This is a genomic window from Streptomyces sp. NPDC002125 (assembly GCF_053593715.1).
Window position 1 is genome coordinate 396,376 of sequence record NZ_JBSFDD010000002.1, and the last position, 57,671, is coordinate 454,046.

A 57,671-nucleotide genomic window follows, 5' to 3' on the forward strand; every position below is an offset into this window, starting at 1 on the left:
GCTCGTCCAGGACGGCGTGCTCGACCTGGACCGCGCGGTCTCCGCGTACTGGCCCGAGTTCGGCCAGGCCGGGAAGGAGCGGGTCACGCTGCGTCAGCTGCTCGCGCACCAGGCGGGCGTGGTCGGTGTCGACGAGGTGTTCACCGTCGAGGAGCTGGCCGACGACGCGCTCATGGCGGGCCGCCTCGCCGCCCAGGCCCCCTACTGGACCCCCGGCACGGGGTTCGGTTACCACGGCCTCGTCATAGCCGCCCTCACGGGCGAGGTCGTCCGCAGGGCCACCGGGCGGAGTCTGCAGGACTGGTGGGAGCTGCGCGTCCGCCGTCCGCGCGACGCCGACTTCTTCCTGGGGCTTCCCGAGGAACTGGAGCCGCGCTACCTGCCCGTGACGCCGGCGGTGCCCGGGCCGGGGACGGAGGAGCCCGCGCCGGAGCCGCGCAGGCTCGCGGAGATCGCCTTCAGCACCGTCCACCTCCCGGACCTGTCCGTCTTCCCCAACATCCGCCGGACCCGCGCCCTCGGCCAGGGATCGGCGGGCGGCGTGGCCTCCGCCCGGGGAGTGGCGGACGTCTACGCGGCGGTCATCGGCGTTCTGGACGGCAGTCCGGCGCTGCTCGACCCCGACACGATCGAGACGTTCAGCCGCGTCCACTCGCGGGGCACCGACCTGGTGGGCGGCGGCGAGAGCTGTTTCGCCCTGGGGTTCCAGGCGCTCGGCGAGCGGTACGCGGCGCTCGGCCCGGACGCCTTCGGCCACGGCGGTGCCGCCGGGGCGATGGCCTTCGCGAGCCCCGCCCTGGGGCTGTCGTACGCGTACCTCCGCAGCCGGTTCGCGCTGGGGGACAGCGCGGACAAGGAGAACACCCTGCTGATCGACGAGGCGGTCGCGGCCGTCCGCGCACTGGAGTAGCGCCGCGGCGGGCGCCCTTCGTCCGGCCCGCCCGGCGCACCCGGGCGGGCCGGACGCGCCACCGTCACGAGCGGTGAGGGCGGCCCGCTCCCGGCACCCGGGCGCGGGGCGGACTTCGCGGCCGGTCGCCCCGCGGCACGGGATCCGTCCACCGGGAGGCGGCATTCTGTTTCCCACCTGTCCAGACCGACGAGACACCACCATCGACCGCGCGGCGCCCCACAAGAGGTCCCGCCCGGTCCCACACGGGGCGAGGCATGCAGACAGAAGACACGGAACCACCGAGAGCACCCCACGCGCGAGACCTGCGCTTCCGGATCCTCGGGCCTCTGGAGGCCTCCGCCGACGGGACGAGGCTGCCGTTGGGCGGAGCGGTCCAGGAGCGGGTGCTCTCCGTCCTGCTCCTGGAGCCCGGCCGGGTGGTGCCCATGCCCCGTCTCATCGAGGCGGCCTGGGAGAACGACCCACCGACGACCGCCTCGCACCAGGTGCGCAAGGCCGTCTCCGACCTGCGGCGCCGCATACCCGGCGACGGGATCATCTCCACCGAGGGCAGCGGCTACCGCATCACCGTGTCCGCCGCCCAGCTCGACCTGCTGGAGTTCAACGACCGGGTCCGGTCCGCGGAGGCGGCCCTGCGCGAGGATCGCAGCCCCGACGCCGCCGCCGAGCTGGAGGCCGCTCTCGCGCTGTGGCACGGGGCGGTCCTCTCCGGACAGGGCGGAGCGGTCATCGAGTCGGCTGCCACGGTGCTGGAGGAGCGCCGGCTCGTGGCCACGGAAGAACTCTTCGACCTGCGGCTGGGCCTCGGTCTCAGCGGCGAACTGGTGGCCGACCTCAGGACCGTGGTCGCCGCGCACCCGCTCCGGGAGACCTTCCACGGCCATCTGATGCTCGCCCTGTACCGCACCGGGCGGAAGGCCGAGGCGCTGAACGAGTACGCCCTGGTCCGCGAGGTCCTCGCCGACCAGCTGGGCGTGGACCCCGGCCCCCCGCTGGCCAGGCTCTACGAGGACATCCTGCGCGACGAACCCGGACTGCTCCTGGCGTCGCAGCAGCCGCCGCCCGTCCAGGAGAGACCCCCGGCCCGGCCGCTCACGGTCTGCACCCTGCCCCAGCCGCTGTCCGACTTCACCGGCCGGCACAGGGAACTGACCGAGCTGCTGGGCTACGCCCTCGCCGCCGGCTCCGGCGACCGCGACACCCGGGTCGTGGCCGTCGACGGCATGGGCGGCTCGGGGAAGACCTCGCTCGCCGTATGGGCCGCGCACCACCTCGCCGACCGGTACCCCGACGGCCAGCTCTACGTGGACCTGCGCGGATTCACCCCGGGCGAGCAGCCCCCGGTGTCGCCCGGCGCGGCGCTCGACCACCTGCTGCGGTCCTTCGGTGTCAGCGACGAGCGCATACCCGGCGACACCGAGGCCAGGGCCCATCTGTGGCGGGCGACCGTCGCCGGCCGCCGGCTGCTGCTCCTCCTGGACAACGCGGCCCACGCCGAACAGGTCATCCCGGTGCTCGCCGCGTCGCCCGGCTGCCTGGTCCTGATCACGAGCCGTTCCCGGCTGCTGGACCTCGACGGGGTCAGCTGGGTGTCCGTCGGCCTGATGACGCCTCAGGACAGTGCCGCCCTGGTCGCGGCGACGCTCGGCGCGGACCGGGTCGAGGCCGAACCCGAGTCGGCCGCCGAACTGGCCGAGCTCTGCGGGCACCTCCCCCTCGCCCTGCGCATCGCCACCGCCCGCCTGCGCAACCGTTCCTCCTGGACGCTGCGCTACCTCGCCGAACGCCTCCGGGACGAGACCCGGAGGCTCGACGAGCTCCGCTCCCCGCAGCGCAGCGTCTCGGCGACCCTGCACCTGTCGTACATGGCGCTCGACGAGGGTCAGCGGTCGGCCTTCCGCACCCTCGGACTCCACCCGAGCACCGGGATCGACGTCCACTCGGCGGCCGCCGTCCTCGGCACCGACATCCACGACGCCGAGTCGACGCTGGAGATGCTGCTCGACATGCGCCTGGTGCAGCAGCCGGGGGTCGGCGTCTACACCCTGCACGACCTGGTCCGCAGCTTCGCCCGGAGCCTGTTCGGGCCCGGGACGGCGGAGCAGGACTCGGCGGCCGTGGAGCGGCTGCTCGGCTACTACCTCACGGCGACGGACGTCGCCTGCCAGACCCTCTTCCCCGGCCGGGAGCAGCGCGGCACCGGCCTGGCACCGTACGAGGGCAGCCTGCCGTCCCTGGAGGACGCCGAGGACGCGCGCGCCTGGTTCGACCGCGAACACAGCGGGCTGCTGGCGGCGGTCTCCCTGGCGGAGCTGCACCGGCTGCACCGCCACACCGTCTGCCTCACCCGCAACCTCAGCTTCCACCTGAACGCCCGAGGCCAGTTCGACGAGATGTGGACCGTCTGCCGGACCGCGCTGGCCGCGGCCCGGGGGCTGGACGACGCACAGCTCCTCTGCGTCACCCTGTCGAACGTCGGAGTGGCCTGCTGGAAGGTGGGCCGGTTCGAGAGCGGCCTGGAGGCCGCGCAGGAGGCCAGGGAGGTCGCCGTCGCCCTCGGGGACCGGCGCATCCAGGCCCACAGCGAGTCGACCATCGGCCTCCTCGCCTCCATGCTCGGCCGCTACGAGGAGGCGCTCACCCTGCTGAGCGAGGCCGTGGACAGGTCGAGGAAGCTGGGAGCCACCCGCGCGGAGGCCGAGGGGCTGTCCACGCTGTCCACGCTGTACGAGAAGTGGGGCCGTTACGCCGAGGCCGCCCGGACCGCCCGCCGGTCCCTGGAGATCAGCCGCTCGCTCGGCTACCACGGCAATTTGGTCATGTCGCTCACGGACCTCGCCTTCGCCCAGGTGGGTCTCGGCGAGCTGGAGGAGGCCGACGCGAGCCTGGAGGAGGCGCGCCGGCTGAGCGAGCTGCGCACGGCGCCCGGGGACGTCGGCCTGGTGCTGGCCCTCTCGGCCCGCGTGGCGCACGCCCGGGGGAGGACCGCCGACGCGGAGGGCTTCGCCGTACGGGCGCTGGAACTGTCACGTACCGGGGCGACCCCGGTGCGGCTGGCGGAGGTGGAGAACATCATCGGCCACCTGCGGTGCGCGCTGGGCGACCACACGGCCGCCCTCGAACTGCACCGCCACGCCCACCGTGCCGCCGTGGACATGGGCTTCCGCTCGGAGGAGGCGTCCGGGCTGTCCGGTATGGCCCGGGCCCTGGAAGCGCTCGGCGACAGGGAGGCCGCCGAGGAGTACCTGGCCGAGGCCGACCGTCTCTACGCGTTCATGGGCGTCCGGAACCCGCGGAGCGTGTCCGCCTGACCCGGACCTCCGCGGCGTCAGGGGGAGACGGGCGGGGTGGCGGGGCCGGCGTTCGTGGCGAGGACCACCGTGGCACCGGCCGTGCCGCTGTCGGACACGTCGTTGCCGGAGACCACGGTGAGTGCCAGGCCGGTCATCAGCAGCGCCGCGATCACGCCGGCGACGCCACGGGAGGTGCGGACCGGGCCGGCGTTCAGGTTCTCGCTCATTTTTCTGCTCCTGGGAAGGTGTTCGGGGCGGGGTGAGCGGCCCGGTTGTTCCGGCCCGCTCTCGATGGACCCCAAGGTGCCCGGAGCCGTTCCTGAGCGGTTACCACGTCGTTCCCGCCGCCAGGGAAGCAACCAGGAACGGCGTCCTGGTCATCTCCACCGGGCGGGGACCGGCTGCGGTGAGCGCCACGCTCGTCCTCATGCCTCCCGATTCGTGCCCGATCAGGTCCAGCACGCTGCGGACGGTCTCCCGCACACTGCCGCGCTCCCTCCCCTCGAAGGGCGCGACCGAATCCGGCCAAGCGATGTCCAGCAGAAGGTGCATACCGCCCACGGACACCGTGTCGACGACGCACACCGGTGCCGGTGCCGGACCGCCGTCCCCCTGAGCGAGGTCGGCTGCCGCGGCGTCGCCGAGCAGCCGCCGCAGTTCGGCCGGGTCCGGGGGCCACGTCCGGGCGCCCGCCCCCGACGGGACGAGGTCGCGTACGACGTCGAGCACGGCCGGTTCCGCGTCGCCGCCGCACAGGACGAAGTCGATGCCGTGCGCGGCGCGGGCGTCGGCGGCCAGCTCCCTCAGGGTCCGCGCCGGATCCTCGTCGGTCAGGGTCCGCTCCGGCGGCACCCCGTCCGGCACCCCTCCGTGCGTGCCGGACGGGGTGCCGCCGGAGCGGCGCAGCGCCCAGGCCTCCAGCCCGGTGTCGGACACGGCACGGACCAGACCGGCGTCGGGGGTCAGCAGCAGGACTCGGCAGGGCTTGTGCGTCATGACCGTCTCATTCGTGGAGGAGGCCCGTCGGACGGACCGGGGGTGGTGTCGTACAGCTGTCCGGCGGCCAGCGCCGCGTAGAGCGCGGCTCCCGGACCGAGCACGGACTCGTCGAAGTCGGCGAGCGGGGAGTGGTTGTCCGGGGCCGACGCGGGGTCGGCCCCCGGGACCGTGGCGCCGAGGAAGACCATCGCGCCGGGGATCTCGTCCACGACCCGGGAGAAGTCCTCCGAGCCGGTCATCGGGCGGGGCAGGGTCTCGTAGCCGTCCTCACCGAAGAGTTCGGCGACGGTCCGGGCGACCGTGTCCACCGATCCCGGGTCGTTGACGGTGACCGGGTACAGCGGGTGCCACCGCACCTCCGCCTCGACCCCGTGCGCGGCGGCCACGCCGTGGCACGCCTCCGCCAGGGTCCGCTCCGCCCGCGCGCGGGCCTCGGGGGAGAAGGTGCGGACGGTGGTCTCGAAGACCGCGGTCTCCGGGATGATGTTGTTCTGCGTGCCCGCGTGGAAGGACCCGGTCGTCACCACGACCGGATCGAAGACGTCGAACGCGCGGGTGACCCTGGTCTGCAGCGCGACGACCATCTCGCACGCCGCCGGCACCGGGTCCTTCGCCGAGTGGGGCATCGCCCCGTGCCCGCCCGCCCCGCGGACGGTGACGGTCAGGTTGTCGACCGCCGCCATGGTCGGGCCGCCCCTCGCGCTGAACCGGCCCGACGGCCGGCCGGAGGCGGTGACGTGCAGGGCGTACGCCGCCACGGGCCGGGCCCCCGACGCGTCCAGGACCCCTTCCTCCAGCATGTGGTGCGCCCCGTCGTACCCTTCTTCGCCGGGCTGGAACATCAGGACGACATCACCGGCGAGGCGGTCCCGGTGGTGGGCCAGCAGCCGGGCGGCACCGGACAGCATGGCGGTGTGCAGGTCGTGTCCGCAGGCGTGCATGGCGCCGTTGTCCGCGGCGAAGTCCAGCCCGGTGCGCTCCGTCACCGGCAGCGCGTCCATGTCGCCCCGCAGGAGCACCGTCGGCCCGGGCCGGGCGCCGCGCAGCACCGCGGTCACCGAACTGAGCCCGCGTCCCGTGGTGATCTCCAGTCCCAGCCCCTCCAGTGACCGGAGCACCGCCTCCTGGGTGTGCGGCAGGTCCAGCCCCACCTCGGGCCGGGCGTGCAGGGTCCGCCGCAGCCGGACCAGGTCGTCCTGGATGCCCCGCGCGTCGTCCAGCAGTCCGTCGGTCGGGCGCCCGGTCATCGCGCCACCACCTCCCGCAGGCGCGCCGCGCCGCCGGTCTCCGGCTCGGCGCGGATGACGTCGGCCAGCCGCCGCACGCCCTCCCGGACCTGGCTCACCGAGGGGTACGAGTACGAGAGCCGCAGATTCCGCTCGCCGCCCCGGGTATGGAAGCCGGTGCCCGGCACGTAGGCCACCCCGCCCTCGATCGCCCGGGGCATCATCGCCCGCGCGTCGAGGGTCCCCGGCAGCGTCAGCCAGACGAAGAACCCGCCGGCGGGCACCGTCCAGGAGACGCCCTCCGGCATGGTGGCGGCCAGTTCGTCGAGCATGGCGTCCCGGCGGCCCCGGTACAGGGTCCGGGCGACGTCGAGGTGTCCCTGCCAGGACCGGGTCTCCAGGAAGCGGCTCACCGTCCGCTGGGTGAGGCGCGAGTGGGAGAGCATCGCGCTCTCCGCGGCGAGGACCAGCTTCCCGGTGACGGTGCGCGGCGCGCGGACCCATCCCACGCGCAGACCGGGCGCCAGCGTCTTGGAGAACGACCCCAGGTAGATCACCCCGTCCGGGGCGTCGGCGCACAGGGCCCGGTGCGGCCGCTCACCGAAGTGCAGCAGCCCGTACGGGTTGTCCTCGACGACCAGGACACCGGCCCGCCGGCAGATCTCCAGGACCTCTGTGCGGCGTTCGGCGCCCAGCACCCGGCCCGTGGGGTTCTGGAAGGTCGGCACCGTGTAGAAGAACTTGGCCGGGCGTCCCTCGGCGGCGAGCAGCGCGAAGGTGTCGGCCAGGGCCTGTGGGACCACACCGTCGCGGTCCATGGAGACCTCGACGACCCGGGCCTGATGGGCGGCGAAGGTGCTGAGGGCGGTCACGTAGGTCGGGCCCTCGGTCACCACGCTGTCCCCGGGGTTCACGAACACACGGGTCACCAGGTCGAGCGCCTGCTGCGATCCGACGGTGACCAGGACCTCGTCCGGTGTGGCGTCGACACCCTCGGCGGCCATGACCTCGCACATCCGCTCGCGCAGCACCGGGTCGCCCTGGGCGGAGCCGTACTGGAGGACGCCGGTGCCCTCGGCCGTGAGCACCTCCTGCAGGACCTCGCGCAGCGCCTCCGCTGGCAGGGCGTCCGGGGTGGGCATGCCCCCGGCGAGGGAGACGACGTCCTCCCGGGCGGCCATCGAGAAGAGGGCCCTGGTCTCGGAGGGCACCATCCGGTGAGTCCGGTCGGCGAAGAGCAGCGGCGGCGAGGGAACCGTGTCCGGGGGCGAGGACGGCTGGAACGAGAGCATGACGTCTCCTGACGGCTCGTGCGGGGCGGGGAGTGCGCGGGGGAGGGGCGTGCGGGTCAGGCGGCCGGCGTCAGCTCCTCCTGCCGCTGCGCCCCGTCCTCCGCCGGCTCCGCCGTCCGGGGGCGGAAGCGCAGCGCGGCCCACAGACCGCACGCCGCGAACGGCACCAGCAGGGCGGCGACGGTGAGGAACGCGGACGTGAGCGACTGCCGTGCGGCCAGGCCCACCACGGGCATCAGGGTGGCGGTCCCGAGACCGATCGCCAGCAGCCGCAGCGACGCCATCTTGGCCTTGTCCCGGGGGCCGGCGTGCTGCTGCAGCAGGGTCAGGAGCAGCGTGATGGCGTTCAGGTTGGCGAAACCGGCCAGGAAGAAGCCCGCGTAGTGCAGGGCGGGGACCGAGGTGCCGGCCAGCCCCGCCGCGATCACCGCCTGCAGCGACACCCAGACCGGGAGCAGCGACAACCGCACCGTCCAGCGGGTGAAGAGCGTCGCGGCGATCATCCCTGCGCCCAGCGTGCCCTCCAGTGCGGAAACCGCCCACGGCTCCCCGCCGTGCCAGGCGTCGACCAGGGGCACCACGAGCGTGGAGAGACTGTACGAGTACACGAAGTCACCCGCGCACATCAGGACCATCCCGAAGACGACGACCTCGTGACGGTGCCTGCCGAACAGCCCCGCCCAGTCCCGGAGCATGTCGGGCAGCGCCGAGCGCAGGGTGCTGTCGCGCAGCCGGCCCGCCGACTCCACGCGCGGTGTCCGCAGCCGCGAGACCACCAGGGCCGCCACCAGGGAGACCGCCACGTCGACCAGGAGCGCCTGGGTGGCCGTGCCGACCATCAGGACCAGGCCCAGCGCCGCCATGCCGATGAGGCTGCCGGCCTGGATCGCGATGCCGATCAGGCTGTTGAAGGCCACGGCGCGGTCACCCGCGATGTGGTGCGCGGTGAACTTGAAGAAGGCGGTGCGCTGCACGTTGTCGAAGACGGCCAGGAACACGGCGGCCGTGCCCACCACCGTCACCACCCCGCCGTCGCTGGTGGAGAGCGCCACGACGATGACGCCCACGGTCAGGGCCCGCAGCAGACTGCAGAGCACGTAGACAATCCGGGAGTCGAAGGCGTCGACGAGCGGCCCCGAGAACGGGAGCACCGCCACCGCGCCCAGCCCCTGGAGGGCGAAGATCATGGCGAACGCCTGGGCGTCGCCGGTGTGCTGGAACAGGGTCTGGCCGAGCGCCAGGGTGTAGAGCCCCATGCCGATGCTGGAGACGAGCATCGAGCCGAGCATCGTGCGCGCCGTGGTGTCCCGGAGAATCATGATGCCGTCACCCGGACCATCGCCTTGCCGGTGTTGCCACCGTCGAGCATGTCCAGGAAGGCGTCGACGATCCCGTCGAAGCCCTCGGTGACGGTGTGCCGGTCGGTGACCGTGCCGGCGGCGAGAGCGGGAAGCAGCAGTCGCTCCAACTCGTCCTGCGCGTCCCGGTGGTTGCGGACCAGGAAGCCCTCCAGCCTGATGCTTTTCTCGACGAGGTCGAAGAGGTTGCGGGGGGCCGCGGGAGGTTCGGCGGCGTCGTACTGGGCGATCGCGCCGCACCAGGCGATCCGCCCGTACTCGCGCATCGCGCCGATCGCAGCCTCCAGGTGCGCGCCGCCCACGTTGTCGACGTACACGTCGACGCCGTCCGGGGCCGCCTTCGCCAGCTGCTCGGGGAGGTGTCCCGCACGGTGGTCGAACGCGGCGTCGAAGCCCAGCTCCTCGGTGAGCAGGCGGACCTTGGCCGGGGAGCCGGCGCTGCCGACCACCCGTCCGGCGCCCATCAGCCGTGCCAGCTGTCCCGCCGCGCTCCCCACACCCCCGGCCGCCGCCGAGACGTACACCGTCTCGCCGGGGACGATCCGGGCGATCCGGGCGAGGGCGACGTAGGCAGTGAGGCCCGTGCCGCCGAGGATCCCCAGGTAGGTCTCGGCCGGTACGCCGGGAACCTCCGGCAGGACGCGTACGTCCTCGGGCCGCACCACGGCGTGGGTACGCCAGCCCTGGCGGTGGAACACCAGGTCACCCTCGGCCAGTCCGGCGGCCCGCGAGTCGGTCACCCGCCCGATGGAGCGGCCCTCCAGCGGGCCGTGCAGCTCCCACGCGCCGTCCATGTTCTCCCGCATGTACGGGTCGACGGAGAGCAGGACGTTCTCGACCAGCGCGGTGCCCGGCCCCGGTACCGGGACCTGCTCCTCCGCGAAGAGGAACTCGGCGCCGGTCGGCCGGCCGCGGGGCCTGCTCACCTGCTGGACGAATCGTGCCGTCTGTGACATCAGGGACTCCATGGAGTGCGAGGGGAACGGCGGGGGAAGAGGAGGAGGGGCGGGAGGGGAGGACCGTGCCGCGTCAGCTCAGCCGGCGGTCGATGACGGTCCGGATCTTGCCGCTGACCGCGTTCCGCTCCAGCGCACCCTCGGGGTGGCACTCGACCACGAGCTCGAACAACCGCAGCCCGTCGTCGTAGAGGTGGGCGTCGCTCAGGGTGGGGAAGGCCGCGGTGAGTGAGGCCCGCAGGACCTCCGGGTCCAGCTCGTCGCGCGACTCGGTGCGCAGCACGAGCGTCTCGGTGCCCTCCCGCGTCGTCAGCTCCGCCTGGAGCTGGGACACCTGGAACTCCTCCAGTGCGGCCAGGATGTCGCCGTAGTGCACGGTCGCCGACTTGAACTTCAGCAGGCCGTCGCTGCGCCCGAGGTACTCCAGGACGCGTCCGGACACCCCGCAGGGGCAGTCGCGGACGTGCACCCGGCCCATGTCGCCGATGCGGTAGCGGATCAGCGGGCCCTCGAACTTCTGCATCGAGGTGATGAGCAGGTGCCCGGTCTCCCCGTCCGGCAGCGGCCGGTCGTCCTCGCCGACGACCTCGACGAGGTTGTAGTCGTCGTTGACGTGGTGCAGCGTGCCGCCGAGCCGGTCGCACTGGTAACCGATCTGGGCACCGTCGTTGGCGGCCAGGATGCTCGTGATGGACCGCGTGCCGAGCTCGTCGCGCAGCCACTGCTTGTCGGACTCCGTCATCGGGGTGCCCCCGTAGACGACCTTCTCCAGCCGCAGCCCGGGGTCCCTGCGACGGGCCTCGCGGAGCAGGGGCAGGACCACCGCGGGCTGGCCCAGCAGCACGTTCACCGAGAAGTCCCGGGTCAGCATGAGCATCAGGTCGGCGGTGACCTGCTGGCCGGCCGAGAACGCCTCGACCTGCATCCGGGTCAGCTCGCTCGATGTCGTCATCAGGCCGCCGTACAGGCCGCCCCCGACCAGCGCGTTGAGGACCCGGTCCCCGTTGTGGATGCCCAGCGCCCGCAGCAGCGGGATCGCCTCACGGACCATGTTCTCCCAGTCGGTCCGCGAGTAGACGATGTACCGCGGCTCCCCGCCGGAGGCCCCGCTGCGCAGCACCTCGCCGCTCGGACGGTCGCCGCTGGACATGGCGTGGGCGCGCGGCAGCGATCCGGCCTCCAGGGCCGCCTTCTCCAGGACGGGCAGTGCGGCCAGGCCGGCCATCCCGTCGACCTGCGGCAGGTCGCGGTAGTGGGGCGTCCGGCGGGCCATCCCGACGAGGTAGCGGACCCGGGCGTCCATCCGGGCCGCCCGGTCGGGGTCGTCGTGGCGCGCGGAGTCCAGCGAGGTGCCCGCCAGGTAGACCGAGGTGAACAGCTCCCGGAACCACGGCGAGCGGCAGTCGATGTCCGCGACGGGAGCCTGCGGGCCGTCAGCCCCGGACGCGGGCCGGATACGGACCGAGGGCACCCCGGGGCGCTCCGACCCCGCGTACAGCTCGCCCGAGGCGGTAGCCGGACCCCCGGCGAGCACCACCAGGTCCGGTACGGCCACAGGGACGCCGTCCTCCACCTCCGCACCGGGCTCCGCCGTCGCCGCGGCGGGCAGCGGGAAGCCGGGCTCGCGCAGGACGTCGTACACGGCGTGCCACAGGCCGGGGCGGGAGGTGCGCACGGTCACCGCGTTGCCCAGGGCCCAGGCGAGCAGCAGACCGCGGAGCGTGTTGCCGGCCCGGGTGTCGTCGAGGAGGACGTGGCCCACGGGGGTCTGCTCCCAGACGTCCCCGGAGTCGGTCAGCGGACGGTAGGGGAACTGGCTCAGACCGCCCAGCGCCTCGTCGAGGGCCTGGGCCAGGGCGTCCGCGTCGAGGAGGGAGCCGATTTCGAGGAGGTCGGCCTCCTTCAGGAGGCGGGCCACAGGCGAGGCCGCGTCGGCGGCCAGGTCGCGCTGGACCCTGCCCACGGCCAGCAGCAGGTCGGTCGGGTAGTGGCGTGTCATGCCGCGCTCCCCAGCTCGGCGGGGACGCGGGACCGGGAGGAGACGGCGATGCCGTCGGCGCAGGCACGCAGGAACCGTCCCAGCTCCTCGGCGTCGGTGTGCGAAGCCTCGATGAACACGGGGCACTCCCATTCCTGGTACGTGATGTGTCCGGGCAGCGGACGGTCGGACGGCAGGACGTACAGCTGGTCCACGCAGGGGTGGTCGGCGAGACCCGCGGGGAGTACGACCTCGGCCGTGCCGGCGGGGAGGTGGTGGCCGGGGAAGGCCAGCCAGCCGTGGTAGCGGCCGCTGGGCGGCGCCGACGGCGGACGCTCCAGCCCCAGGCGTACGGCGATCTCGTGCGACGGGAGGTGGACGCCGTAGCGCCGCTCGTGCGCGGTGACCACCCCGGCCCCGCCGACCCGGTTGGCGACCTCCAGGAAGACCAGCTCGCCGGAGGCCGTGTGGAAGGCCTCCAGGTGGACGCAGCCGTCCTCGATGCCGAGGGCGATCGCGACCTCCCGCGCGAGGTCGCGGTGCGCCTCGGTCAGCTCGATCTGGTGCGAGCCGAGGGGCAGTCCGCCGGCGAACTCCACCGGCTTGTTGACGTACCGGCTGGTCGCCAGCTCCAGGAACCTGCCGTCCTGCATCAGCCCGTCGATATGCAGTATGTCGCCCTCGATGTGCTCCTCGAGCTGGTAGTTCCCCGGGTCGGGCAGCTTGCGGTAGGCGCTGAGAGCCTCCCGGGCCGTGTCGAGCACCATCACGCCCTCGCTGGACGCCCCGGCACGCGGCTTGAGCACCGTTTTCCCGGTCCACGGAAGCGGCCCGCAGGCGGGGGGCGCGCCCACGAAGCGCGGGTGGCGGATTCCCGACCCGGCCAGGGCCTCCTTCATCCGCACCTTGTCCCGGACGAGCTCGACGCGGGCCGCCGAGGGGCCGGGAAGCCCCAGGTGGCGGCGGATGTGCACCGCCTCCAGGATCCCGAACTCCGAGAGCGACAGCACCTTCTCGTAGCCGTCCGACGGCTGCACACGGGCCGTCACCCCGTCGACCAGGCCCTCGTCCTCGCCCAGCGGGATGCGCGAGCAGCGAAGGTCGCCGGGGATCTGACGCAGAGACGCCGGACGCCCGATGTACGTCACGTCGTGCCGGTCGTGGTCGATGCCCAAGTGGTAGGAGATCTTGCGGTAGGGGACCTGATGGATCACGAGAATCTTCATCCGGAGTACTCCAAGGCTGTGACGCCCCAGCTGAATCCCATGGCACTGGTGGCCAGCAGGACCAGGTCCCCCTCGCGGAGCTTCTTCTCCGTCATGAGGTCGTCCAGGGCGATCAAGGTGTCGGCTCCGCCCATGTGACCGAGCCGTCCGTAGTTGAATACGCTGCGTTCCGCGGGGATGCCGAGGGTCTTCAGCAGGCGCTCGTGCATCCCCTTGTCGCCCTGGTTGATCAGGAACCAGGCGATCTCGTCGATCTCGCGGCCCGTCACCGTCAGCGTCTCGCCGACAAGGCGGGTGAAGTTCTCCACGTAGGCGGTCGCGAGGCCCCGCCGGTGCTCGCCCCGCCGGATGACGACCCGGCCGTCGCGCCACTCGCCGTGGTAGTAGTCGGACCAGTGGGGATCGGTGCGCATCGCCGAGTGGAGGACCCGGAAAGCACACCCGTCATCCGCCAGCAGTACCGCCGCGCCCGCATCACCGAAATTGAAGAGAGCCTTGGAATCCGGGTCACCGTAATCCACCATCCTGCTCAGCCGGTCCCCGAGGAGGACCAGCGCGTACGCGCCCGGCCGGGACGAGTCCGCCGCGAGCCGGATGGCCGTCAGGCCCGCGTTGCAGAAGTTCCCGATCTCGTAGCAGTGCGCGTTCCTGATGCCGAGTTCGTCGGCCACCCGCGCGGCCGGAGACCAGAACGGGAGGTCCCACTCACCGGAGCCCGCGTAGATCACCTCCCGGATGGCCGACCGGTCGGTGCCGAGCCGGTCCAGCAGCCGCGAGGCGGCCCTCCGGGCGAGCCCCGAGGCCTCCTCACCCTCCGCCAGGACCGGGAACGACTCGGTGTGGGTGATGGCCGCGAGGTCCGCGACGGGCACACCCGAGACCAGATGCATGTCCCGGATGTCCGCCGTCGCGGACGGGAAGCACACGTCGAAGTCGACTATGCCGCCCACGAATCCCTCGCCTCGATGCTCACGCGGTGCACGGTGCGGTCGACGCCGGGCTCCACCGCGGTGGCCGCGTGATAGGTGAGCTCGCACTTCCAGACCACCAGGTCGCGCGGGGTCCACCGGTGCTCGTACACCCGCTCGGGGTCCTGGATCAGCCGGTCGAGCAGCGCGAAGAACTCCTCGTTCTCGTTGGCGTCGAAGCCGATGACCCGCTCCATGTACTCCGGGGCGCCGTAGACGTAACGGCGGCCGGTGGTGGGGTCCGTCTTGATCAGCGGGTGCTCGACCGGCGGGTGCTGCTCCTCGACGAGCGCCTTGAACTCCGCGATGGACAGGCCCGCGTGCTCGGAGGAGATCCGCTGGCGCTTCGAGACGGTGTGCACCGCGGTGCGGCCCTCGACCTTCTCCTTCCACTCCTGGGGCAGACGGTCGTAGACGTCGGCCGCGTTGGCGTAGAGGGTGTGGCCGCTGGCGCCCGGGACGTCGACGCCGTGCAGCATCGTGTACGGCGGCGCGTCCTGCTGGTAGGTGGAGTCCTGGTGCCAGAAGTTGCCGACACGGGCGACACCGATCGCCATGTTGTTCTTCTTGGCGTTCGAGGAGATCATGATCTCCTCGTGGTCCGGGTGGCGGTACTTCGCCATCAGGAACGGCTTCGGCCGGCCGATGCGGCTCGCCAGCTCGATCTGCTGCTCCGGGGTGATGTCCAGGGAGCGGATGACGACCAGTTCCCGCTCGTGCAGCAGTGTGGTCACGCGGTCCCAGAGCACGGGGTCCTGGAGGTCCTCGTACGTGACCCCGGTCATCTCCGCCCCGATGAAGGGCGTGAGGTCGGCGATCCGGACGGCGCTCTCGGTCTCGGTCATGGTCATGGTCGTGTCGTCTCCTCGATAGGGAAGGAAAAGCCGTTTCAGCTGGGGTCGTCTGCCAGGCACCGCGCGAGCGCCCGGACGAACGTGTCGATCTGCTCCTCCGTGCGGAACGGGGCGACGGTCACGCGGAAGCGCTCGCCGCCCTTCGGCACCGACGGGAAGTTGATGGGCTGTACGTAGACGGAGAACTCGTCGAGCAGCCGGCGGGAGATGCGCTTCACCCGGTCGCCGCCCGGCACCAGGACCGGGACGAGATGGGTGGGCGCGGGGACGAAGGTGATGCCCGCCTCGCTGAGTCTGCGGCGCATCAGGCGGGCGTTGGCGTCCAGTTCGGCCCGCATGGTGACGCCCTCGGGGCCGCGGATCACGGAGAGGCTCGCCAGGACGGCGTCCAGCGACGCCCGGGGGATGGTCGTGGTGAAGATGAACCCCGGGGCGTGGGAGCGCACGTAGTCCAGCGGGACGTCGGGACCGGCCACGTAACCGCCGGTGCTGCCGACGGCCTTCCCGAACACACCCTGGACGAACGTCGCCCGGGTCTCTCCGATCGCCTCGCAGACGCCGGCCCCGGTCGGCCCGGAGACGCCGATCGCGTGGGTCTCGTCCAGGTAGGTCTGCGCGTTGAAGCGCTCCGCCAGGTCGCAGATCTCGCGGATGGGCGCGATGTCGCCGTCCATCGAGTACACCGACTCGAAGACGATCAGCTTCGGGCGGTCCAAGGGCTGTGCGGCCAGAGCGAGTTCGAGGTCCATGAGGTCGTTGTGGGCGAAGATGTACTTGGCGTTGCCCGAGGTCCGCACCCCTTCGATCAGCGAGCGGTGGTTGAGCGCGTCCGAGAAGACCATGGTCTCCGGCTCGGCCCGCAGCAGGGTGGTCAGGGTCTCGACGTTCGCGACGTAGCCGCTGGTGAAGACCAGCGCCCGCTCCTTGCCGTGCCACGCGGCGAGCAGCGACTCGAGCTCCACGTGCGCCTCGCTGGTCCCCGCGATGTTGCGGGAGCCGCCGTTGCCGGTGCCGTGCCGCAGGGTGGAGGCGATCTGGGCCTGCATCACGTCCGGGTGCTGGCTCATGCCCAGGTAGTCGTTGGTGCACCACACCTGGATGCGACGTCCCTGGTGCAGCGCGTGCCCCCGGTCCTGCGCCAGGTAGGAGCAGGCGACGAAGTCTCGGTAGAGGCCTTCCGCCTTCAGCTGGTCGAGACCGGTCCGGAGGCCGGCGTACACGTCCGCCGGTTGCGGCGGAGCAAGGGTGGAGATCACTGTGCTGCCCTCTCGGGTCGGGTGACTCGGTCTGGGGAACACCATGGATCCCGCCGTTCCCGATCCGGTCCCGGCTCCTTCCCGGGCCCCGCGCGGGGAGTTCCCCGGGGCCCGGGCGGGCTGTCGGAGGCAGCGGATACGGTCGGCACATGTCCCACACCGCCGTGCTCGAAGGCGTCCTGGAGCGAATCACCTACGCCAACGAGGAGAACGGATACACCGTCGCCCGTGTCGACACCGGCCGCGGAGCCGGCGACCTGCTCACCGTCGTCGGCTCGCTGCTCGGTGCGCAGCCGGGCGAGTCCCTGCGGATGGAGGGGCGTTGGGCCTCGCACCCGCAGTTCGGCAAGCAGTTCCATGTCGACAACTACACGACGGTCCTCCCCGCCACCATCCAGGGCATCCGCCGCTATCTCGGCTCCGGCCTGATCAAGGGCATCGGACCGGTCATGGCCGACCGCATCACGACCCACTTCGGTGTGGACACCCTGGACATCATCGAGCAGCAGCCCAAGCGGCTCGTGGAGGTGCCGGGGCTGGGGCCGAAGCGGACGAAGATGATCGCCGCCGCCTGGGAGGAGCAGAAGGCGATCAAGGAGGTCATGGTCTTCCTCCAGACCGTCGGCGTCTCGACCTCCATCGCCGTCCGCATCTACAAGAAGTACGAGGACGCCTCGATCTCCGTCGTGAAGAACCAGCCCTACCGGCTGGCCGCGGACGTCTGGGGCATCGGCTTCCTCACCGCCGACCGCATCGCCCAGGCCGTCGGCATCCCGCACGACAGCCCCGAGCGGGTCAAGGCCGGCCTCCAGTACGCCCTGTCGCAGTCCACCGACCAGGGGCACTGCTTCCTCCCCGAGGAGCGGCTGATCGCCGACGGGGTGAAGCTGCTCCAGGTCGACACCGGGCTCGTCATCGACTGCCTGGCCGAGCTCGCCGAGGACCCGGAGGGCGTCGTACGGGAGAAGGTGCCCGGGCCCGAGGACGGGCAGCCGGTCACCGCCGTGTATCTCGTCCCCTTCCACCGCGCGGAGATCTCCCTGGCCGCCCAGGTGCAGCGTCTGCTGCGGACCCCGGAGGACCGTATGCCGGCCTTCCAGGACGTCGACTGGGACAAGGCGCTGGCCTGGCTCGCGCGGCGTACGGGGGCGACGCTCGCCCCCGAGCAGGAGGCGGCCGTGCGTCTCGCGCTCACCCGGAAGGTCGCCGTGCTGACCGGCGGCCCCGGCTGCGGGAAGTCGTTCACGGTCCGCTCCGTGGTCGAGCTGGCCCGTGCACGCGGTGCCAAGGTCGTGCTGGCCGCGCCCACGGGGCGTGCCGCGAAGCGGCTCTCGGAGCTGACCGGCGCCGAGGCCTCCACCGTGCACCGGCTGTTGGAGCTGAAGCCCGGCGGTGACGCCGCGTACGACCGCGACCGTCCGCTGGACGCCGACCTCGTCGTCGTGGACGAGGCGTCGATGCTCGATCTGCTGCTCGCCAACAAGCTGATCAAGGCGGTGGCACCCGGTGCCCACCTCCTTCTGGTGGGGGATGTGGACCAGCTGCCCTCGGTCGGCGCGGGGGAGGTGCTGCGGGACCTCCTCGCCGAGGGCGGCCCGGTCCCGGCGGTGCGGCTGACCACGATCTTCCGCCAGGCCCAGAAGTCGGGTGTCGTCACCAACGCCCACCGCATCAACTCCGGGGTGCCGCCGCTCACCCAGGGGCTCAGCGACTTCTTCCTCTTCGTGGAGGACGAGACGGAGGACGCCGGAGTGCTCGCCGTGGATGTCGCGGCCCGGCGCATCCCGGCCAAGTTCGGCCTGAATCCCCGCCGTGACGTGCAGGTTCTCGCCCCGATGCACCGGGGCCCGGCGGGCGCCGGCCACCTCAACGGACTGCTCCAGCAGGCGATCACCCCGGGCCGCCCCGGCCTGCCCGAGAAGCGCTTCGGCGGTCGGGTCTTCCGCGTCGGCGACAAGGTCACCCAGATCCGGAACAACTACGAGAAGGGGGAGAACGGCGTCTTCAACGGCACGGTCGGCGTCGTCACCGCGCTCGACACGGACGAGCAGAAGCTGACGGTCCTCACCGACGAGGACGAGGAGATCGTGTACGACTTCGACGAACTGGACGAGCTCGCCCACGCCTACGCGATGACCATCCACCGCTCCCAGGGCAGCGAGTATCCGGCGGTCGTCATCCCCGTCACGACCAGCGCCTGGATGATGTTGCAGCGCAACCTCCTGTACACCGCCGTCACCCGCGCCAAGAAGCTCGTCGTGCTGGTCGGTTCGCGCAAGGCGATCGGCCAGGCGGTGCGTACCGTTTCCGCAGGCAGACGCTGTACGGGACTGGATTTCAGACTCCGTGGCGGGCCTCCGGAAAGCTTCACGGAAAAATGATCGATCAAAACGGTGGGAAACATCACTGTGCTCTTCCGGAACCGCTGGGGAGGGGGCAGGATGTGCAAGTTAGCGGCACTCAGTGCCGCCGGTAGGTCCAATGGACGACCCCGAGTGCACTCTCCTGCGCCAAATGGGGGAGGGTGGAGACAGTCAGGGCACCTCGAAGAAGAGGCACTACGTCGGTGAGGGATGACGTGAGCGAGCACACGAACAACGCTGTAGTACTGCGGTACGGCGATGACGAGTACACCTACCCGGTGATCGACAGCACCGTCGGCGACAAGGGCTTCGACATCGGGAAGCTCCGGGCCAACACGGGCCTGGTCACGCTGGACAGCGGATACGGCAACACAGCCGCCTATAAATCCGCCATCACCTACCTCGACGGCGAGCAGGGCATCCTGCGCTACCGCGGATACCCGATCGAGCAGCTCGCCGAGAGCTCGACGTTCCTCGAGGTCGCCTACACGCTGATCAACGGTGACCTTCCCAAGGTCGACGAGCTGTCGGCCTTCAAGAACGAGATCACCCAGCACACGCTGCTGCACGAGGACGTCAAGCGCTTCTTCGACGGCTTCCCGCGCGACGCCCACCCGATGGCCATGCTGTCCTCGGTCGTCAGCGCCCTGTCCACGTTCTACCAGGACAGCCACAACCCGTTCGACGAGGAGCAGCGCCACCTCTCGACGATCCGGCTGCTGGCCAAGCTCCCGACGATCGCGGCGTACGCGTACAAGAAGTCGATCGGTCACCCGTTCGTCTACCCGCGCAACGACCTCGGCTACGTCGAGAACTTCCTGCGCATGACCTTCTCCGTCCCGGCCCAGGAGTACGTGCCGGACCCGGTCGTCGTCTCCGCGCTGGAGAAGCTGCTCATCCTGCACGCGGACCACGAGCAGAACTGTTCGACCTCCACCGTGCGTCTGGTCGGCTCCTCGCAGGCGAACATGTTCGCCTCGATCTCCGCCGGCATCTCGGCGCTCTGGGGCCCGCTGCACGGCGGCGCCAACCAGTCGGTGCTGGAGATGCTGGAAGGCATCCAGGCCAACGGCGGCGACGTCGACTCCTTCATCCAGAAGGTCAAGAACAAGGAGGACGGCGTCCGCCTGATGGGCTTCGGCCACCGGGTGTACAAGTCCTTCGACCCGCGCGCCAAGATCATCAAGGCCGCCGCCCACGACGTGCTGTCGTCGCTCGGCAAGTCCGACGAGCTGCTCGACATCGCGCTCAAGCTGGAGGAGCACGCGCTCAGCGACGAGTACTTCGTCTCGCGCAACCTCTACCCCAACGTGGACTTCTACACGGGCCTGATCTACCGCGCCATGGGCTTCCCGACCGAGATGTTCACCGTGCTCTTCGCGCTCGGCCGCCTCCCCGGCTGGATCGCCCAGTGGCACGAGATGATCAAGGAGCCGGGATCCCGCATCGGCCGCCCGCGCCAGATCTACACCGGCGAGGTCCTGCGCGACTTCGTCCCGGTCGAGGGCCGCTGACGCCCTCAGGACCGCTGCTCCTCCCCGGCCGCTCCGGCCGGCATCCTTCGCCCCGCGTACCGCGCTCGTACTGTCAGAGCGCGGTGTCCGGGGCGATTCGGCGTTCGGGAGTTGGGCTCGGTGGCGTGTTCCGGGGGCCTCGTCCGGGGGCTTCTTCGGCGGAGCCGTGGTGCCGCGCCCGAGGGCTGGGCCGTGCGCGCCGGGTCCGTAAGCGCTGGGCCGTGATGCTTCGCCGGGTGCGAGAAACGCCCCGCCGCCGATCCCCCCACGGGTCGACGGACAGGGCGCTTCCCATATCCCGGAGCGGATTCCCCCCACGGGATCCGGCCGGGCGTCTGCAGGGAGCCTGAACTCCCGTTGTTTTTCGGTGGTGCCTATTCAGTTCGGTCCTGCTGTGCGACTGCCGGGGTACGTACGTACGGGAGGGCCGCTCAAAGCTCCCCGGGCACGTGCCCCGGCCAACGCTTGCCAGGAGCGTCCCCCAAGACACTCCATCGGACGTCCCCCAAGACATCCTTGGCATCGCACTCTTAGACTCACCAACTCATCAGATGGTTACCCTCAAATCGGTGTGATCTAAGTCTCTTTGTAGAAATTATGTGAAGGAGCGCAACCTCAGGCTGTTGCTCACCACGAAGACCGACGAGAACGCCATCGCCGCACCCGCGATCATGGGGCTGAGCAGCCCGAACGCAGCCAGAGGCAGTGCGGCCACGTTGTAGCCGAAGGCCCAGAAGAGGTTGCTTCTGATGGTCGACAGAGTACGCCTCGACAGACGGATGGCGTCAGCGGCCACCTTGAGATCTCCACGAACGAGCGTGAGGTCGCCCGCTTCGATCGCCGCGTCCGTCCCGGTGCCCATCGACAGACCCAGATCCGCGACGGCCAGGGCCGCGGCGTCGTTGACCCCGTCACCGGCCATGGCGACGGACCTGCCCTCGGCCTGGAGGCGCCGTACGGCCTCCACCTTCTCCTCCGGCAGGACCTCCGCGTACACCTCGTCGATCCCGACCGCGCGGGCCACGGCGTCCGCCACGGCCCGGTTGTCGCCGGTCAGCAGAATCGGCCTGAGGCCCAGCGCGCACAGCTCCGCGACGGCCTCCGCGCTGCCCGCCTTCACCGCGTCGGCGACCTCCAGGACGGCCCTGGCGGCCCCGTCCCAGGCGACGGCGATCGCCGTGCGGCCCTGACCCGCCGCGTCCGCCAGGGCGTCGGCCAGGGGCCCGGGGAGGGCGATCCCCGCATCGGCGAGGAGTCGCTCCCTGCCCACCAGCACGCGGTGGCCCTCGACGGTGCCGCGCACTCCGAGGCCGGGGACGTCCGTGAAGTCCACCGGGGTGGGGAGCGCAGCCCCCGTGCGCAGGGCGGCTCCGGCGGCGACCGCCCGGGCGACGGGATGGCCGGAGGCGTTCTCCAGGGCGCCCGCGAGACGGAGTACGTCGGCCTCGGCCGTGCCGGGCGCGGTGCGGACGCGTCCGAGGGTCATGCGGCCCGTGGTGACCGTTCCGGTCTTGTCGAGGACGATCGTGTCGATCCTGCGGGCGGTCTCCAGGACCTCGGGGCCCTTGATGAGGATGCCGAGCTGCGCGCCGCGCCCGGTGCCCGCCATGAGGGCGGTGGGCGTGGCGAGGCCCAGGGCGCACGGGCAGGCGATGATCAGGACGGCCACGGCGGCGGTGAACGAGCCCGTGATGTCGTCGGTGGCCAGCAGCTGGGCGACCAGCGTCACCAGCGCGATCAGCAGGACCACGGGGACGAAGACCGCCGAGATCCGGTCGGCGAGGCGCTGGGCGGCGGCCTTGCCGCTCTGGGCGTCCTCCACGAGCCGGGACATCCGGGCCAGCCGGGTGTCCGCCCCGACGCGGGTGGCCTCGACGACCAGCCGCCCCGACATGTTGAGGGTGGCGCCGGTGACGCTGTCGCCCGGGACGGTGTCCACGGGCAGGGACTCCCCGGTGAGCATCGAGGTGTCGACCGCCGACGCGCCTTCGACGACGGTGCCGTCCGTGGGGATCTTCTCGCCGGGCCGTACGACGAAGCGGTCGCCGACGAGGAGCCGGCCGACAGGGAGGCGTACCTCGGTGGTCCCGTGCTCCGGTGGTGATGCCGGGCGCAGGACCGTGACGTCCTTCGCGCCCAGCCGCAGCAGCGCGCGCAGCGCGGCGCCCGCCTTCCGCTTGGACCGCGCCTCCAGATAGCGGCCCAGCAGGATGAAGCCGGTGACTCCGGCCGCGACCTCCAGGTAGATGGCGGAGGAGGGGTCGGACCGGGACGCCTGGACGTCGAAGCCGTGCCGCATGTCCGGCATGCCCGCGTCGCCGAGGAACAGGGCCCAAAGGGACCAGCCGAACGCCGCGAGCGTGCCGATCGACACCAGGGTGTCCATCGTCGCGGCGCCGTGCCGCAGATTGGTCCAGGCGGCGCGGTGGAAGGGCAGGCCGCCCCAGACGACGACGGGGGCGGCGAGGGTGAGGGAGAGCCACTGCCAGTTGTCGAACTGGAGGGCGGGGACCATGGCCATCAGGGCGACGGGGACGGCGAGTACCGCCGTGACCAGCAGGCGCTGGCGGAGCGCGGCGAGGCCGGCGTCGGCTGCGGCGTCCTGGGGGTCCTGCTCTGCGTCAGCTTCTGCGCCTGCGCCGCTCGTGCCTGCGCCTCTGCTCGTGCCTGCATTGGCATCGGCGTCGGTGGCGCCGGTGGTCACGGTCTCGGTGGCGGAGGTGCGGCCGGCTCCTGCTTGTGCGTCGGAGCCGGAGCCGGAGCCGGTGCCAGGGCCGGTGTCCGGGCCTCGGCTGTCCTGGTCCGACGCGCCGGGGCGCGGCGCGTCGGCCGTGGGCGCCGCGGGCTGCGGTGCCGCCGCGGGGCGGGGGACCGGCCTGGCCGTGTAGCCCGTCTTCACGACGGTGGCCACGAGGTCGTCGAGCGCGGTGCCGGGCCCGTAGGAGACCCGGGCCTTCTCGGTCGCGTAGTTGACGGTGGCGGTGACCCCGTCCATCCGGTTGAGCTTCTTCTCGACACGGGCCGCGCACGAGGCGCAGGTCATCCCGCCGATCGTGAGCTCGGCCTCGGAGGTCTCCGCCGCCGGGACCTCGGCTGCCGTGGTGCTGGCCATATGTGCGGACTCCTGGGTCGTGCAGTCGGGCCGTTTCCCCACCAGTATCTGCTTCCCTGGTGACGGAACGGCCCGACGGAGGTGCTGGGCGGCCCGGGGTGCGCGCGTGGTGCGGACCGGGGCGCCGCGTGGGTGGTGCGGCCGGTTTCAGACGCGGCCCACGAGCTCGTAGCCCGCCTCGTCGACGGCGGCGCGTACGGCCTCGTCGGTCAGCGGCGCGGAGGAGGTGACGGTCACCCGGCCTGCGGCGGCCTCCGCCTTCACCGAGGTGACGCCCGCGAGGGCCGAGATCTCCTCGGAGACGGCCCCCTCGCAGTGGCCGCAGGTCATGCCCTTCACCTCGTACACCTCGGTGACGGCGCCCACCTGCACGTCGGCCGCCCCGTCGTGGCAGGAACCGGTGGACGAGCAGCAGGATCCGGCGGCCCGGGGCGTGTCGGTCTCGGCGGTCATGTCGTTCTCCTCTTCGCAGGCACACATGTATGTGGCGGATGTGGCACGGGAGGGCGCCCGGATGGACCGGCGCGCCCGCCGCATCCGCCACTATACCCCTAGGGGGTATTGGTCGACTCCGGTGTGACCCCCTCGGGTGTGTCGTGGACGAGAGGGTGGAGGTAGCGGTACATCACGGTCTTCAGCTCCGCGATGTACGCGTCCCGTTCGGCCCCCTCGTGGGACATGATCAGGTCGAGCCCGGCCTTGAAGAGGACGAAGGACATGCCCGCGATGCGGGTTATCCGGTCGGCCGGGACCTCGGGCAGATAGGCGCCGAGGAGCTCCTCGGTCCTGCTGAGCATCGTGGCGTGCAGGATGTCGTGCTCCCGGGTGATCACGCCGGGGATCTCGGAGCCGTGGGTGAGGACGGCGAAGGCCGGATTCTCGCAGTTGAAGGCGATCAGCGGGTCGAGGACCGCGTCCAGCAGCCGGTCGAGAGGAAGCTCCAGATGGCTGGCGACGAACGCGGCGCCGTAGGTGTCCCGCCAGCGGTGCAGGAGCTGGTCGCCGAGCTCGACGGCGATGGCTTCCTTGTTGGGGAAGAACTGGTAGAGCGTGCCCGGCGAGACGCCGGCCTCGCGGGCGATGGCGTTGGTGCTCGCGCCGTAGTAGCCGCTGGAGCAGAAGACGCTGGCGGCGGCGTCGAGCAGCTGGGCGATGCGGGCTTCGCCGCGCGCCTGACGGCGGCGCGGGCGGTCCGGCCCGGCGTCCGCGGCTTCTCTGGCTCTGGCCTCCGGCACGGTTCTCCCCAGCTCTCGGGACACGGTTGACAAACGCGAGTGGTCACTCGCATTCTGAACAAACGCGAGCGAGGACTCGTGTTTGCCAGTGTACGTGGCAATGACTGACCCATGCCGCCCTGTGCTGCCCGGGTCCCGGTGAAGGGGACACCGCACCATGTCCGAAGTCAACGGCCCGGAGAAGGCAGGGGGCTGGACGCGCTTCGTCACCGCCCGCCCACGGTTCGCCCTGCTGGCAGCACTGGTGATCACGGCACTCGCCGTGTTCGCGGGCAGCGGAGTGGCCGACCGGATGAGCAGCGGCGGCTGGGAGGCCCCCGACGCCGAGTCGACCTACGCGACCCAGGTGCTGGAGCGGGAGTTCCCCGGCTCGCAGCCCGATCTGATCCTGCTCGTCGACGGCGGCAGTGCCTCCGTGGACGATCCGGCGGTGGCCGCCGAGGCCGCCCGGCTCACCGAGCGGCTCTCCGCCGAGCCGGGGGTCGGGGGCGTCGGCTCGTACTGGCGGACGAAGTCCCCCGCGCTGCGCTCCGAAGACGGACACGAGGCGATCGTGGCCGCCCGGATAGCGGGCGACGAGAAGGCCGCGGGGGAGATCCTCGACCGGATAGCTCCGGCCTACACGGGTCGGCAAGGCCCGGTGGAGGTCTCCGTCGGCGGGCCCCTCGCCGTGCGGCACGAGATGCAGACCACCATCCAGGAAGACCTTCTGCGGGCCGAGCTCATCGCTCTTCCCGTGACGCTGGTGCTGCTGGTCGTCGTCTTCGGCAGCGCGGTCGCCGCCCTGCTGCCGCTCGGCGTCGGGATCGTCGCGATCCTCGGCACCAACGCCGTGCTGCGCGGCCTCACCGAGTTCACCGACGTGTCGGTCTTCGCCCAGAACCTCACCACGGCGCTGGGGCTCGGACTCGCCATCGACTACGCCCTGTTCATCGTGCGCCGGTTCCGTGAGGAGCTGGCCGCCGGGGCGGACACCCGGGTGGCGATCGGCACCACGCTGCGTACGGCGGGGCGCACGGTGCTCTTCTCCGCGCTGACGGTGGCGGTGTCGCTGGCCGCGATGCTGGTCTTCCCGCAGTACTTCCTGCGCTCCTTCGCCTATGCGGGTATCGCCGTGGTGCTCCTCGCCGCGGCGGCGGCCCTGATCCTGCTGCCGGCCGCTCTGATGCTGCTCGGGCCGCGGGTCAACTCCCTGGACCTGCGCAAGCTGCTGCTCCGCCGGAGGAAGGCGTCCGGCGCGGCCGGGGGCTCGGGCAAGGGGTGGGCCCGCTTCTCGGTGCTCGTGATGCGCAGGGCTCCCGTCTTCGCCGTGCTCACCACGGTCGGGCTCGTGCTCCTGGGGCTCCCTTTCCTGGGGGTGAAGTTCGGCACCGCGGACGACCGCCAGCTGCCCGCCACGGCCGAGTCCCGCATCGTCCAGGACCACATACGGGACGGCTTCCCCGGGAGCCCGGGCGGCGGCCTCGAAGTGCTCGCCGAAGGAAAGGCGAGCCCCGCCCAGTACGCCGACTTCCGCGACAGGATCGCCGGGCTGCCCGGGGTGGAGCGGGTCGACGGACCCGTCACGGGTGACGGGTTCGCGTACTACGACGTGCTGCCCGAGGGGGAGTCCATCGGCCAGGGCGCCCAGGACCTGGTCCGCGGTCTCCGGGCCGAGAGCGCCCCCTTCGACACCTCGGTGACCGGCACCGCGGCCGTCCTGGTGGACTCCAAGGACGCCATAGCGGACCGGCTGCCCTGGGCGGTGGGAATCATCGTGGTCGTGACGCTGCTTCTGGTCTTCCTGCTGACCGGCAGTGTCCTCATCCCGCTCCAGGCGGTCGTCCTCAACGCCCTCAGCCTGACCGCGATGTTCGGAGCCGTGGTCTGGGTCTTCCAGGACGGGAATCTCTCCGGGCTCCTCTCCTTCACCAGCACGGGTGACATAGAGACGACCCTGCCCGTGCTGATGTTCTGCGTGGCCTTCGGCCTCTCCATGGACTACGGGGTGTTCCTGCTCTCCAGGATCAAGGAGGAGTACGACCGCACGGGCGACCACGAGCACTCGGTGACGTTCGGGCTGCGCCATACCGGCGGGCTGATCACGGCCGCCGCGGTCATCCTGGCCGTGGTGATGGTCGCCATCGGCACATCCCGGGTGACCAACACCAAGATGCTCGGGCTCGGGATCGCTCTGGCCGTGCTGATGGACGCCATGGTGGTGCGCAGTCTTCTCGTGCCGGCCGTGATGAAGCTGATGGGCCGGGTCACCTGGTGGGCGCCCGCACCGCTGCGCGCCTTCCACCAGCGGTTCGGACTGAGCGAGGGGGAGACCGCCCCGGCGGGCGACCGGGACGGCGAGGAGACGTCCGGGGCGGAGGACCGGGGCCGGGACAAGATCACGGCGGGAGCGTAGATTCGCCGGATCCGGAGACCGGACGGCGAGAGCCGGACCGAGGGAGGCGGGGCCGATGCGGGCAGTGGTGTTCGAGGAATTCGGGCAGGAGGCCCGGGTGCGGGACCTTCCGGACCCCGCACCCCGGGCCGGGGGAGTAGTGGTGCGGGTCGGGGCCACGGGGCTGTGCCGGAGCGACTGGCACGGCTGGATGGGGCACGACCCGGACATCGTCCTCCCGCACGTACCCGGACACGAACTCGCCGGGGTGATCGAGGAGGTGGGTCCCGGCGTCCACAACTGGCGCCCCGGCGACCGGGTCACCGTGCCCTTCGTCTGCGCCTGCGGCCGGTGCCCCGCCTGCGCGTCGGGTGCCCAGCAGGTCTGCGAGCGGCAGACCCAGCCCGGCTTCACCCACTGGGGGTCCTTCGCCGAGTACGTGGCCCTGGAGCAGGCCGACGTCAATCTGGTCGCGGTGCCCGAAGGGCTGTCGTTCGCCACGGCGGCCGGACTCGGATGCCGGTTCGCCACCGCGTTCCGGGCCGTGGCCGGCCAGGGCCGGGTGGCGCCCGGGGAGTGGGTCGCCGTGCACGGCTGCGGCGGGGTCGGCCTCTCGGCCGTGATGATCGCGGTGGCGTGCGGGGCCAGGGTCGTGGCGGTGGACGTCTCGCCGCACGCCCTGGAGCTGGCGCGGGCGTTCGGGGCTGCGGAGTGCGTGGACGCCTCCGCGCACCCCTCCGGTGCGGACGAGGCCGTACGCCAACTGACCGGTGGCGGCGCGCATCTGTCGCTGGACGCTCTGGGCTCCCCCCTCACCTGCGCCGCGTCGGTGCGGAGCCTGCGCAGGCAGGGCCGTCATGTCCAGGTCGGCCTGCTGCCCCCGGCGGCCGGGGAGCCGGTCGTGCCCATGGCACGGGTGATCGCGCTGGAGCTGGAGATCCTCGGCAGCCACGGCATGGCAGCCCACGACTACCCGCCGATGATGGACATGGTCCTGCGCGGAACCCTGCGGCCCGATCTGCTGGTGACCTCCACCATCCCGCTGGACGCCGCCCCGGCCGCGCTCGCGGCGATGGGCTCGGCGCCCGGGGCGGGTGTGACGATCATCGAACCCACGAAGGAGTCCTGAGAACCGGCCGGCGGGCCGGGTGGCCTCAGCGGTCGCGGTTGCTGGGGCGGGACGCCACCCAGGCGACGACGGTGTCCACGTACCAGTAGGGCTTTCCGTTCCGGACATCGTCGGGAGGCGGAAGGAGTCCGTGCTTGCGGTACGAACGGATGGTCTCCGGCTGGACCCGGATGTGCGCGGCAATGTCCTTGTACGACCACAGCGTTCGGTCCGTCATGAATGCCACCTCTCTGTACCTCGGTGCACCTCTGCTCCGGTGAACGAGCCGCCCCGGAGCCGGGCAGGGGGCGTCGCGAGCCCGTGACACAAGCCCTGCGGAACACGGACATACGTGACAGGAGAGTGACTGCTGTGGCGGGAGAGGCCTCAGGGATTCAGGAGGACGGCCGGGCGGGTCCGCAGATCCGGAGGAACTCGCGGGTGCGCCGGGCGATGGGGAGCGGCTTGTCGGGCGGGCAGGGATACATGTCCTGCTCGACGATGGCGAACAGATCGGTGCCCAGGGCGCGCGCCGCGTCCAGTACGGGCTCCAGCGCGGGCACACCGCCCGGCGGCTCGCACATCACGCCGCGTGCGACGGCCGGGCCGAACGGCACCCCCTCGGCGACGACGTCGGCGAGGATCACCGGGTCGACCTGCTTGAGGTGCAGATAGCCGATCCGTTCGCCGTAGGTCCTGATGAGCTTCACGCTGTCCCCGCCGCTGTAGGCGTAATGGCCGGTGTCGAGACAGAGGGAGACGAGGTCGGGGTCCGTGGCGTCGAGGAACCGGTTGACGTTCTCCTCGCCGTCGATGTGCGTGTCGGCGTGCGGGTGCACCACGATCCGCAGGCCGTAGCGGTCCCGCACCTCGCGGGCCAGCCGTTCCGTCTGGGTGGTGAGGTCGCGCCACTGAGTGGCGGTGAGCGTGCGGTCCTCCAGCACCTCACCCGTCTTGTCGTCCCGCCAGAACGCCGGGATGACCACCAGATGCCCGGCGCCCATCGCCCGGGTGAGTGCCGCGATGTCCGCGACATGCTCCCAGGTCCGGTCCCAGACCTCAGGGCCGTGGTGCAATCCGGTGAAGACGGTGCCGGCGGAGACGCCGAGGCCACGGCGGGCGGTCTCCTCCGCGAGCCGGGCGGGGTCGGTCGGCAGATAGCCGTAGGGGCCGAGCTCGATCCACTCGTAGCCCGCCTCGGAGACCTCGTCGAGGAATCGGTCCCAGGGCACCTGCTGCGGATCGTCGGGGAACCACACTCCCCACGAATCGGGTGCCGAACCGATGCGGATGCGGGCCGGAGAGGGTACGGAGGAGGTCATATCGCCCACCCTCCAGTCCTCCGGAAAGGGTGTCAAGGGTTCGTCCGAATGTCCGGACAAAGTGTTGACAGGGTTCCGGGCGAGGGCTAGACCTGGGAGCGGCCGTCCGGCCGTGGCCTGCTCCCGGGTGAACTGCCGCGCCGGAGCGACGGGTCGAAGGGATGCGTATGCCTGAGCCGTACGACGTGATCACCATGGGGCGGATCGGGGTGGACATCTACCCGCTGCAGACCGGTGTACCGCTGGCCCGGGTCGAGACCTTCGGGAAGTTCCTCGGCGGCTCGCCGTCCAACGTCGCGGTGGCCGCCGCCCGGCTGGGACGGCGGACGGCTGTGATCACCCGGACGGGCCGCGACGCCTTCGGCGACTACCTCCACCAGGCGCTCGGGGAGTTCGGGGTGGACGACCGGTGGGTGAGCGCCGTGGCGGAGTACCCCACCCCGGTCACCTTCTGCGAGATTTTCCCGCCCGACCACTTCCCCCTCTATTTCTACCGGCAGCCCAAGGCGCCCGATCTGGAGATCCACGGGGAGGAACTCGACCTGGACGGGGTGCGGGACGCCCGGGTCTTCTGGATGACGGGCACCGGCCTCTGCGCCGAACCCAGCCTCTCCGCGACCCTCACCGCGCTCCGGGCCCGCAGCGAGGCGGCGTACTCGGCGGCAGCGGCTCCCGGCGCGACCGCAGGCCCCGCGCGGGTCACCGTCTTCGACCTCGACTGGCGCCCCATGTTCTGGGAGGGCGGGGACCACAGCTCGGCCGCCCCTGCCCGTTACCGCGAGGCGCTCGCCCATGCCACCGTCGCCGTGGGCAATCTCGACGAGTGCGAGATCGCCACCGGGGAACGCGAACCGCACGCCGCCGCCCGCGCCCTGCTCGCCGCCGGGGCCGAACTCGCCGTCGTCAAACAGGGACCGGCGGGCGTCCTGGCCGTTCACCGCGACGGCACCACCGCCGAGATCCCGCCCCTCCCCGTCGACGTGGTCAACGGGCTCGGTGCGGGCGACGCCTTCGGAGGCGCCCTCTGCCACGGGCTCCTCGCGGGCTGGGACACGGAACGCGTCATGCGCTACGCCAACGCGGCGGGTGCCATCGTCGCCTCCCGGCTGGCCTGTTCGTCCGCGATGCCGTTCCCCCACGAGGTCGAACGGGCGCTCTCCGAAGGCGCGGTGGGAGGGGCGGACGGTGAGGCCGAAGCCGAGCCGTCCGGAAGGACGGCCGGCACCCCCGGGGCCACCGGCACGGGGGCCGTCGGCACCCCCGGGGCCACCGGCACGGGGGCCGCCCCGTGACCTCGCCCGCCGCGGCAGGCGTCGGCGATCTTGTCCGGCTCCGCGCACAGCACCCCGAGGCCGTCGCCGAGGCCGCCGCGGTCCGCCGCAGACGACCTCTCGTCGGCCCCACCGGGCGCCTGATGATCATCGCCGCGGACCATCCGGCCCGTGGCGCCCTCGCCGTCGGGGACGACGACCTGGCCATGGCCGACCGCTTCGACCTGCTGGAACGCCTCTGCCTCGCCCTCTCCCGCCCCGGGGTCGACGGTGTGCTCGCGGGCGCCGACGTCCTGGAGGACCTGCTGCTCCTCGGCGCCCTCGACGACAGGGTCGTCCTCGGTTCCATGAACCGGGGCGGGCTCGCGGGGGCCGCCTTCGAGCTCGACGACCGCTTCACCGGCCACCGCCCCGCCGACCTCGCCCGCCACGGCTTCGACGCGGGCAAGCTCCTGCTGAGGATCGACCACGACGACCCCGGCTCCCTGGACACCCTGCACACCGCTGCCCGCGCCGTGGACGAGATGGCGGCCCACCGGCTGCCCGTCTTCATCGAGCCGTTCCTCTGCCACCGCACCCCCGAGGGACTGAGCACCGACCTCGGCGCCGCCGCCGTCACCACCTCCATCGCCATCGCGTCCGGGCTGGGCGGCACCTCCGCGTACACATGGCTCAAGGTCCCCGTCACTGAGAATCCCGGCGACATGGACCGGGTGATGCGGACCTCGACCCTCCCCGCCGTCCTGCTCGGCGGTGAGGTGACGGGTGATCCGGACGAGGCGTACGAGCGATGGCGCGGCGCGCTGCGCCTGCCGACCGTGCAGGGGCTGGTGGTCGGGCGCTCGCTGCTCTACCCCGCCGACGGGGACGTGGCGGGCGCGGTCGACACGGCCGTAGGACTTCTGTGAACGAGCCGGACGACGGGTAGGGATGGAGTCATGACGACGACCGACGAGCAGCAGAGCCACCACGTGCGTGCGGGTCACGCGGCGCGCGGCCCCTACGCCCTCGACGTCGACCCGGAGCGGGCCGGCTGGGAGCGTTCGAGCCTGCGCGTGCTGGAGCTCGCGCCCGGTGGTGTTCACACCCTCGTCACCGGGGAGAGCGAATGGATCGTCCTCCCGTTGTCCGGCGCCTGTACGGTGCGCACGGCAGGTGAGATCTTTGAACTGCTGGGCAGGAAGAACGTGTTCAGCGCAGCGACCGACTTCGCCTACGTCCCACGCGACGCCCGCGCCCAGATCGCCTCCGGCGCAGGAGGCCGCTTCGCCCTGGCAGGAGCGAAGTGCGAGCGACGACTCCCCGCTCGCTACGGCCCCGCGCCGGAGGTACCGGTCGAGTTCCGCGGCGCGGGCACCTGCTCGCGCCAGGTGAACAACTTCGCCGCGGCCGACACCTTCGACTGCGACCGGCTCATCGCGGTCGAGGTCCTCACCCCCGGCGGGAACTGGTCCTCCTATCCGCCGCACAAGCACGACGAGCACCACCCCGGCGAGGAGTCCGTGCTGGAGGAGATCTACTACTTCGAGGTCGAGGGCGACGGCCTCGGCTACCACCGGGTGTCCCCGTCCCGCCCCGGCGGCACGGACGTCCTCGCCGAAGTCGCCACCGGTGACGCCGTCCTGATCCCCGACGGCTGGCACGGCCCGTCCATCGCCCCGCCCGGCCGCACCCTGTACTACCTGAACGTGATGGCCGGACCGGGCGAGCAGCGCGAGTGGCTGATCCGCGACCATCCCGACCACACCTGGATCCGCGACACCTGGCCCGACCAGCCCGTGGACCCCCGGCTCCCGCTCCATGACACGGAGGCCGCCAGGTGACCACCGAGCCGGCGACCACCCGCAGGCTGACCACCGCCCAGGCCCTGATCGCCTTCCTCGCCCGTCAGTACACCGAGCGCGACGGCAGGCGGCAGCGCCTCATCGGCGCCACCTGGGGCATCTTCGGCCACGGCAACGTCGCGGGCATCGGCCAGGCGCTCGTCGAGGCCGGACCCGCCATGCCCTACCTCCAGGGGCGCAGCGAACAGGCCATGGTGCACGCCGCCGTCGGATACGCCCGCCAGTCCGGAAGGCTCTCCGCGCACGCCGTCACCACGTCCATCGGCCCCGGCGCGACCAACCTCGTCACCGGCGCCGCCCTCGCCACCGTCAACCACCTCCCGGTGCTGCTCCTGCCCGGCGACACCTTCGCCGGGCGCCCCGCCGACCCGGTGCTCCAGCAGCTCGAAGTGCCGCACACGGGCGACGTGTCGGTCAACGACTGCCTGCGCCCCGTCTCCCGCTACTTCGACCGGATCAGCCGCCCCGAGGCCCTGATCCCGGCCGCCCTCCAGGCCGCGCGCACCCTCGCCGACCCGTCCGCCACGGGTGCCGTCACGCTCGCCCTGCCGCAGGATGTGCAGGCCGAGGCGTACGACTGGCCGGCGGAGTTCTTCGCGCCGCGCGTCTGGCACGTACGCAGGCCGGCGCCCGATCCGTACGAACTGGACGAGGCCGTACGGGCCGTGCGCGCCGCGCGGCGCCCGCTGATCGTCGCGGGCGGCGGCGTCCACCACAGCGCGGCCGAGGAGACCCTCGCCGCGTTCGCCGCCTCGACCCGGATTCCCGTCGCCTCCACCCAGGCCGGCAAGGGCTCCCTGCGCCACGACCACCCCGCCGACGTCGGGGGCATCGGCCACACCGGCACCGCCACCGCCGACGCGCTCGCCCGCGAGGCCGACCTCGTGATCGGCATCGGCACCCGCTACACCGACTTCACCACGGCCTCCGGCACCCTCTTCGCCGACCCGGCGGTCCGCTTCCTCAACCTCAACATCACCGGGTTCGACGCCCACAAGCTCGCCGCGCAGCCCCTCGTCGCCGACGCCCGCACGGCACTCGAAGCGCTCGGCGCGGCCCTCGACGCCCGGGGACACCGTGTCGACCCCGCCTACGAGAGCGAGTACACCGACGCCAAGGACCGCTGGGAGCGGCGCGTCGACGCCGCCTTCGCCACCGCGGACCAGGAAGCCCGTCCGACCCAGGCCCAGGTCCTCGGGCTGCTCGACGAGCTGGTCACCGAGGACGACATCCTGATCAACGCGGCGGGCTCCCTCCCCGGCGACCTCCACAAGCTCTGGCGGGCCCGCTCCCCGCGCCAGTACCACGTCGAATACGGCTACTCCTGCATGGGATACGAGATCCCCGCAGCCCTCGGCGTGCAGCTCGCCGCACCCGGCCGGCCCGTATGGGCACTGGTGGGCGACGGCACGTATCTGATGAACCCGACCGAGATCGTCACCGCCGTGCAGGAGGGCCTGCCCGTCAAGCTCGTCATCCTGCAGAACCACGGTTACGCGTCCATCGGCGGCCTCTCCGAATCCGTCGGCGGCGAGCGCTTCGGCACCGCCTACCGCCACCGCACCCCGGAAGGGGCGTTCACCGGCGCCCCGCTGCCCGTCGACCTCGCGGCCAACGCCGCATCCCTCGGCATGCGGGTGCTGCGCGCCGGGTCGGTGGGGGAGCTGCGCCGGGCCCTCGCCGAGGCGCGCGCCGCCGACCGTCCCACTTGTGTCTACGTCGAGACCGAAACGGCAGACACAGTGTCGGGGCCTCCTCCGGCACAGGCGTGGTGGGATGTTCCCGTAGCCGAAACCGCGACCCGCCCGTCGGCGGTCGAGGCCAGGAAAGAGTACGACCGGCAGATCGCAGCCCGACGCCGCCACCTGTGAAGGAGCACTGTCATGAAGACCGTCAACCACTGGATCGGTGGCAAGACCGTCGAGGGCACGTCGGGCAACTACGGTCCGGTCACCGACCCGGCGACCGGTGCCGTCACGACCCAGGTCGCGCTGGCCTCCACCGAGGAGGTCGACGCCGCGGTGGCCGCCGCGAGAACGGCCTACGAGACCTGGGGCACCTCCTCGCTCTCCGCCCGCACCGCCGTCCTCTTCCGTTACCGCGCCCTGCTGGACGCCCACCGCGACGAGATCGCCGCCCTGATCACCGCCGAGCACGGCAAGGTGCACTCCGACGCGCTGGGCGAGGTCGCCCGCGGCCTGGAGATCGTCGAGCTGGCCTGCGGCATCACCACCCAGCTCAAGGGCGAGCTGTCGACCGAGGTGTCCAGCCGGGTCGACGTCTCCTCGATCCGCCAGCCGCTCGGCGTCGTCGCGGGGATCACGCCGTTCAACTTCCCGGCCATGGTGCCGATGTGGATGTTCCCGCTGGCCGTCGCGTGCGGGAACACCTTCGTCCTCAAGCCCAGCGAGAAGGACCCGTCGGCCGCCAACCTGCTCGCCGAGCTGGCCGCCGAGGCCGGACTGCCCGACGGCGTGCTGAACGTCCTGCACGGGGACAAGGTCGCGGTGGACGGGCTCCTGGCCCACCCCGACGTGGCCGCCGTCTCCTTCGTCGGCTCCACCCCGATCGCCCGCCACATCCACGCCACGGCCTCGGCCAACGGCAAGCGGGTCCAGGCGCTCGGCGGCGCGAAGAACCACATGCTGGTCCTCCCGGACGCCGACCTGGACGCCGCCGCCGACGCCGCGGTCTCGGCCGCGTACGGCTCCGCCGGTGAGCGATGCATGGCCATCTCCGCGGTCGTCGCCGTGCGTTCCGTAGCGGACGAGCTGGTCGCGAAGATCCGCGAGCGTGCCGAGAAGATCAAGATCGGCCCCGGCACGGACCCCACCTCCGAGATGGGCCCGCTGATCACCGCGGCCCACCGCGACAAGGTCGCCTCCTACGTCACCGGCGCCGCCGCGCAGGGCGCCGACGTCGTGCTCGACGGCACCGGCCACACGGTCGAGGGCTTCGAGGACGGCCACTGGATCGGCCTGTCCCTCCTGGACAACGTCTCCACGGACTCCGACGCCTACCGCGACGAGATCTTCGGCCCGGTCCTCTGCGTCCTGCGCGTCGACACGTACGAGGACGGCGTCGCCCTGATGAACGCCTCGCCGTTCGGCAACGGCACCGCGATCTTCACCCGCGACGGCGGCGCGGCCCGCCGCTTCCAGCTGGAGATCGAGGCCGGCATGGTCGGCGTCAACGTCCCGATCCCCGTGCCGGTCGGCTACCACTCCTTCGGTGGCTGGAAGGACTCCCTCTTCGGCGACCACCACATCTACGGCAACGACGGCGTGCACTTCTACACCCGGGGCAAGGTCGTCACCACCCGCTGGCCCGACCCGGCCGACGCCCCGGCGGGCGTCGACCTCGGCTTCCCCCGCAACCACTGACCCCGGCAGCCCCCAGGCGTCCGCCGCCCTTCCCCGGGGCGGCGGTCGCGCGACCGGCTCGGTCACACACCCCGGACATTGTCGAGGTCACGTCACTGAGTGATGCGGCTTCCGTACACCCCTGGGCTCAGACAGCAAAGTTTGCCATCGTGATGTCCCGTCAGGGGGCGCAGGCGGCCCCCGACGCACGGCAAGCGTTCTGAGCCTGGTCGGCCCACTCGGGTCGTCGTGTCACACCGATGTGCCACAACAAACGGGGGAACCATGTCACTTCGCAGCCGACTCTCGCGCCGCGCACGGATCACGCTCCTCGGCGTCACCGCCGGAAGCTTCGCGGCAGCAATCATCGTCGTACCGGCACTCGCCGACAGCGACACCTCGGAACAGGCGACGGCCGCCGCCCGGCAGGCGGAGTACGGGCCCGAGCCCGAGGCGGACAGCCCGCTCGTCACGCAGACCGGCGGGCTGTCGACCATGGCCACGGCCACGCTCTCGCCCGACACGATGATCAACCGGGCCCGCGTCTGGCTCACGGCGAACAACGGCGGCCCTGTCCCGTACAGCATGGAGCGCAACTGGAAGGACGGCTACCGCCAGGACTGCTCCGGCTTCGTCTCCATGGCGCTCGGGCTGGGCAAGCCCGGCCTGAACACCGTCGGGCTGGCCGACTCCCGGAACGGCGTCACCAAGCGGCTCAGCGGCACGAGCCAGCTGAAGAAGGGCGACCTGCTGATCGACTACAGCACCTCGGACGGCGACTTCCGCCATGTGGTGATCTTCGAGAAGTGGGCCAACACGGCGCACAGCTCCTACTGGGCGTACGAGCAGCGCGGTACGTACGGCACGACCCACCGGAAGCTCACGTACGGGATCGGCAACGACAACTACGACCCCTTCCGCCCGGTCAAGCTGGGTGGCGGCAGTGGCGGTGGCGGCGGGCAGGTCCCGTCCCCGGGTGTCTCCTGGCCGGTCCTCCAGAACGGCTCCAAGGGCGCGGACGTGCGGTCCGCGCAGCAGCTGCTGACCGCGCACGGCTACACGGTCTCCGCCGACGGCGTCTTCGGCCCGAACACCCGCTCCGCCGTGATCAAGTTCCAGAAGGCCCGGTCCCTGGCCGCCGACGGAGTCATCGGCCCGAACACCTGGTCCAAGCTGACCAAGGTGGTGCAGTCCGGCTCGTCCGGCCAGGCGGTGAAGGCCGCGCAGACACAGCTGAACGTCTACGGCTACGGCCTTGTGGTCGACGGCGCGTTCGGCGCGAGGACGAAGTCGGCGGTGGTCGCCTTCCAGAAGAACCACAAGCTCCAGGTCGACGGCGTCGTCGGCCCGCAGACCTGGCGCTCCCTGCTCGGCACCCGCTGACGCGAGCGCTCCGGCACCCGGCCGGCGGCCCTTCCCTCCACGCAGGCGGGAAGGGACCGCCGGCCCACGCGCGCGGCCGCGGCAGCGCGCCGAAAACCAGGTGCCGCGACGCACCCGGGTCCCGCACCCTGGGCGCATGAACGACCAGATCCAGCCGCCCCGTTACGAGATCCGCGCCCACCACACGGCCACCACGGTCACCGTCTACCAGGCCTACCGGCCCGCCATCGGCCTCCCGGCCGCCCGCGACGGGCGCTTCCCGTCCGCCTGGAAGCGCGACCGCATGACGTGGATCAAGCCGAGCTTCCTCTGGATGATGTACCGCTGCGGCTGGGCCGGGAAGGAGGGCCAGGAGACCGTGCTCGCCGTCGAGATCACCCGCGAGGGCTTCGCCTGGGCCCTGGAGAACGCCGAACTCTCCCACTACGTACGGGGAGTGCACCCCGACCGCGCCGCCTGGCAGCGCGGGATGCGCCACAGCCCGGCCCGCGTCCAGTGGGACCCGGAACGCGACCTCCGGCTGAACCCCCTCCCGCACCGCTCCCTCCAACTGGGGCTCAGTGGCGAGGCGGCCCGAAGATACGCGGACGAGTGGCTGGTCTCCGTACGCGATGTCACCCCGCTCGCCCACGAGATCCACGGCCTCGTCAGGGCGGGCGACCTGCGCGGGGCGGCAGCGCTGCTCCCGGTGGAAGCCCCGCTCACGGACCTCGACGCGCCCCGGCCCGTACCGGCCGGACCGTGAACCCCCGGCCTCGGGGTCGGCCGCCACGAGTTGCACGGTGGTGACTGCGCGGTGGATGTGGATGGATATGTCCCACGTCCCGGGCCTTTCGTGGCGGCGGTGTACCGCGTGCGGAGTACGGGCGGCGCGGAACGTACCTCCCAGGGATGCCGGACACCTCCCCCTGGGGGCATCCGGACCCGGTGGCGGCTCCGTCTAGGGTCGAGTCATGGAGAAACCGACTTCCCGGTGGCGGCACCGGCTGCCCCGTACCCGAGGCCGGTGGGCCGCGGTCGTCGCCGCCCTCGCCGTGCTCGCGGGTGCGGGTACCTGGACCGCCGTCGCCGACGACAGTGCCCCGTCCGTGCAGCGGCACGACCGGATGATGAAGATGAACGGGGTGTCGGTCGACACCTCGTACTTCACCTCCGGGGGGTCGCAGCGCAGGCCCGCCGTCCTCATCGGGCACGGCTTCGGCGGCAGCAAGGACGATGTGCGCGCCCAGGCCGAGAAGCTGGCCGCCGACGGGTACGCCGTCATGACCTGGTCGGCCCGCGGCTTCGGGAAGACCACCGGGGAGATCACGCTCAACGCCCCCGACGGCGAGGTCGCGGACGTGTCGGGGCTCATCGACTGGCTGGCCGGCCGGCCCGAGGTGCGGCTCGACGCGGAGGGCGACCCGCGCGTGGGTGTCACCGGCGCCTCCTACGGCGGCGCGGTGTCGCTGCTGGCCGCCGGTCACGACGACCGGGTCGACGCCATCGCCCCGGTGATCAGCTACTGGAACCTCGCCGACGCGCTCTTCCCGGACGGAGTGTTCAAGAAGCTCTGGGCCGGGATCTTCGTCAGCTCCGGCGGCGGCTGCGAGAAGTTCCAGAAGCAGCTCTGCGAGATGTACGAGCGGGTCGCCGTCACCGGCAAGCCCGACGCGGCGGCGCGCGCACTCCTGACGGAACGTTCCCCCGCCGCCGTCGCCGACCGCATCGACGTGCCCGCGCTCATCGTCCAGGGCCAGAGCGACTCGCTCTTCCCGCTCGGCCAGGCCGACGCCATGGCCAAGGCCGTCAAGGCCAACGGCGCGTCCGTCTCCGTCGACTGGATCGCGGGCGGCCACGACGGAGGGGACGACGAGGTCGACCGTGTCGAGGGCCGGATCGGTGACTGGTTCGACCGGTATCTGAAGGAGGAGAAGGGCGCCGACACCGGCCCCGGCTTCCGGGTGACCAGGACCGGCGGGGTCGACTCCACCGACGGCGCGGCCCTCAAGCGCGGCGCGAGCAGCGCCACCTACCCCGGACTCTCCAGCGGCACCCGGAAGATCACCCTCACCGGCGCCGGGCAACGGCCGGCGACGGGCGGGGGACAGGACGCCCCCGCGGGCGGCGGCCAGGACCGGCCCGCCGGCGGCCGGGACGGCGCCGCGGCCGGTGGCGGCGGCCAGGACACCGGGGACACCGGTGGCGGACGTGACGAGCTCACGGCCGGCGGCCAGGACGCGCCCTCCGGCGGCCTCACGCAGACCTTCAGCAACCCCGCCGGAGCCAACCCGCCCTCCATCTCCGCCGTCCCCGGCATCGGCGGCGGACTCTCCCAGCTGTCCTCCCTCGGTGTCGGCCTCTCGCTCGACTTCCCCGGGCAGCACGCGCGCTTCGAGTCCGCCCCGCTGGACAGCGCCGTGCACGTCACCGGATCGCCCACCGTCCGTGTGAACGTGAAGGCGGACCAGGGCGACGCCGTCCTGTTCGGCAAGGTGTACGACGTATCGCCGGACGGGACGCAGCAGGTGCTGCCCTCCCAGCTGGTCTCCCCCTACCGGATCACCCCGCAGGAGCAGGGCAAGCCGGTCGAGCTCACCCTGCCCGCCATCGACCACGAGGTCGACGCGGGACACCGGCTCCGCCTCGTCCTCTCCGCGACCGACCTCGGCTACGCCTCACCCGCGGAGCCCGCGACGTACACCGTCACCCTCGACGGGCCGCTGGCCGTGCCCACCGCACCCGCCGTGAAGACCGCGGCCGCGTCCCTGCCCTGGTGGATCTGGGGGCTCCCGGCCGCCGCCGCGGTGATCTCCGCGGCGCTCCTGCTCACCGCGCGCCGGCGCACGGCGACGCCCGGCCCGGACCCGGCGCTGACCGGCGTACCGCTCCAGATCACGGACCTGTCCAAGAAGTACGCCAAGTCCTCGGACCGGTACGCGGTGCGCGACCTCGGCTTCCGGGTCGAGAAGGGCCAGGTCCTCGGCCTCCTCGGACCGAACGGCGCGGGCAAGACCACCACCCTGCGCATGCTGATGGGCCTGATCACCCCCGACGCCGGAGAGATCCGCGTCTTCGGGCACGCGATCCGGCCGGGCGCGCCCGTGCTGTCCCGCGTCGGGTCCTTCGTCGAGGGCGCCGGATTCCTCCCGCACCTCTCCGGCCGCTCCAACCTGGAGCTGTACTGGCAGGCCACCGGGCGGCCCGCCGAGGACGCCCACATCGACGAGGCCCTGGAGATCGCCGGACTCGGCGACGCACTCGCCCGCGCCGTGCGCACCTACTCCCAGGGCATGCGGCAGCGCCTCGCCATCGCGCAGGCCATGCTCGGCATGCCGGACCTCCTCATCCTCGACGAACCGACCAACGGGCTGGACCCGCCCCAGATCCGCGAGATGCGGGACGTGATGATCCGGTACGCGGCCGGGGGCCGGACCGTGATCGTCTCCAGCCACCTCCTCTCCGAGGTCGAACAGTCCTGCACACACCTGGTGGTCATGGATCGCGGCCAGCTCGTCCAGGCCGGGCCGGTCGCCGAGATCACCGGCTCCGGGGACATGCTGCTCGTCACCACGGACGCCGAGGTCCCCGAGGCGCTCCTGGACAAGGTGGCCGCCCTCCCGGGCATCGGCTCCGCCGTCCGCACCGACGACAGCCGCGGGCTGCTGGTCCGTCTCGACGGTGCCACCGCGGCGCAGCTCGTCGCCGAACTGGTGCGCCTCGACGTGCCGGTGACGGGCGTCGGGCCGCACCGCCGCCTGGAGGACGCCTTCCTCACCCTCATCTCCCAAGGATCCGCATGAGCTCCGCAACAGAGATCCGGGCACTGGCCGAAGCCCCCGGCTACCACGCCCGCCGCACCCTGCCGCTGCGCGTGGAGGCGATGAGGCAGCTGCGCAGGCGCCGCACCCTGCTCATGGGCGGGGTGCTGGCGGCGCTGCCGTTCATCCTGATCATCGCCTTCGCGATCGGCGGCACGCCGGGAGGCGAGGGCGGAGGCGGGGGCGGCTCGCGGATCAACCTCATGGACGTGGCGACGGAGTCGGCGGCGAACTTCGCCGCGACCTGCCTCTTCGTCTCCGCGGGCTTCCTGCTCGTGGTGCCGGTCGCCCTGTTCTGCGGGGACACCGTCGCCTCCGAGGCCAGCTGGTCCTCGCTGCGCTATCTGCTGGCGGCGCCGGTGCCCCGGGCCAGGCTGCTGTGGAGCAAGCTCGTCGTGGCGCTCGGCTTCAGCCTGGCCGCGATGGTGCTGCTGCCGGTCGTCGCGCTGGCCGCGGGAGCCGCGGCGTACGGCTGGGGGCCGCTGAAGCTGCCCACCGGCGGCGCGCTCTCCACCTCGGACACCGTGCCGCGCCTCGCGCTCGTGGTCGCCTTCGTCTTCGTCTCCCAGCTCGTCACCGCGGGACTGGCGTTCTGGCTGTCCACCAAGACGGACGCCCCGCTCGGCGCGGTGGGCGGCGCGGTCGGGCTGACGATCGTCGGCAATGTCCTGGACGCGGTGACCGCGCTCGGGTCATGGCGTGAGTTCCTGCCCGCGCACTGGCAGTTCGCCTGGGCCGACGCACTGCAGCCCGATCTCGAATGGGGCGGGATGGCCAAGGGAGCGGCCGTATCGGTGACCTATGCCCTGATCCTGTTCGCCCTCGCCTTCCGGGGGTTCAGTCGTAAGGACATCGTGTCCTGAAGCTGATGTTCCGCCGCTCCACCGCCCGCCGTTGCCGCTTCGAGACGGTTCCGCAACGCTTCTGACGACTCCGCACGGCCGCCCCGCACGTCACATTCACAGATGTCCACGACGTGGGGGGTAACGATGGAACGCAGGGCAAGGACGTATCGAGGGGCGCTGGCGCTGCTCCTGGCGGGCGGCATCCTGATCACCGGCTGCGGTGCGTCGGACACGGGCGACGAGTCCGCCCTGGCCGACCGCAGCAGCGGCAGCCGCGGACCCGCCGGGGGCAAGCAGCCCGCCCCCGGCGCTCCGTCCGCCGCACCCGGGCAGCAGGAGGACGGGGCGGCGGCCGAGGACGGCGCGGACCGGGAGAGCGTGGCGCCCGACTATCTGTCGACCTTCGCGCTCGACGTGGACACCGCCAGCTACGGATACGCGCGGCGCACTCTCGGGGACGGGCAGCTGCCGTCGCCCGACACCGTGCGGCCCGAGGAGTTCGTCAACAGCTTCCGCCAGGGCTACAAGCCACCGGAGGGCAACGGCTTCTCGGTGTCCGTCGACGGCGCCAAGCCCGGCGCCGGGGCCTCCGACTGGTCGCTCCTGCGGGTCGGGCTGGCCACCAGGCCCGCCTCGGAGACCGGCGAACGCCCGCCCGCCGCACTGACCTTCGTCGTCGACATCTCCGGATCGATGGCCGAACCCGGCCGCCTCGACCTGGCGAAGACCTCGCTGGGCATCCTCGCCGACGAACTGCGCGACGACGACTCCGTCTCCCTGGTCACCTTCAGCGACGAGGCCGAGACCCGGCTGCCGATGACCCGGCTCCAGGGCAACCGCACCAAGATCCGGGACGCCATCGAGAAGATGGAGCCCACCGACTCCACCAATGTGGCGGCCGGCGTCCAGCAGGGCTACGACGAGGCGGTCGGGGGCCACCGCGAGGGCGCCACCAACCGGGTCGTCCTGCTCTCCGACGCCCTGGCCAACACCGGCGAGACCGACGCCGACGCGATCCTGGAGCGCATCGACGAGGCGCGCGAGGAATACGGCATCACGCTGTTCGGCGTCGGCGTGGGCAGCGACTACGGCGACGCGCTGATGGAACGGCTCACCAACAAGGGCGACGGCAACACGACGTACATCGCCGACGAGACCCAGGCCAGGAAGGTCTTCGTCGACCAGCTGCCCGCCCACGTCCAGCTGCGCGCCCGGGACGCGAAGGCGCAGGTGGCCTTCGACCGGAAGACCGTCGAGCAGTTCCGGCTCATCGGCTACGAGAACCGCAAGGTCGCCGACGAGGACTTCCGCGACGACAGCGTCGACGGCGGCGAGGTCGGCCCCGGCCACACGGTCACCGCGCTCTACGCCGTACGGCTCCGCGAGGACGCCTCCGGCCATGTGGCGACGGCGACGGTGCGCTGGCAGGACCCGAAGACACGGAAGGCGCATGAGCAGACCGGGTCGGTGGAGACCGGCGCGATCGACGGCACGCTCTGGGGCGGCGACAGCGCACGGCTCCAGGTGACGGCGGTGGCCGCCTACTTCGCGGACACGCTGCGCGGCGGCGACCTGCCCGGAACCCCCGCGCTCGGTGAACTCGCCCGCCGGGCACGGTCGCTGGCATCGACCACCGAGGACAGCGCGGTGGCCAAGCTCGCCACGGCGATCGAGCAGGCCGACCGGCTGAGGAACGGCGGAGGCGCCGAGCCGCCGGAGGGTGAGGGCGAGGTCGGCTGACACCGCCCGCCGGGCCCGGCAGGGGAAAGCCCCTGCCGGGCCCGCTCTGTCGGTGGCGGCTGGTAGAAAACCTCGTACACCCCCGAACAGACCCATCAGGAGTGCTCAGTTGTCGTACGTCCACCATGTCGAGCAGTTCCACGGACTGCCGGTCTTCACCTTCCCGCCGTACGCGGACCCCTCGGACCTGCCCGCAGCGGACGCCGTCGCCTGGCGGCTCCACTGCGGGCCGTACCCGACCGACGAGAGCTCCCGGCCCTACTGGAAGCGGTTCACCGACTCCGTCGACCTGGGGCAGGTGCGGGCCCTGATCCTCGGCAGCCCCTGGTACGACGACCAGGGCGGTGGCGATCTGGACGAACTGACCGGCCTGCGCACCCGGTTCACCGGGCTCGAAGCGGTCTTCCTCGGCGATCTGGAGGACGAGGAGGCGATGATCTCCACCATCGAACTGGACGACCTCACCGAACTCCTGGAGGCCTTCCCCGGGCTGCGGGAACTGGCCGTGCGGGGCGGTGACGGCCTGGCGTTCCCCACGACGGGGCACGCGAACCTGCGGGTGCTGCGCGTCGAGTCCGGCGGGCTGAGCCCCAAGGCGGCTGCGCAGATAGCCGCCGCCTCCCTGCCGTCGCTGGAACGCCTGGACCTGTGGCTGGGCGACGAGGAGTACGGCGGGGGCACCACGGCCGAGGACCTGGCCCCGCTGCTCGACGGCGTGGGCAAACCGGCACTGCGCCACCTCGGCCTCCAGAACAGCACGATCCAGGACGAGCTGGCCGCCGCGCTCGCCTCGGCGCCCGTCGTGCGCCGGCTCACCTCGCTCAGCCTGTCGATGGGCACACTCGGCGACGAGGGTGCCGAGGCCCTGCTGGGCGGGCAGTCGCTGGCCCATCTGCGGGAGCTGGACCTCTCGCACCACTACCTCAGCCAGGACATGATGCTGCGGCTCTGGACGGAGCTGGAGCCACAGGGGGTGCGGGTGAACCTCACCGCCAGGCAGGAGGAGGAGGAGAACGTGTACGTCGAGGAGGGCGAGCCCCTGCGGTACATCGCGGTCTCCGAATGACGGGGCAGCCCCGCCGCCCCCTCGACCACCCGTGCCGTACCCAGGCCACCGCACACGAAAGGCCCGCACCGTGTCCCACGCCCCCGTCGAGTCCCAGGACCCCGACGACCTCATGCTCGTCAGCTCCAACCTCAACGGCCACTACCCCTGGCTGGACCCCGCCCGGCCGGTGCTGTACGGACACGTGCTCTACGCCGCGTCCCTCCAGGGCCGGGCCCCCGCGGCCGTCGCGTCCCGGCTGGCCGAGCTGGGATACGCCGACGTCGAGCACCCGGAGACGCCCTGGCCCGACTCGATCGGCCCCGAGGACGCCGCGCTGGTGAAGAGGGAGGGGCCCGACAGCTACCGGCAGCGATGGCTCGGCGCCGGTGAACCCGTGTCCCTGCACGACCTCCTCCAGGCGGCCCAGCACACCGGGCGTTCTCCCGCCGATGCCGCACGCCGGCTCACCGCCCTCGGGTTCCGGATCGGCGGCAGCGGATCGCTTCCGGAGACCCCGGGACCCCGCGACGTGATGCTGATCCGTGCCGAGCGCAAGGGGTCCGGCAGGTTCTTCGGCTGGGGCGACGAGGTGTCCGCCCAGCACGTCCTCGAAGTGGCCGAGTACCTGGCCTGCAGCCCGTACGACGCCGCCGTGCGGCTGACCGCTTTCGGCCTCCGGCTGCCCTACACCCCGGAACCCGGCGACGAGCGGCTCCTCACCCTCCATGTCACCTACCGCCCGCACTACATGGGCCGTTGGTCGGGGTCGCCTCTCGGGCACGTCCTCACCGTCGCACGGGAGACGGGACGCAGCGCGGCGGACGTCGTCGCCCGGCTGGCGGTGCTGCGAGGCGGGAAGCCGGGCGGAGCGGTGCCCGGCCCTCTGGACGACGACGACCTCGTCGCGCTCAGCAAGGGACTCGACGGCCGGGGACCCTGGCTGGAGGAGAGCCGCGTCGCCGGTCTGCCGGTGCGGCACGTCCTGCGTGCCTCCCTCGTCACCGGGCGGAGCCCCGCTGTGATCGCCGCGAGGCTCACCGAGCTGGGGTACCCGCTGCACGAGAAGGCCCAGCTGCCGGAGACGGCCGACGAGGCGGACATCCGGCTGCTGGAGACCGTCGACCGGTCGTACCGCGACGGAGTCCACCTGGAGCACGTCCTGCGCAGTGCGAGCCTGACCGGCCGGAGCCCCGCCGATGTCGCCGCACGGCTTACCGCACTGGGGTACGAGCTCCCCGACGAGGTGGAGTACCCGGACGTGCGGGGCTCTCTGGCGGTCTGAGGACAGCTGGACGCATCCCGCCCCGGCCGTCGTCGTGGACGGCCGGGGCGGGAGGCTTGTGCGATCAGGCCAGGTGGAAGACCTCGGTCAGCGGGACCATCGCCTCGTCGGCGGCCTCCGACTGCTCGAAGAACTCCGCCATGTCCCGCTGCCAGCGGGCGTTGACCTCGGTCGCCGCCATCGCCTCCCTGGCGGCGTCGAAGTCCTCCGTCTCCAGATAGCCGACCAGCAGGCCGTCCTCGCGCAGGAACAGCGAGTAGTTGTGCCAGCCCGCCTCCGACAGCGCGGCGAGCATGTCCGGCCACACCGCGGCATGGCGCTCGCGGTACTCGTCCTTGCGGTCCTCACGGACCTTCAGCAGAAAGCAGACGCGCTGCATGGAGCCGGCTCCCCCGATCAGAAGTTGAAGGTGTCGATGTTCTTGGAGTCGAACACCGTCGGCTCGCCGAGGATGACCTCGCCGTCCTTGCCGACGGTGTACTCACCGAGCTTGCCCGCCTTGAACTTCTCGCCCTCGGCGCCGGTGATCTGGCCCGACGCCAGCGCTGCGGCGGCGTAGGAGCCGAGGTAGCCGAGCTCCTCCGGGTTCCACAGGGAGAACTGCTCGACGGTGCCGTCCTTGACGTACTTGCGCATCTGGTTCGGCGTGCCCAGCCCGTTGAGCACGACCTTGCCCTTGTACGAGGAGTCGCTCAGGTAGCGCGCCGCGGCGGCGATGCCGACGGTGGTGGGCGAGATGATGCCCTTGAGGTCGGGGTAGGCCTGCATGAGGCCCTGGGTCTGCTGGAAGGACTTCTGGTCGGCGTCGTCGCCGTACGCGACCTTGACCAGCTCCATCTCCTTGTACTTGGGGAGCTTCAGCTCCTCCTTCATGAACTCGATCCAGGTGTTCTGGTTCGTGGCGTTCTGGGTGGCCGACAGGATCGCGACCTTGCCCTTGTAGCCGATCTGCTCGCCGAGGTGCTGGACCAGGCTGCGGCCGATCTCCTCGGAGCTGGCCTGGTTGATGAAGAGCTGACGGCAGTCCTTCGCCGTGTCGGAGTCGTAGGCGACGACCTTGATGTCCTTCTTCATCGCCTGCTTGAGCGGGCCGCACACCGCGTTCGGGTCGTTCGCCGCGATGAGGATCGCGTCCTGGCGCTGCTGGATCAGGGTGTTGATGTAGGAGACCTGCGAGGACGCGTTGGCGTCGGACGGGCCGACCTCCTTGCCCGTGCCGCCGTACTCCTTCGCCGCCGCGATGCCCGCCTCGTCGACGATCTTCTCGTACGGGTTGTTGATCTGCTTGGGCAGGAATCCGAGCTTCAGCCCCTTCTTCAGCGGGGCGTCCGGGTCGGCCTTCGCCGCGCTGCCCGTCTTCGCGGAACTCCCGGTGTCCTTGCTGTCCTTCGTGGTGCCGGAACAGGCCGTGAGGGCGAGGGCGAGGGAGACGGCGGTGGCTGCGGTCGCGACGGCGCGGCGCCCAGCGGCATTGCGGAGCATCATGGCGGCGTGTGCCTTTCGAAGAGGTACGGGGGATACGGGGAGGGGCCTTATGACGACTGGGGCGCGGGGGTGTTCGCGGCCCGCCTGTGCCGTCGTTCGACGACGGTGGCGATGATCCGGGGGGTGAGGACGGAGGCCACGAGCAGCAGCCCGGTCACGATGACCTGGACCTCGTTGGCGATGTCGTTGAGCGTGAGGAGGTTCTTCAGCACGCCGATCAGCAGGACACCGGCGACCGCACCGAAGAGCGTGCCCTTCCCGCCGTCGAAGTCGATGCCGCCGAGGAGGACGGAGGCGATGACGAGCATTTCGAAGCCGAGTCCGTTGTCCGCGCGGGCACTTCCGTACCGGAGGGTGAAGATGACACCCGCGAAGGCCGAGAACAGCCCGGTCACCACGAAGAGCAGCAGCTTGATCCGCTTGACCCGGATGCCGGCGAAGTAGGCGGCCTCCTCCTGGGCGCCGATCGCGAAGAGCGAGCGGCCCAGACCGGTGGCGTGCAGCACCACGGCGGTGACGGCGGCCAGCACGACGAAGAGCAGCACCGGGTAGGTGAGGAAGGTGCCGGGGACGGTCGTGGTGTCGACCGCCCAGTCCGCGTAGACCTGCGGGAAGTCGGTCACCGCGTCGCTGCCGAGCGCCACCGAGGCCAGACCCCGGTAGAGCGCCAGGGTGCCGATCGTGACGGCGAGGGACGGCAGGCCGACCTTGGTGACCAGCCAGCCGTTGAGGAGGCCTCCGGCGACGCCCACCAGGAGCACCACCGGCACGATCGTCTCGAAGGCCCAGCCCGCCTCCCACAGCGCACCGGTCAGCGCACTGCCCAGGCCCAGCATGGAGGCGACCGAGAGGTCCACCTGCCCCGCGACGACCAGGAGGGTCATCGGCAGGGCGATGATGGCGACTTCGGCGATGTCGTTGAAGGCGAAGGCGAGGTTCTCACCCGAACCGAAGCCCTCGGTGGTCCCGAGTCCGACGACGAGGACCGCCACGAGCAGGACACCGACCGCGGTGTCCCAGCGCAGCGCGAGACCGCGTACCAGTGAGGGCTTCGATACGGCCCGCGGCGCGGGAGCCGTCTTGGTGTCAGGCGCCGTGGTCATGACGGGCGTTCCTCTTCCTCAGTGCGGCGGTCATCCGCAGGTTCACGATCCGGTCGACGCTGATGGCCAGCAGGAGGAGGGCGCCGGTGATCGCGCCCTGCCAGAAGGAGTCCACCTTCAGCACGACCAGGACGCTGCCGATGGTGGTGAGCAGCAGGGCGCCGAGGGCGGCGCCCCAGACGGTGCCGGTGCCGCCGGTGATGGCGACGCCGCCGACGACGACGGCGCTGACGACGGTCAGCTCCCAGCCGTGCGCGTTGTCCGCGACGACGGTGCCGAAGCGGGCCAGCCACAGGGCCCCGGCGAAGCCGGCCACCGCCCCGGAGAAGGCGTACGCGGCGAGCACCCGGCGCCGGATCGGGATGCCGGCGAGGCGCGCCGCCTCGGGGCTCGACCCGATGGCGTAGAGCTCACGCCCCGAGCGGTAGGCGCGCAGGAAGTACGCCGTCGCCGCGAGCAGGACGAGTGCGATCAGCGGAAGGTACGGGACGCCCAGCAGGCTGCCGCTGCCGAGGCCGAGGACGGCCTCCGGCACGTCGGAGGCGCTGATCTGCTCGCCCTGCGCCCACCAGTAGTCGATGCCCTGGATGATGTAGAGCATCCCCAGGGTCACCACCAGGGCCGGGACCTTGCCGAAGCTCACGAGGGCGCCGGAGACCAGGCCGCAGACGATGCCGATGGCGGTGCCGAGCAGCATCACGGTCAGCACACCGTGGTCGCTCCCCGCCACGAACTTGCCGCAGGCGAAGGCGGACAGGCCGACGACGGAGCCGACGGACAGGTCGATGTTGCGGGTGATCACGACGGCGGACTGGCCGACCGCGAGCAGCACCAGGATCGACGCGTTGAGCAGCAGGTCCTTGATGCCCTGGTCGGACAGGAAGCGCGGGTTGGCCAGATAGGTCCCCAGGACCAGCAGGACCAGCGCGCCCGCGATGGAGATCTCGCGCGCCCGGAAGACCGCGTCCACGAGCGAGGAGGCACTCCGCTCCGGCGCCTTCACGGTGTCCGGCGGGCTCTCGATGGTGGTGGTCATGCCGCTGCCCTTTCATTGCGTCCGGTGGCCGCCGCCATGACCGACTCCTCGGTGGCGCTCTCGCGGGGGATCTCGGCGACGAGCCGGCCCTCGTGCATCACGAGCACCCGGTCGGCCATGCCGATGACCTCCGGCAGGTCGGAGGAGATCATCAGGACCGCGAGGCCGTCCGCCGCCAGCGAGGAGAGCAGCCGGTGCACCTCCGCCTTGGTGCCGACGTCGATCCCGCGCGTCGGCTCGTCGACGATCAGCACGGCGGGGCCGGTCGCCAGCCACTTGGCCAGGACGACCTTCTGCTGGTTGCCGCCGGACAGCACGCCCACGGTGTCGGCCAGCCGGTTGTACTTGAGCTGGAGCCGCACCGCCCAGTCGGCGGCCCTGTCGTGCTCCAGGGCCCGGCTGACGAGCCCGCGCTTGCGGACCTCGGACAGCCCGGTCAGGCCGATGTTGCGCTCGATCGACATATCCATGACCAGCCCGCGCTGGCGCCGGTCCTCGGGGACGAGCGCGAGCCCGGCGTCCATCGCGGCGGTCGGTGAACCGGGGCGCAGCACCGTGCCCGCCACCTTCACCTCACCGGCGTCGGCCCGGTCGACTCCGAAGACCGCCTGCGCGACCTCCGTGCGTCCGGCGCCGACGAGCCCGGCGAGCGCGACGATCTCGCCGCGCCGGACGTCGAAGGACACGTCACGGAAGACGCCCTCGCGGGTCAGCCGGTGCACCGACAGGGCGATTTCGCCGACCTCGGCGTCCTGCTTGGGGTAGAGGTCGTCGAGGTCGCGGCCGACCATCCTGCGCACCAGGTCGTCCTCGGTGAGGCCCTCCAGCGGCTCGGAGGAGATCCACCGGCCGTCGCGCAGGGTCGTGACGCGCTGGCACAGCTCGAAGATCTCCTCCAGGCGGTGCGAGATGAACAGCACGGCCGCGCCCTCGGCGCGCAGCGCCCGGACGACGGAGAAGAGCCGGGCGGTCTCGCCGCCGGTGAGGGCCGCCGTCGGCTCGTCCATGATCAGGACACGGGCGTCGAAGGAGAGCGCCTTGGCGATCTCGACGATCTGCTGGTCGGCGATGGACAGCCCGCGGGCCGGGCGGTCCGGTGCCAGGTCGACCCCGAGCCTGCGCATCAGTCCGGCGGTCGTCTCGTGCACGGCCTTGCGGTCGATGCGGCCGAGGGACCGCCGAGGCTGCCGGCCCATGAAGATGTTCTCGGCGATGGACAGATCGGGGAAGAGCGTCGGCTCCTGGTAGATGACGGCGATTCCGGCGTCACGCGCGTCGGCCGGGCCGTGGAAGACGACGGGCTCGCCGTCGAGGAGCACCTCGCCGCTGTCCGGACGGTGCACTCCGGCGAGGGCCTTGATCAGGGTCGACTTGCCTGCGCCGTTCTCACCCGCGAGTGCGTGGGCCTCGCCGGGGAACAGCTGCAAGGACACGTCCCGCAGGGCCCGTACGGCACCGAAGGACTTGCTCACGCCCTTGAGGGCCAGGACCGGGGCCGGGTCCGGGGCGGACTGGTTCATGGGAGCTCCTCAGCGGTGGGGCTGGGTCTCGCCACCCGCCGTGAAAGGTTTCAATGAGGTTGCTCGGAAGCTAAACGGGGATTACTGGCGCAGTCAATGGGTTGATGCCGAGAAGTTCGGCGAAGGGGAGCGATGTACGACCTGAATGGGGTGAATGGGTGGGTGCCCTTGACAGCCTTTGGGGTGGGCCACTATCTTCCCGGCGTTTGAATCGATTCACATAACGGTCGCGCATCACTCAACTCACAAGTGCGCAGCAGGGGTTTTCCGGTAACCACCGGCCGGCGGGGCCGGCGGCTCCCGGATGCCCGGGCCCGAGGAGGACGACGAGCCCCGCCCTGCCCGGCACCCCCACCGGCACGCGATGCCACCCCGCCCGCCGGTAGAAGCGGAGCGCCGCCTCCGCGCGTACGGAGGTGAGCAGCCAGCAGCGTCCGCCCGGCGCGGTCTCCGTGACCGCGGCGAGCAGGGCCGCACCCAGGCCGGTGCCGCGGGCGGCGGGGGCGACGGCGAGCTCGTCGACCTCCAGGGCCCCGCAGAGCCACGCGCCGGCCCGCTCGGGGCCGAGGGCCCGCGCGACGTGCCCGTAGCTGCGGTCGGCGGGGAAGACGTCCGGCGTGATCCAGGCGGTGGCGAAGCCGGCCACGGTACCGGGGAGTTCGGCTGCCGAGCCCGAGCCCGAGCCGTCGCCCGCTGAGCCGGCGCCGAGGCCGACCGCGGCGGTGAACCCCGGACGTCCGGCGTCGGCGGCGAGTCGTTCGGCGTACCGCGAGGCTTCGGACGGGTCCTCGTTCCACGGCGGGGCCGAGAACACGTCGGCGTACACCCGCCGCATGCCGTCGGCGTACGCGGGCACGCCCGCGCCGTCCAGCCGCAGCACCCGCATGACGCACCCGCCCCCTGCCCTCGACCCTTTACGGACAGGATAGGCGCGCACACGCGCGGCATCCGGGTCACGTCCGCCGCGTCGGGCGGGAGCGGGCCGCGCTGCGGCCCGGGCCGGAGCTGCTTACCTGATGAGCTGTCACATGACCGCTCACACACGAGAGTTAGTACGTACGGGCGACTCCCGGGAGGTTACGTCCGGAGCGGCAGTAGATGCGCCGTGAACCAGGCCGTGGCCAGCTCGGCGACCTGCTCCAGTGCGCCGGGCTCCTCGAACAGGTGCGTGGCGCCGGGGACGATCTCCAGCTGGTTCGGGCACTGGAGCGCCGTCTGCGCCTGCCGGTTCAGATCGATCACCGTGGTGTCGTCGCCGCCCACGATCAGCAGGGTGGGCGCCCGCACCCCGGACAGGTCCGCCCCGGCCAGATCGGGGCGCCCGCCCCGGGAGACCACGGCGCCGACACCCGCGTCGGGCGCGGCGGCGGCCCGCAGCGCGGCGGCGGCCCCCGTACTCGCCCCGAAGGTGCCGACCGGGACCGGCACCCGGTCCCGCACCCAGCGGGTGGTGTCCGCGAGCCGCCCGGCCAGCAGATCGATGTCGAAGACGTTCGCCCGGAAGACCTCCTCCCCGGGGGTGAGCAGGTCGAAGAGCAGGGTGCCGAGCCCCGCCCGGTTCAGCGCCGCGGCGACCGAGCGGTTGCGCGGACTGTGCCGGCTGCTGCCCGAGCCGTGGGCGAACACCACGACCGCCCCGGCGTCCTCGGGCATCACGAGATCCCCGGCGAGCGGGACCCCGCCCGCGTCCACCTCGACGTCCTCGGCCGTGGCCCGGCTGCCGGGGACCCGGGCGAGCAGGCCGACGACCTCCTCGTCCGAGGTCTGGGAGAAGTCCCGGTACCACTCGCCCACGGCGGAGAAGAGGCTCGGCGTGGAGAGGCACACCACCTCGTCCACGTCCTCGCGCAGCCTGGCGACGACATCCGGTGACGCGACGGGCACGGCCAGTACGACATGGGCGGCGCCCTGCGCCTTCACCACCCGGCAGGCCGCCCGGGCGGTCGCCCCGGTGGCGATCCCGTCGTCCACCACGATCACCGATCGCCCCCGCAGCGGCAGCCGGGGCCTGCCCTTCCGGTACGCGCCGGCCCGCCGCACGAGCTCGGCCTCCTCGGTGCGCTCGACGCCGGCCAGATCCTTCTCACGGACCCCGGCGTGACGGACGATCTCGTCGCTGATGACGCGCACCCCGCCCTCACCGATGGCGCCGAACCCCAGCTCGGGGTGGTAGGGAACACCGAGTTTGCGGACCACGATCACATCGAGCGGCGCGCCGAGGGCCTGCGCCACCTCGTACGCCACCGGGACCCCGCCGCGCGGCAGCCCCAGGACCACGGGATCGCGCCGCTCCAGGTGCCGCAGTGCGGCGGCGAGCCGCCGCCCGGCATCCGTGCGGTCGGTGAACAGCACGGTGGTTCACCTCCAGAGAGGTATACGGCGGGGGAGAGCGGAACACACACGCGCCCCCACCTTCGAAACAATCCCATGTGCGACGGTTCGGCAAGTCGGGGACGGTCGGTTGTATGGAACGGATCGGCGCGGTCCTGATCGACATCGACGGCGTACTCACGGTCTCCTGGGAGCCGCTGCCCGGAGCGGTGGAGGCGATGGAACGGCTGCGCGCCACGGGCGTCCCGCTGGCGCTGGCCACCAACACCACCTCGGTGACTCGCCTCCGGATCGCGGAGCTGCTGGCCGGCCGGGGCTTCCCTGTGGACGCCGACGACATCCTCACCGCGCCCTCCATCACCGCCGCCCATCTGCACAAGCACCACCCCGGGGCCCGCTGCCTGCTGATCGGCTCCGGTGACGTCCGGGCCGACCTGCCGGGCGTGACCCTCGTCGAACAGGAGGACGACGACGGCGCCGCAGTCGATGTCGTCGTCCTCGGCGGCGCGGGCGACGCCTTCACGTACGAGGCACTCAACCGCGCCTTCCGCCTGGTCCGCCGGGGGGCGGCCCTGGTGGCGATGCACCGCAACCTGTACTGGCGAACGGCCGGCGGACCCGACCTCGACACCGGGGCGTTCCTCCTCGGTCTGGAACGGGCGGCAGACACCGAGGCCGTCATCACGGGCAAGCCGTCCGGGGCCTTCTTCGCCGCGGCCCTGGCCCATCTCCGGGCCGCCGCGGGGCAGGCGCTGATGGTGGGCGACGACATCGAGTCGGACGTGCTGGGCGCCCAGCGCCACGGCATCACCGGGGTGCTGGTCAGGACCGGCAAGTACACCCGGGAGACCCACGAATCGGCCGACGGCACCCCGGACCACGTACTGGACTCGTTCGCGGACCTGCCGGAGCTGCTGGAGCGGCTCGGAAGCTGAGCGGGGGCCGGTGCTCACCTGCGCCGATGCCTGAGGCGGATGCGGACTTCACGAGGTGACGACCGGCATGTCACGAACGTGTCCTGAAGACGATCAAGAAGCAACTCGGGCAACCGCGCCGGCCGTCTGGGGAGGCGGAAAGCCACACGGGCGAACGATCGCCCAGCCCGTTCGCCCGCTCCCCCCGTAGAGGAAGACCAGCATGCGCATTCGGAAGATCTCGGTACTGACCATGACCGCGGTGGCCCTCGGCCTGGCGCTCACGGCGTGCGGCAATGGCGGCGGCGACACCCCCACCTCCGCCGCGAGCAGTTCGTCGGTGACGACTGCGAACACCCCGCAGTCCGACGCGGTGGGGGGCAAGTCGTCCGATACGCCCGCCGCGACCGGTGCGAAGTGCACGGATCAGGCCGACTACGCGGGTGACTCGCGGTCGAATGCCGAGATCAACTCGATCGGTGAGGACACGGGTACGTGTCCGCCGGTGCAGAACGGCGGGGAGGCGTCGGGTACGCCGAAGGACCCGGACACCAAGTGCACGGACCAGATCGACTACGCGAACGACTCCCGCTCGAACGCCGAGATCAACTCGATCGGTGAGGACACGGGTACGTGTCCGCCGGTGCAGAAGGGCGGGGAGGTGTCGGGTACGCCGAAGGACCCGGACACCAAGTGCACGGACCAGATCGACTACGCGAACGACTCCCGCTCGAACGCCGAGATCAACTCCATCGGCGAGGACACGGGCACCTGCCCGCCGGTGAAGCAGAAGTGAATCCCTGATCGTTGCGATGAGTACGGAGTCCTGGGGTCGCCGGCAGCGAACGGATCACGCCGCGAGCCCCCCGGCACTCGCAAGCAGGACCGCGCCGGACCGCCCTCACACCCAGTCGAGGCCGGCCCGGCGCTTACGCCTTCGCTACGCCGTCCTCGTTACGGTGCGGTGACCCGCAAAAAAGGGCCCTCCCGAGGGAGGGCCTCACGCTGCGCGAACTGTGCGCCCCCGGCAGGACTCGAACCTGCGGCCAAGCGCTTAGAAGGCGCCTGCTCTATCCACTGAGCTACGGGGGCCGGGTGTCGGCCTGGTGCCCCGGAAGGCGCTCGTTCAAGCCATCCGTGACCGTGCCGGGACAAGGATAGGGCTCAGATCGCCTCGTCCCGGTTGCTTCACCTGCGTGGCACGATGTGGAGGTTCGGTGAAGCGAACCGATAATCGCAGGTGGGTGCGATTCGTGCATCGCTTTTCGCGCCTCGCGCCCCGGGTGTTGTGCACTCGTTATGCCTGCGCCCCACTCGTCCCCTCTGTCCCCCGGGGGTGATCCGCCGCGCAGGGGGGCCTATACGCTTCAAAAAGGCGTCAAAATTGGGCATTCTTCACATGTGGTAACCATGGATGTACGGCCCCAGCTCATCGACGCACTTTCCGCCCTGCGCGACCGTGTCGCTGCCGTGCGTCTCCCACTTCCCCTGCCGGGGGCCCCGCGCGCCCGGCAGACGCGGACCGAACTGCTCGCCCAGCTCGACGACTACCTCGTACCCCGGCTCAAGGACCCCGAGGCGCCGCTGCTCGCGGTGATCGGGGGATCGACCGGCGCGGGCAAGTCGACGCTGGTCAACTCGCTGGTGGGGTGCCGGGTCAGTGAGGCCGGGGTGCTGCGCCCGACCACCAGGACCCCGGTGCTCGTCTGCCACCCGGACGACCACCACTGGTTCGCCGGGGTGCGCGTGCTGCCCCAGCTGACCCGGGTGTGGCTGCCCCCGGGGCAGGTCCCCGACCCCGACGGGCTCGACCACCTCGGTGCCGACGGGGACCGGGACGAGACGGTGCTGCGGGTGGAGACCGCCGCGACGCTGCCCCGGGGGCTCGCTCTCCTGGACGCCCCCGACATCGACTCGCTCGTCGTGGGGAACCGGGTCCTGGCCGCCGAACTCGTCTGCGCCGCCGATGTGTGGATCATGGTGACCACGGCTTCCCGGTACGCCGACGCGGTGCCGTGGCATCTGCTGCGTACCGCCAAGGAGTACAACGCGTCGCTGGTCACCGTCCTGGACCGGGTGCCGCACCAGGTGATCGCAGAGGTGTCCCGGCAGTACGCGGCCCTGCTCACCCGGGCCGGACTGGGCGATGTGCCCCGCTTCACGATCCCGGAGCTGCCCGAGTCCGCGGGAGGCGGGAGCGGACTGCTGCCCACGACCGCCGTCGCGCCCCTGCGCGCGTGGCTCACGCACCGGGTACAGGATCCGGCCGCCCGTCAGCAGGCGGTGGGACGCACGGCGTCCGGGGTCATCGACTCGCTGAACGTCCGCATGCCGGAGCTGGCGTCCGCGGTGGCCGCCCAGTACGCGGCGGCCGTGCGGCTGACCGGCGTGGTCGAGGAGTCGTACGGGAAGGAGCTGTCCCGCGTGCGCCGGCGGCTCCAGAACGGCGCGGTGCTCGCGGGCGGCGCCCGCACCCGGTGGCGCGGCTACCCGCTCTACAGCACGGCGGGGGAGCTGCTGGAGGCGCTCGTGGAGAGCCTGGCCGCCCTGCTCCAGTGCGCCGTCGCCGCCGCCGACGAGCAGATCCGCGCGACCTGGCAGCGCGAACCCGCCGCCGGGATCTTCCGCTTCGAGGACGCGGGCAGGGAGGCCGGCGGATGGGGGCCCGCCGAGGACATCCAGGGCCGGATCGGCATGGCCGTGCGGCGCTGGCGCCGGGTCCTGGAGGAGCTGGCCGAGGAGGAGGCCCGGCTCCTCGAACGCAACGCCGCCCCCGACGCCGAGACGGTGGCCGCGCTGCTCGCCGCCACCCTGCTCGGCGGGCGCCGCGCGCGGGGCGCCGGGGAGCAGCTCGCCGAACGGATCGGCGCCCAGGGGGCCCTGCGCCTCCGCGACAAGGGCGGGGCGCTGCTCACCAGCTGCCTGGACCAGGTCCTGCACGGCGAGCGCGACCGCCGACTCGCCCCGCTGGACGCGCTCGAAGTCGCCCCGGAGCCTCAGGCCGAACTCATTGCCGCGCTGTCCGTACTGCAGAAGGAGAGGTGGCAGCGATGACTGCCGTCACTGACCAGGGCCGGGACCACGGACCGGGACCGGAGGGCGAGGGCGCGGAGGGCGCGGAGGCGGGTGACGGCCGGCGGTGGGACGACGGGCTCATCGCCCGCCGGGCCGCCGACGCCGCGGCACAGGCCGTGGAGGCGGAGCGCCCGCCGCAGGACGACGCGGGACCCGAGGTCGAGGCGTACGGGCTGCCGGGCAGCCCCCTGCGGCCGAGGCTCGACGCGCTGCGTGAGCTGGTCGGACTCTCCCGTGCCCGGCTCGACGGGGACACCCTCGCCGAGGCGGGGCGGGTGCTGGACG

45 protein-coding genes and 1 tRNA gene (2 of these 46 only partly in view) are annotated in these 57,671 nt (G+C 71.9%); 22 read left to right on the forward strand and 24 right to left on the reverse strand.

Annotation, left to right across the window (positions count from 1 at the left end; all coding sequences use genetic code 11):
• Positions 1 to 910, forward strand: the 3' portion of a protein-coding gene (locus ACWCQM_RS04915) for a serine hydrolase domain-containing protein (protein ID WP_450913935.1). Its footprint begins 239 nt before the window's first position; the window shows 910 of its 1,149 coding nt (coding positions 240-1,149); the start codon falls outside the window, past its left edge; it ends in the stop codon at positions 908 to 910.
• A 257-nt stretch (positions 911 to 1,167) separates the two neighbouring features.
• Complete coding sequence (locus ACWCQM_RS04920) at positions 1,168 to 4,224, forward strand: AfsR/SARP family transcriptional regulator (protein ID WP_450913936.1); 3,057 nt, start codon at positions 1,168 to 1,170, stop codon at positions 4,222 to 4,224.
• Positions 4,225 to 4,241: 17 nt separating this feature from the next.
• On the opposite strand, the gene ACWCQM_RS04925 is transcribed toward ACWCQM_RS04920, so the two are convergent.
• The 11 genes from ACWCQM_RS04925 to hemA form a co-directional block, all read right to left on the reverse strand.
• Complete coding sequence (locus ACWCQM_RS04925; protein WP_450913937.1) at positions 4,242 to 4,433, reverse strand: hypothetical protein; 192 nt, start codon at positions 4,431 to 4,433, stop codon at positions 4,242 to 4,244.
• 100 nt (positions 4,434 to 4,533) lie between these two features.
• On the reverse strand, positions 4,534 to 5,202 hold the full coding sequence (locus ACWCQM_RS04930) for a hypothetical protein (RefSeq protein ID WP_450913938.1): 669 nt from the start codon (positions 5,200 to 5,202) through the stop codon (positions 4,534 to 4,536).
• The gene (locus tag ACWCQM_RS04935) at positions 5,199 to 6,452 is read right to left on the reverse strand and encodes a M20 metallopeptidase family protein (RefSeq protein ID WP_450913939.1); all 1,254 of its coding nucleotides are present in this window, start codon (positions 6,450 to 6,452) and stop codon (positions 5,199 to 5,201) included. Before ACWCQM_RS04935 ends, ACWCQM_RS04930 begins: the two co-directional genes overlap by 4 nt.
• Entirely contained in the window at positions 6,449 to 7,723 is a 1,275-nt protein-coding gene (locus ACWCQM_RS04940) for an aminotransferase-like domain-containing protein (protein WP_450913940.1), read from the reverse strand. Before ACWCQM_RS04940 ends, ACWCQM_RS04935 begins: the two co-directional genes overlap by 4 nt.
• Positions 7,724 to 7,779: 56 nt before the next feature.
• Positions 7,780 to 9,042, reverse strand: coding sequence for an MFS transporter (locus ACWCQM_RS04945; RefSeq protein WP_450913941.1), 1,263 nt, complete (start codon positions 9,040 to 9,042; stop codon positions 7,780 to 7,782).
• On the reverse strand, positions 9,039 to 10,037 hold the full coding sequence (locus tag ACWCQM_RS04950) for an NADP-dependent oxidoreductase (protein WP_450913942.1): 999 nt from the start codon (positions 10,035 to 10,037) through the stop codon (positions 9,039 to 9,041). Before ACWCQM_RS04950 ends, ACWCQM_RS04945 begins: the two co-directional genes overlap by 4 nt.
• A gap of 73 nt (positions 10,038 to 10,110) precedes the next feature.
• Entirely contained in the window at positions 10,111 to 12,036 is a 1,926-nt protein-coding gene (locus tag ACWCQM_RS04955) for a phenylacetate--CoA ligase family protein (RefSeq protein ID WP_450913943.1), read from the reverse strand.
• Entirely contained in the window at positions 12,033 to 13,241 is a 1,209-nt protein-coding gene (locus ACWCQM_RS04960; protein ID WP_450913944.1) for an ATP-grasp domain-containing protein, read from the reverse strand. Before ACWCQM_RS04960 ends, ACWCQM_RS04955 begins: the two co-directional genes overlap by 4 nt.
• Positions 13,238 to 14,191 (reverse strand): 3-oxoacyl-ACP synthase III family protein, encoded by a 954-nt coding sequence (locus ACWCQM_RS04965; RefSeq protein ID WP_450913945.1) that lies wholly within the window; start codon positions 14,189 to 14,191, stop codon positions 13,238 to 13,240. Before ACWCQM_RS04965 ends, ACWCQM_RS04960 begins: the two co-directional genes overlap by 4 nt.
• On the reverse strand, positions 14,179 to 15,060 hold the full coding sequence (locus ACWCQM_RS04970; RefSeq protein WP_450913946.1) for a TauD/TfdA dioxygenase family protein: 882 nt from the start codon (positions 15,058 to 15,060) through the stop codon (positions 14,179 to 14,181). Before ACWCQM_RS04970 ends, ACWCQM_RS04965 begins: the two co-directional genes overlap by 13 nt.
• Positions 15,061 to 15,098: 38 nt before the next feature.
• Positions 15,099 to 16,319 (reverse strand): 5-aminolevulinate synthase, encoded by a 1,221-nt coding sequence (hemA, locus tag ACWCQM_RS04975; RefSeq protein WP_450913947.1) that lies wholly within the window; start codon positions 16,317 to 16,319, stop codon positions 15,099 to 15,101.
• Positions 16,320 to 16,468: 149 nt separating this feature from the next.
• On the opposite strand from hemA, the gene recD2 reads away from it, so the two are divergent.
• Both recD2 and ACWCQM_RS04985 read left to right on the forward strand, forming a co-directional pair.
• Positions 16,469 to 18,700, forward strand: a complete 2,232-nt coding sequence (gene recD2 / locus ACWCQM_RS04980; RefSeq protein ID WP_450913948.1) for an SF1B family DNA helicase RecD2 — start codon at positions 16,469 to 16,471, stop codon at positions 18,698 to 18,700.
• A gap of 197 nt (positions 18,701 to 18,897) precedes the next feature.
• Positions 18,898 to 20,196, forward strand: coding sequence for a citrate synthase (locus tag ACWCQM_RS04985; RefSeq protein WP_073746777.1), 1,299 nt, complete (start codon positions 18,898 to 18,900; stop codon positions 20,194 to 20,196).
• Positions 20,197 to 20,791: 595 nt separating this feature from the next.
• On the opposite strand, the gene ACWCQM_RS04990 is transcribed toward ACWCQM_RS04985, so the two are convergent.
• The 3 genes from ACWCQM_RS04990 to ACWCQM_RS05000 form a co-directional block, all read right to left on the reverse strand.
• Positions 20,792 to 23,308, reverse strand: a complete 2,517-nt coding sequence (locus ACWCQM_RS04990) for a heavy metal translocating P-type ATPase (RefSeq protein WP_450913949.1) — start codon at positions 23,306 to 23,308, stop codon at positions 20,792 to 20,794.
• Between the two features lie 147 nt (positions 23,309 to 23,455).
• On the reverse strand, positions 23,456 to 23,761 hold the full coding sequence (locus ACWCQM_RS04995) for a heavy-metal-associated domain-containing protein (RefSeq protein ID WP_267075643.1): 306 nt from the start codon (positions 23,759 to 23,761) through the stop codon (positions 23,456 to 23,458).
• Positions 23,762 to 23,859: 98 nt separating this feature from the next.
• Entirely contained in the window at positions 23,860 to 24,543 is a 684-nt protein-coding gene (locus tag ACWCQM_RS05000) for a TetR family transcriptional regulator (protein WP_450913950.1), read from the reverse strand.
• A 157-nt stretch (positions 24,544 to 24,700) separates the two neighbouring features.
• Between ACWCQM_RS05000 and ACWCQM_RS05005 the strand changes: the two genes are divergently transcribed.
• Together ACWCQM_RS05005 and ACWCQM_RS05010 are read left to right on the forward strand one after the other, a co-directional pair.
• Entirely contained in the window at positions 24,701 to 26,938 is a 2,238-nt protein-coding gene (locus tag ACWCQM_RS05005) for an MMPL family transporter (RefSeq protein ID WP_450913951.1), read from the forward strand.
• A 55-nt stretch (positions 26,939 to 26,993) separates the two neighbouring features.
• Positions 26,994 to 28,046, forward strand: coding sequence for a zinc-dependent alcohol dehydrogenase family protein (locus tag ACWCQM_RS05010; protein WP_450913952.1), 1,053 nt, complete (start codon positions 26,994 to 26,996; stop codon positions 28,044 to 28,046).
• Positions 28,047 to 28,071: 25 nt separating this feature from the next.
• Here the strand turns inward: ACWCQM_RS05010 and ACWCQM_RS05015 are convergent, their stop codons facing one another.
• Together ACWCQM_RS05015 and ACWCQM_RS05020 are read right to left on the reverse strand one after the other, a co-directional pair.
• The gene (locus ACWCQM_RS05015; RefSeq protein WP_450913953.1) at positions 28,072 to 28,263 is read right to left on the reverse strand and encodes a helix-turn-helix transcriptional regulator; all 192 of its coding nucleotides are present in this window, start codon (positions 28,261 to 28,263) and stop codon (positions 28,072 to 28,074) included.
• A gap of 157 nt (positions 28,264 to 28,420) precedes the next feature.
• On the reverse strand, positions 28,421 to 29,347 hold the full coding sequence (locus ACWCQM_RS05020) for a sugar phosphate isomerase/epimerase family protein (protein WP_450913954.1): 927 nt from the start codon (positions 29,345 to 29,347) through the stop codon (positions 28,421 to 28,423).
• Positions 29,348 to 29,514: 167 nt separating this feature from the next.
• Between ACWCQM_RS05020 and iolC the strand changes: the two genes are divergently transcribed.
• From iolC to ACWCQM_RS05080, 12 genes are all read left to right on the forward strand, one after another.
• Positions 29,515 to 30,639 carry a 5-dehydro-2-deoxygluconokinase gene (gene iolC, locus ACWCQM_RS05025; RefSeq protein WP_450913955.1) on the forward strand — a complete coding sequence of 375 codons (1,125 nt, stop codon included), beginning with the start codon at positions 29,515 to 29,517 and terminating at the stop codon, positions 30,637 to 30,639.
• A complete protein-coding gene (locus ACWCQM_RS05030; RefSeq protein WP_450913956.1) occupies positions 30,636 to 31,526 on the forward strand; it encodes a Cgl0159 family (beta/alpha)8-fold protein in 891 nt (296 codons plus the stop codon). The genes iolC and ACWCQM_RS05030 overlap by 4 nt, the downstream gene beginning before the upstream one ends.
• A gap of 30 nt (positions 31,527 to 31,556) precedes the next feature.
• Entirely contained in the window at positions 31,557 to 32,441 is an 885-nt protein-coding gene (gene iolB, locus ACWCQM_RS05035; protein WP_450913957.1) for a 5-deoxy-glucuronate isomerase, read from the forward strand.
• Positions 32,438 to 34,333 (forward strand): 3D-(3,5/4)-trihydroxycyclohexane-1,2-dione acylhydrolase (decyclizing), encoded by a 1,896-nt coding sequence (iolD, locus tag ACWCQM_RS05040; protein ID WP_450913958.1) that lies wholly within the window; start codon positions 32,438 to 32,440, stop codon positions 34,331 to 34,333. Before iolB ends, iolD begins: the two co-directional genes overlap by 4 nt.
• 12 nt (positions 34,334 to 34,345) lie before the next feature.
• The gene (locus tag ACWCQM_RS05045) at positions 34,346 to 35,845 is read left to right on the forward strand and encodes a CoA-acylating methylmalonate-semialdehyde dehydrogenase (RefSeq protein WP_450913959.1); all 1,500 of its coding nucleotides are present in this window, start codon (positions 34,346 to 34,348) and stop codon (positions 35,843 to 35,845) included.
• 264 nt (positions 35,846 to 36,109) lie between these two features.
• Positions 36,110 to 37,207: a peptidoglycan-binding protein gene (locus ACWCQM_RS05050; RefSeq protein ID WP_450913960.1), complete on the forward strand. Its 1,098-nt coding sequence runs from the start codon at positions 36,110 to 36,112 to the stop codon at positions 37,205 to 37,207.
• A gap of 136 nt (positions 37,208 to 37,343) precedes the next feature.
• A complete protein-coding gene (locus ACWCQM_RS05055; protein ID WP_450913961.1) occupies positions 37,344 to 37,952 on the forward strand; it encodes a DUF4291 domain-containing protein in 609 nt (202 codons plus the stop codon).
• A 208-nt stretch (positions 37,953 to 38,160) separates the two neighbouring features.
• Positions 38,161 to 40,989 carry an alpha/beta fold hydrolase gene (locus tag ACWCQM_RS05060; RefSeq protein WP_450913962.1) on the forward strand — a complete coding sequence of 943 codons (2,829 nt, stop codon included), beginning with the start codon at positions 38,161 to 38,163 and terminating at the stop codon, positions 40,987 to 40,989.
• Complete coding sequence (locus ACWCQM_RS05065) at positions 40,986 to 41,870, forward strand: ABC transporter permease (protein ID WP_450913963.1); 885 nt, start codon at positions 40,986 to 40,988, stop codon at positions 41,868 to 41,870. Before ACWCQM_RS05060 ends, ACWCQM_RS05065 begins: the two co-directional genes overlap by 4 nt.
• A 126-nt stretch (positions 41,871 to 41,996) precedes the next feature.
• Positions 41,997 to 43,592 carry a YfbK domain-containing protein gene (locus tag ACWCQM_RS05070; protein ID WP_450913964.1) on the forward strand — a complete coding sequence of 532 codons (1,596 nt, stop codon included), beginning with the start codon at positions 41,997 to 41,999 and terminating at the stop codon, positions 43,590 to 43,592.
• 109 nt (positions 43,593 to 43,701) lie between these two features.
• Complete coding sequence (locus tag ACWCQM_RS05075) at positions 43,702 to 44,658, forward strand: STM4015 family protein (protein ID WP_450913965.1); 957 nt, start codon at positions 43,702 to 43,704, stop codon at positions 44,656 to 44,658.
• 70 nt (positions 44,659 to 44,728) lie between these two features.
• Complete coding sequence (locus ACWCQM_RS05080) at positions 44,729 to 45,922, forward strand: wHTH domain-containing protein (RefSeq protein ID WP_450913966.1); 1,194 nt, start codon at positions 44,729 to 44,731, stop codon at positions 45,920 to 45,922.
• A 64-nt stretch (positions 45,923 to 45,986) separates the two neighbouring features.
• Here ACWCQM_RS05080 and ACWCQM_RS05085 read toward each other — a convergent pair whose 3' ends face one another.
• The 7 genes from ACWCQM_RS05085 to ACWCQM_RS05115 form a co-directional block, all read right to left on the reverse strand.
• Positions 45,987 to 46,301: an L-rhamnose mutarotase gene (locus tag ACWCQM_RS05085; RefSeq protein ID WP_073746798.1), complete on the reverse strand. Its 315-nt coding sequence runs from the start codon at positions 46,299 to 46,301 to the stop codon at positions 45,987 to 45,989.
• A 17-nt stretch (positions 46,302 to 46,318) separates the two neighbouring features.
• Positions 46,319 to 47,407 (reverse strand): rhamnose ABC transporter substrate-binding protein, encoded by a 1,089-nt coding sequence (gene rhaS, locus ACWCQM_RS05090; RefSeq protein ID WP_450913967.1) that lies wholly within the window; start codon positions 47,405 to 47,407, stop codon positions 46,319 to 46,321.
• Between the two features lie 47 nt (positions 47,408 to 47,454).
• Complete coding sequence (locus tag ACWCQM_RS05095) at positions 47,455 to 48,510, reverse strand: ABC transporter permease (RefSeq protein ID WP_450913968.1); 1,056 nt, start codon at positions 48,508 to 48,510, stop codon at positions 47,455 to 47,457.
• Positions 48,494 to 49,546 (reverse strand): ABC transporter permease, encoded by a 1,053-nt coding sequence (locus tag ACWCQM_RS05100; RefSeq protein WP_450913969.1) that lies wholly within the window; start codon positions 49,544 to 49,546, stop codon positions 48,494 to 48,496. Before ACWCQM_RS05100 ends, ACWCQM_RS05095 begins: the two co-directional genes overlap by 17 nt.
• Complete coding sequence (locus ACWCQM_RS05105) at positions 49,543 to 51,066, reverse strand: sugar ABC transporter ATP-binding protein (protein WP_450913970.1); 1,524 nt, start codon at positions 51,064 to 51,066, stop codon at positions 49,543 to 49,545. Before ACWCQM_RS05105 ends, ACWCQM_RS05100 begins: the two co-directional genes overlap by 4 nt.
• A gap of 238 nt (positions 51,067 to 51,304) precedes the next feature.
• Complete coding sequence (locus ACWCQM_RS05110; RefSeq protein ID WP_450913971.1) at positions 51,305 to 51,952, reverse strand: GNAT family N-acetyltransferase; 648 nt, start codon at positions 51,950 to 51,952, stop codon at positions 51,305 to 51,307.
• A 191-nt stretch (positions 51,953 to 52,143) separates the two neighbouring features.
• Complete coding sequence (locus ACWCQM_RS05115) at positions 52,144 to 53,418, reverse strand: phosphoribosyltransferase family protein (RefSeq protein ID WP_450913972.1); 1,275 nt, start codon at positions 53,416 to 53,418, stop codon at positions 52,144 to 52,146.
• Positions 53,419 to 53,531: 113 nt separating this feature from the next.
• On the opposite strand from ACWCQM_RS05115, the gene ACWCQM_RS05120 reads away from it, so the two are divergent.
• Together ACWCQM_RS05120 and ACWCQM_RS05125 are read left to right on the forward strand one after the other, a co-directional pair.
• Positions 53,532 to 54,332 (forward strand): HAD-IIA family hydrolase, encoded by an 801-nt coding sequence (locus ACWCQM_RS05120; protein WP_450913973.1) that lies wholly within the window; start codon positions 53,532 to 53,534, stop codon positions 54,330 to 54,332.
• Between the two features lie 202 nt (positions 54,333 to 54,534).
• Entirely contained in the window at positions 54,535 to 55,107 is a 573-nt protein-coding gene (locus ACWCQM_RS05125) for a hypothetical protein (RefSeq protein WP_450913974.1), read from the forward strand.
• A gap of 223 nt (positions 55,108 to 55,330) precedes the next feature.
• On the opposite strand, the gene ACWCQM_RS05130 is transcribed toward ACWCQM_RS05125, so the two are convergent.
• Positions 55,331 to 55,403 (reverse strand) — tRNA-Arg (locus tag ACWCQM_RS05130).
• Positions 55,404 to 55,721: 318 nt separating this feature from the next.
• On the opposite strand from ACWCQM_RS05130, the gene ACWCQM_RS05135 reads away from it, so the two are divergent.
• Both ACWCQM_RS05135 and ACWCQM_RS05140 read left to right on the forward strand, forming a co-directional pair.
• Positions 55,722 to 57,365 carry an ATP-binding protein gene (locus ACWCQM_RS05135; RefSeq protein WP_450913975.1) on the forward strand — a complete coding sequence of 548 codons (1,644 nt, stop codon included), beginning with the start codon at positions 55,722 to 55,724 and terminating at the stop codon, positions 57,363 to 57,365.
• On the forward strand, positions 57,362 to 57,671 hold the 5' end (the start) of the coding sequence (locus ACWCQM_RS05140) for a GTPase (RefSeq protein ID WP_450913976.1). 1,721 nt of this gene lie beyond the right edge of the window; 310 of the gene's 2,031 nt are visible here — the first part of the coding sequence; the start codon lies at positions 57,362 to 57,364; its stop codon lies beyond the right edge, outside the window. Before ACWCQM_RS05135 ends, ACWCQM_RS05140 begins: the two co-directional genes overlap by 4 nt.

Coding starts and splice junctions, on each gene's coding strand:
- ACWCQM_RS04920 (WP_450913936.1), top strand. CDS start 1,168: ATGCAGACAGAAGACACGGAACCACCGAGAGCACCCCACGCGCGAGAC.
- ACWCQM_RS04925 (WP_450913937.1), bottom strand. CDS start 4,433: ATGAGCGAGAACCTGAACGCCGGCCCGGTCCGCACCTCCCGTGGCGTC.
- ACWCQM_RS04930 (WP_450913938.1), bottom strand. CDS start 5,202: ATGACGCACAAGCCCTGCCGAGTCCTGCTGCTGACCCCCGACGCCGGT.
- ACWCQM_RS04935 (WP_450913939.1), bottom strand. CDS start 6,452: ATGACCGGGCGCCCGACCGACGGACTGCTGGACGACGCGCGGGGCATC.
- ACWCQM_RS04940 (WP_450913940.1), bottom strand. CDS start 7,723: ATGCTCTCGTTCCAGCCGTCCTCGCCCCCGGACACGGTTCCCTCGCCG.
- ACWCQM_RS04945 (WP_450913941.1), bottom strand. CDS start 9,042: ATGATTCTCCGGGACACCACGGCGCGCACGATGCTCGGCTCGATGCTC.
- ACWCQM_RS04950 (WP_450913942.1), bottom strand. CDS start 10,037: ATGTCACAGACGGCACGATTCGTCCAGCAGGTGAGCAGGCCCCGCGGC.
- ACWCQM_RS04955 (WP_450913943.1), bottom strand. CDS start 12,036: ATGACACGCCACTACCCGACCGACCTGCTGCTGGCCGTGGGCAGGGTC.
- ACWCQM_RS04960 (WP_450913944.1), bottom strand. CDS start 13,241: ATGAAGATTCTCGTGATCCATCAGGTCCCCTACCGCAAGATCTCCTAC.
- ACWCQM_RS04970 (WP_450913946.1), bottom strand. CDS start 15,060: ATGACCATGACCGAGACCGAGAGCGCCGTCCGGATCGCCGACCTCACG.
- recD2 (WP_450913948.1), top strand. CDS start 16,469: ATGTCCCACACCGCCGTGCTCGAAGGCGTCCTGGAGCGAATCACCTAC.
- ACWCQM_RS04990 (WP_450913949.1), bottom strand. CDS start 23,308: ATGGCCAGCACCACGGCAGCCGAGGTCCCGGCGGCGGAGACCTCCGAG.
- ACWCQM_RS04995 (WP_267075643.1), bottom strand. CDS start 23,761: ATGACCGCCGAGACCGACACGCCCCGGGCCGCCGGATCCTGCTGCTCG.
- ACWCQM_RS05005 (WP_450913951.1), top strand. CDS start 24,701: ATGTCCGAAGTCAACGGCCCGGAGAAGGCAGGGGGCTGGACGCGCTTC.
- ACWCQM_RS05010 (WP_450913952.1), top strand. CDS start 26,994: ATGCGGGCAGTGGTGTTCGAGGAATTCGGGCAGGAGGCCCGGGTGCGG.
- ACWCQM_RS05015 (WP_450913953.1), bottom strand. CDS start 28,263: ATGACGGACCGAACGCTGTGGTCGTACAAGGACATTGCCGCGCACATC.
- ACWCQM_RS05020 (WP_450913954.1), bottom strand. CDS start 29,347: ATGACCTCCTCCGTACCCTCTCCGGCCCGCATCCGCATCGGTTCGGCA.
- iolC (WP_450913955.1), top strand. CDS start 29,515: ATGCCTGAGCCGTACGACGTGATCACCATGGGGCGGATCGGGGTGGAC.
- iolB (WP_450913957.1), top strand. CDS start 31,557: ATGACGACGACCGACGAGCAGCAGAGCCACCACGTGCGTGCGGGTCAC.
- ACWCQM_RS05045 (WP_450913959.1), top strand. CDS start 34,346: ATGAAGACCGTCAACCACTGGATCGGTGGCAAGACCGTCGAGGGCACG.
- ACWCQM_RS05050 (WP_450913960.1), top strand. CDS start 36,110: ATGTCACTTCGCAGCCGACTCTCGCGCCGCGCACGGATCACGCTCCTC.
- ACWCQM_RS05055 (WP_450913961.1), top strand. CDS start 37,344: ATGAACGACCAGATCCAGCCGCCCCGTTACGAGATCCGCGCCCACCAC.
- ACWCQM_RS05060 (WP_450913962.1), top strand. CDS start 38,161: ATGGAGAAACCGACTTCCCGGTGGCGGCACCGGCTGCCCCGTACCCGA.
- ACWCQM_RS05065 (WP_450913963.1), top strand. CDS start 40,986: ATGAGCTCCGCAACAGAGATCCGGGCACTGGCCGAAGCCCCCGGCTAC.
- ACWCQM_RS05070 (WP_450913964.1), top strand. CDS start 41,997: ATGGAACGCAGGGCAAGGACGTATCGAGGGGCGCTGGCGCTGCTCCTG.
- ACWCQM_RS05085 (WP_073746798.1), bottom strand. CDS start 46,301: ATGCAGCGCGTCTGCTTTCTGCTGAAGGTCCGTGAGGACCGCAAGGAC.
- rhaS (WP_450913967.1), bottom strand. CDS start 47,407: ATGATGCTCCGCAATGCCGCTGGGCGCCGCGCCGTCGCGACCGCAGCC.
- ACWCQM_RS05095 (WP_450913968.1), bottom strand. CDS start 48,510: ATGACCACGGCGCCTGACACCAAGACGGCTCCCGCGCCGCGGGCCGTA.
- ACWCQM_RS05100 (WP_450913969.1), bottom strand. CDS start 49,546: ATGACCACCACCATCGAGAGCCCGCCGGACACCGTGAAGGCGCCGGAG.
- ACWCQM_RS05105 (WP_450913970.1), bottom strand. CDS start 51,066: ATGAACCAGTCCGCCCCGGACCCGGCCCCGGTCCTGGCCCTCAAGGGC.
- ACWCQM_RS05110 (WP_450913971.1), bottom strand. CDS start 51,952: ATGCGGGTGCTGCGGCTGGACGGCGCGGGCGTGCCCGCGTACGCCGAC.
- ACWCQM_RS05120 (WP_450913973.1), top strand. CDS start 53,532: ATGGAACGGATCGGCGCGGTCCTGATCGACATCGACGGCGTACTCACG.
- ACWCQM_RS05125 (WP_450913974.1), top strand. CDS start 54,535: ATGCGCATTCGGAAGATCTCGGTACTGACCATGACCGCGGTGGCCCTC.
- ACWCQM_RS05135 (WP_450913975.1), top strand. CDS start 55,722: ATGGATGTACGGCCCCAGCTCATCGACGCACTTTCCGCCCTGCGCGAC.